We start from the raw sequence: 57,671 nt of genomic DNA on the forward strand, positions 1-57,671 counted from the left end.
GGATTTTTATGCCCTTTTGGGCTTTTGAATGGAGGAAAATCACATGAAAATTATTAATATTGGAGTTTTAGCTCATGTTGATGCGGGAAAAACTACCTTAACAGAAAGCTTATTATATAACAGTGGAGCGATTACAGAATTAGGAAGCGTGGACAGAGGTACAACGAAAACGGATAATACGCTTTTAGAACGTCAGAGAGGAATTACAATTCAGACGGCGATAACCTCTTTTCAGTGGAAAAATACTAAGGTGAACATCATAGACACGCCAGGACATATGGATTTTTTAGCAGAAGTATATCGTTCATTATCAGTATTAGATGGGGCAATTCTACTGATTTCTGCAAAAGATGGCGTACAAGCACAAACTCGTATATTGTTTCATGCACTTAGGAAAATAGGTATTCCCACAATCTTTTTTATCAATAAGATTGACCAAAATGGAATTGATTTATCAACGGTTTATCAGGATATTAAAGAGAAACTTTCTGCGGAAATTGTAATCAAACAGAAGGTAGAACTGCATCCTAATATGCGTGTAATGAACTTTACCGAATCTGAACAATGGGATATGGTAATAGAAGGAAATGATTACCTTTTGGAGAAATATACGTCTGGGAAATTATTGGAAGCATTAGAACTCGAACAAGAGGAAAGCATAAGATTTCATAATTGTTCCCTGTTCCCTGTTTATCACGGAAGTGCAAAAAACAATATAGGGATTGATAACCTTATAGAAGTGATTACGAATAAATTTTATTCATCAACACATCGAGGTCAGTCTGAACTTTGCGGAAAAGTTTTCAAAATTGAGTATTCGGAAAAAAGACAGCGTCTTGCATATATACGTCTTTATAGTGGCGTACTGCATTTGCGAGATTCGGTTAGAATATCGGAAAAGGAAAAATAAAAATTACAGAAATGTATACTTCAATAAATGGTGAATTATGTAAAATTGATAAGGCTTATTCCGGGGAAATTGTTATTTTGCAGAATGAGTTTTTGAAGTTAAATAGTGTTCTTGGAGATACAAAGCTATTGCCACAGAGAGAGAGAATTGAAAATCCCCTCCCTCTGCTGCAAACGACTGTTGAACCGAGCAAACCTCAACAAAGGGAAATGTTACTTGATGCACTTTTAGAAATCTCCGACAGTGACCCGCTTCTGCGATATTATGTGGATTCTGCGACACATGAAATCATACTTTCTTTCTTAGGGAAAGTACAAATGGAAGTGACTTGTGCTCTGCTGCAAGAAAAGTATCATGTGGAGATAGAAATAAAAGAGCCTACAGTCATTTATATGGAAAGACCGTTAAAAAAAGCAGAGTATACCATTCACATCGAAGTTCCACCGAATCCTTTCTGGGCTTCCATTGGTCTATCTGTAGCACCGCTTCCATTAGGGAGCGGAGTACAGTATGAGAGCTCGGTTTCTCTTGGATACTTAAATCAATCGTTTCAAAATGCAGTTATGGAGGGGATACGCTATGGCTGTGAACAAGGATTGTATGGTTGGAATGTGACGGACTGTAAAATCTGTTTTAAGTATGGCTTATACTATAGCCCTGTTAGTACCCCAGCAGATTTTCGGATGCTTGCTCCTATTGTATTGGAACAAGTCTTAAAAAAAGCTGGAACAGAATTGTTAGAGCCATATCTTAGTTTTAAAATTTATGCGCCACAGGAATATCTTTCACGAGCATACAACGATGCTCCTAAATATTGTGCGAACATCGTAGACACTCAATTGAAAAATAATGAGGTCATTCTTAGTGGAGAAATCCCTGCTCGGTGTATTCAAGAATATCGTAGTGATTTAACTTTCTTTACAAATGGACGTAGTGTTTGTTTAACAGAGTTAAAAGGGTACCATGTTACTACCGGTGAACCTGTTTGCCAGCCCCGTCGTCCAAATAGTCGGATAGATAAAGTACGATATATGTTCAATAAAATAACTTAGTGTATTTTATGTTGTTATATAAATATGGTTTCTTGTTAAATAAGATGAAATATTCTTTAATAAAGATTTGAATTAAAGTGTAAAGGAGGAGATAGTTATTATAAACTACAAGTGGATATTGTGTCCTGTATGTGGAAATAAAACACGATTAAAGATAAGGGAAGATACTGAATTAAAAAAATTCCCCCTCTATTGTCCGAAATGCAGACAAGAAAATTTAATTGAAATAAAGCAGTTCAAAGTAACTGTGATTACAGAGCCAGACGCAAAGACGCAGAGCCGATAAAATGAGATTAATACAATCTCATTTTATCGGCTCTTTCCGTTATGTATGGATTCTTTTAATTAGTCTTCGATGTTTCTTGCTTCGTTGATACCGCTGGCTAAAGATTCCATTAAGGATAGTTCTTTGTCTGTAAAGCTATCCATGTATTTCTCTATCTGTAATCGTCGGGTGCTTTTTACCAAGTTATTAGCAGGTAAGAAAAATTCATCAACGGAAACATGAAGTAACGATACAAGGTCATAAAGAACTTGTATGCTGGGGTGTTGCCCCTTATTTTCAATATTAGTTAAGTAACGTGGGTCAATTTCAATCAATGCTCCCACTTGTTCACGAGTTAAACCTCGTTTCAATCGAGCTTCTTTAATGGCTAAACCAAAGGCTCTAAAATCATATTTATCTTCTTTTTTACGCATAGTAGACCACCTCTATACATTTTACTGTTCCTATTGAATTAGAAACAGGTATAGAAAAACATGTTATATAGTTTATAGGTTCATATTTAATAAAAAGCACTACTAAACGCCAATAAAAAAACCGTTATATGGTAGTGCTATTTATGCTGTTAAAATATTGTATCTTACTTCCAAATGGCGGTTTGTTGGAGGTCAAAGTCGCCATGAAGTATATCACATACAATCAAGTTCCCCACATTGAGTATTTATCAAAAAAAGTCGTCTATCTGCAATAGATAAGTACGTCCACCAATGTGGTTTTATAAATCATATAGATAGAAAAATAAAAGCATGTAAACAGAGAAATCAATCTGTTTGTGTGCTTTTTTGGTTATTCAGAACTTTTTTACAAAGTTTATTCATCAGTAATGCAACAAATCCCCCTTTCACATTGGGACTAAGAGTGAAAGGAGATAAAAGAGCAAGGCTCACTTCCTTTCCTAGACAGAAAGGGGGTGAGAAACATGAAACCATCTTTTTTTCAGACCACAATAGAAAATCAGTTTGACTATATCTGTAAACGTGCTATGGAAGACGAGCGAAAGAATTATCTGCTTTATCTTTCAAGGATCGCAAAGCGTGAAGTGTCCTTTTCTGATGTTGGCGATTATCTTGTTAGCCAGTTTGCGACAACAGATAACTATTCAACTGACTTTCAGATTTTTACACTCAATGGAATATCAGTTGGTGTTGAAAATGATTTATTGAGTGAAGCATTACGTGAGTTGCCAGACAAGAAACGTGAAATTCTACTGCTGTTTTACTTTATGGACATGAGCGATTCAGAAATTGCAGACCTGTTGAAATTGAACCGTTCTACTGTCTATCGGCATAGAACCAGTGGACTAGCCTTAATCAAAAAGTTTATGGAGGAATTTGAAGAATGAAAACACAATATCCTATGATTCCCTTTCCTCTCATTGTAAAGGCAACAGATGGCGATACAGAAGCGATTAACCAGATTCTACATCATTACAGAGGGTACATAACGAAACGTTCCCTACGACTTATGAAAGATGAATATGGCAATCAAAGTATGGTCGTTGATGAAGTCTTACGTGGAAGAATGGAAACCAGACTGATTACAAAGATTCTGTCATTTGAAATTAAGTAATAACCTCTCTCTTTTCGTGGAAGCGTGCCATACTATTCCACGCTTCCCGAACAGGGAGGTTTGTTATTCCATCAAAGCATATTGAGCTTTCAATGTGTTTTGATAGGCTAACGAGCCATTGTTCTTTGAAAACTGAATAAAAGTAATTGAATACGTTTCGATAAGAAAAGAGCCAACGGAGCTAACCGCCATGACCTATCTTCTAAAGATAGCGAGCGTTTCAGTTAGTGTTCCGAAAAACAATCTTTAGCAGGATTGCCAGCGACGACTTTCTTATCGTGATAATGATACTCCCATACAGTCAATAGTCCGAGCGTTAAAAGCGTCGCAGGCAATGAGTATGGCTACATGAGAACCATGCAGGGGTGGAACTCCCGTGAGCTTTGCTAGAGCTGTTCGATTGCTTGTAAAACAACTTTTATGAAATCCAATAAGTGATTTGGAAAGGAGGATTTTATGAAGCAGACTGACATTCCGATTTGGGAGCGTTATACCCTAACTATTGAAGAAGCGTCAAAATATTTTCGTATTGGCGAAAACAAGCTGCGTCGTTTGGCAGAAGAAAATAAAAATGCAAACTGGCTGATTATGAATGGCAATCGTATTCAGGTTAAACGAAAACAATTTGAAAAAATTATAGATACATTGAACGCAATCTAGCGTAGCCAAAGGGTCTTGTATATGATAAAATAGTATTAAGTCGTATCAGGGCTCTTTCCATAATGGAAAGGAGCAAATGCCATGTCAGAAAAAAGACGTGACAATAAAGGTCGAATTTTAAAGACTGGAGAGAGCCAACGAAAAGACGGAAGATACTTATACAAATATACAGATTCATTTGGAGAACCGCAATTTGTTTACTCGTGGAAACTTGTGGCTACAGACAGAGTACCAGCAGGAAAGCGTGATTGTATCTCACTTAGGGAGAAAATCGCAGAGTTACAGAAAGACATTCATGATGGTATTGATGTTGTAGGAAAGAAAATGACACTCTGCCAGCTTTACGCAAAACAGAACGCTCAAAGACCAAAGGTTAGAAAAAATACTGAAACTGGACGCAAATATCTTATGGATATTTTGAAGAAAGACAAGTTAGGTGCAAGAAGTATTGATAGTATTAAACCATCAGACGCTAAAGAATGGGCGATTAGAATGAGTGAAAATGGTTATGCCTATCAAACCATCAATAACTATAAACGTTCTTTAAAGGCTTCATTCTACATTGCGATACAAGATGATTGTGTTCGGAAGAATCCATTTGACTTTCAACTGAATGCAGTTCTTGATGATGATACTGTCCCTAAGACCGTACTAACAGGAGAACAGGAAGAAAAACTGTTAGCCTTTGCGAAAGCTGATAAAACCTACAGCAAAAATTATGATGAAATTCTGATACTCTTAAAAACAGGTCTTCGTATTTCAGAGTTTGGTGGTTTGACACTTCCAGATTTAGATTTTGAGAATCGTCTTGTCAATATAGACCATCAGCTATTGAGAGATACTGAAATTGGGTACTACATTGAAACACCAAAGACCAAAAGTGGTGAACGTCAAGTTCCTATGGTTGAAGAAGCCTATCAAGCATTTAAGCGAGTGTTAGCGAATCGAAAGAATGATAAGCGTGTTGAGATTGATGGATATAGTGATTTCCTCTTTCTTAATAGAAAGAACTATCCAAAAGTGGCGAGTGACTATAATGGTATGATGAAAGGTCTTGTTAAGAAATACAACAAGTATAATGATGATAAGTTACCACACATCACTCCACATAGTTTGCGACATACATTCTGTACCAACTATGCAAATGCAGGAATGAACCCAAAAGCATTACAATACATTATGGGGCATGCAAATATAGCCATGACGCTGAACTATTACGCACACGCAACATTTGATTCCGCAATGTCAGAGATGAAACGCTTGAATAAAGAGAAGCAACAGGAGCGTCTTGTTGCTTAGTAGTACAAATGAATTTACTACTTATTTACCACTTCTGACAGCTAAGACATGAGGAAATATGCAAAGAAACGTGAAGTATCTTCCTACAGTAAAAATACTCGAAAGCACATAGAATAAGGCTTTACGAGCATTTAAGAAAATATAAAAAGATAATTAGAAATTTATACTTTGTTTATATTAAAAATTACGAGAATTGGAAACAAGACAATCAGGAAATCAAATAAATACGACAATTTATCTTTGATAAAGGATGCTAGTACATAAAATACGGTTTATTTATGACTGCCTGCATCTTTTACTTCAAGTTGATTCAAGTCATCATTTAAGCACATCAACAAAAAGGCAAGTATAAATATAACTGCTAAATAAATGAAACCCAGCCAATGATTCACCTGCATAATAACTGTCCCCATGAACATGCCAATGCTTGGTGACAATAAAATAATGGTATCTATACCGCCTAATACCCTGCTCCTTATTTCTTTATCAATACTTGATATTGTATAACTGAATAAGGGCTGGGTGATCGCATCAAAAAATCCATAGCTTAAAAATAAGAACACAAGTAAAAAGGTGTTCACTGGCAAGATCATGAAAATCATACACATTGCACAGCCAATCATACTGATTTTAAATAAGCGGCTGACCTTATTGCCGCACTTAGCTACAAGCAGTAAGCCAAGCAAACTGCCTAAGGTTATGGCTGATTTTATAATTCCAAAAGTCATTGAATTATTATTCTCTGCGGAAAATACTAAAGGTAGAATATTAGGTATAAAGCCATAGGCAAGATTTAAGATAAACATAATCAGTGTGAAATATCTGAAATACTTCTTCTTATAGATATAATTCATTGCAGTTTTCACATCCGCAATGACAGATTGGAATATGTGTTTACGATGCATTGTGATATTACGTTTCTGATAAACATAATGTATTTGCATAACGAATAATGATGAGCAAATAAAAGTTAAAACATCAAGTAAGAAAATAGCAGAATAAGGGATTAAAGCAATCAGCAAGCCGATGATGGCTGAGCCGATAACATCGATGATTTTATTAGCAATACCAATCATTGATTGAAATCGTATAAATGTTAATTTATCAGAAAATTCGGCACCCATAGCTAAACTGCTTCTATAAAAGATTTCATTGTTGACATTATTAGCCAAAATTAACAGCAGGCAAACATTAACATTACTTATATAGTAATTAAAGCCAAAGGCAAATGATAATATAATGATGATGGAGGATAGGTTAGCGAATAAAATCAATTTTTTCTTATCAAAACGGTCGGCAATAATACCTGAGAACATTGCTAAAACAGCTCTGAATAATATCGATCCGCTTAAAAGGTAAACGGCATCCATGATGTTATTATACCTAATCGTTATTTCCCAAATAATAAATAAATCAAAGAAAACATCTCCAAATTTATTGATGATTGATGATAATAAAAGCAGTATTAGATTTCTGTTCCTGTTTAAATAATTCATAATTTAAATCCCCTTAATCATCAACTAATTGCCCAAACCGCAAGAAAAAAGCGGTTGCCCGCTTTCCTTTGTTTTTTTATAGTTTAACGATATTATGTGCTTGAAGACCACGATCAGTTTCAACGATTTCGAATTCAACTGGTGTGTCATTTTCGATAGTTTTGAAACCTTCCATCATTAATTGAGAATAGTGGAAGAATACATCCTTACCATCTTCTAATGTAATGAATCCGTAACCCTTCTCTTGGTTAAACATTTTTACTTTTCCTTGCATTTCTTTTATTCCTATACCTTTCTATGATGTTGCTATCCAACTACATATTAATATTATAGCTTAAATCCGTCAAATTGCAACCTTTATTTTCTGCGTACATCGCGTGCCTGAAGCCCTTTATCTGCGCTTGCAGCTTCGAATTCCACAGCGTTGCCTTCCTCTAAAGTTTTGAAGCCTTCCTGACGAATTTGTGAATAGTGAACAAAGTATTCTTTCTCATCCTCACCGACAATAAATCCGAATCCTTTTTCTTGATTAAACCACTTTACTTTACCTTGCATACTGTACTCCTTTCCCATGCACCCTTAGTATAGAAGACGCTCTGACTTGATACAACTAATTTTCATCGCAGGTTTCGACAAAATGACGATGAACGCAAATCACTTCGGCCGTGATTTGATCGTTATATTCACGCAATAAATCATATGCCGCCAGCAATGTTGAACCGCTTGTACAGACATCATCAAATAGGACAAGTTTTTTGGTAGGAATTTCAGCTGCTGATTTAAGCTTCATAACATCTTTGATCTGACCTCTTGATTTTCCGCGATGTAGACTTTGTTTGTAATCTTCACTTTTTACCAGACAATCACAGCACTCAATATCCATTCCCTTCAGCATCTCGTGCAGATGGCTGAACCCACGCTCACTTATTTTCTGCTGCGCGCTGGGCATAGGAATCAGCACCTTATGTCGGCATCTGTCGAACAATTCTTCACGCACTGCTGCCAAAAAAACTTCTGCAAGAGCAATATCACGCCCCTCTTTATATTGAAAAAGCAGATTCTCAACGTAATCATTGTAATAATAAAATGCGTGAATATTCAGTGCATGAAGCTGATAATTTTCATTGCATTCCTCAAAATTTGCCCGGCATTTACCACAGATACCATCCCCTCCCTTCAGCCAGCGCATAAAAGGCTGATGCTCATCCACAGATTTAAAACAGATTGGACACCAATGTTTCATTCATTTTCTCCAAAGCACGCACACAGCGTTTGATTGCCGTTGTTTTCCGTATACAGTAAAAAACACCCATTCCTGAAGGGCAGTCACGACTCCTGCCAACCCTGCCGATAATTTGTATTAATGATGCTTCATCAAAGACAGGATGATCACTTTGTAAAACAACAACATCTACGCCGGGAATCGTGATGCCGCGTTCAAGAATGGTTGTGGTGAAGATGAAATCAAGCTCACGCTTTCTCAGCCTGCTGATAATCTGATCCTTTTCAATTGTCTTGCTGGTCAGTGACGCACAGTGAAAAAGCGGTGAAAAGAGCAGTCCATAACGTTGTGCCAAGTCAATAGTCGGCACAAATATCAACATCGGCTTTTTCTGCTGACGCATAATCATTAATAGACTGACCAACTGCAAAGGCACAGGCAGCTGTTTAATAAGGGGCAGAACTAAGGGATGACCATGCGGCCGCTGGAACAATTCGACCATCTTCAGCCTGCCCTCGCTTACCTCTTTCTGCATGGCAGAATCAGGCGTAGCTGTCAGATAAAGAATCCTCCCTTTACAGCTATTTCTGGCAACTGCCGCCAGCAATTCATTTCCCTTATAGGGAAAAGCATCGACTTCATCCATAACAAGTAAATCAAAGGCTTGATGATAGCGATAAAGCTGGTGCATCGTACAGACAATCAGATCACCCTCAGTAATCTCAGTAAAACCTTGACAAACCGGAACAACCTTTAACGTCTTAAATGCCCTCTGCATCCGCTGGGCAATTTCTAAAACAACCTGTCTGCGTGAAATCGCTATGCCTACCTTTTTCCCCGCATTCAGTGCCTGTTTCAAAGGCTCCATCGTTAATTCAGTCTTGCCCGCACCGCATGCCGCATAAACCAGAACATCATAACCCGCTGCAAGATGGGCCACTATTTCCTTACTGGCCTTTAATTGCTGATCAGTCAGCTGAAACTCAAGATCATAATTACAGCGATGACGTTTTGGCACGTATGTATAAGCCTTGGGAACTATTCCTACATCAAGCCGTCCGAATGCAATGCAGCGGCGGCAATAATAAGTTCCCTTATCATTGTAGAAATATTTGGGATCAGTATTCTGACAGCGTTCACATCTCATGCTTCACCTCACCTATATATATACAAGAAAATAAGATAAGTCTAAAAATTATATGGGTTGATGGTCATTGAGTACTGAAATCATTGCTGCAAGTAAAAATTTAGTCAAGAAGGCATTATACTGTTCATTCTAGTGTGATTCATTTAATATCTTTTCAAATAATCTTATAAAGCATATGATAATTGTATCAAGAGGTAATCCCTATGAAAAAATTAATCGTCTTAAATCTTGTTTTATTTATACTAATTGGCTGCACCTCTGTTGCGAATGAAGACATTTCCAATGATTCCCATGTAGAACCACAGGTAGAAACACCCACTAAGAATTCACAACAAAATCAAGAACAGCCTGTTTTCGATAAAACGCTGCATAAAGAATTAATTGAAAAATTCACTTTAGATAACGGTGCTTTCATTGAGCATTATAGAACAGTATTTCCACATGATGAAAAACAAACACTTAAACTTGATTATCTAAATGATATTTATCTTCCTTATAATCGAGTGGGTGCTGAAGAGATTCTTTTTTCCGGTTTTGATGATGCAGGAATTGATGAATTAGCTCTAGATATTCAAACAAGCTATGAGTTTGCTGTTCAATCGATACGATATGCTAATTACGGAATTCCTGAAGATAATGAATATCTGCAAGAATTTGATATTGTATTCTATGATATTTATCAAAATGATGATGTACTTTCAATTGTCGAAACCAAAAATCATATTCTTTGGGGAGCCGGCAGCATGCCATATGAATATCGTGTCTTTAATATTGACATAAAAACAGGCAAGTTATTATCAAATTCTGAACTAGTTCCTGATTATGAAACACTTACGGATAAAGCAATCGAAAAGCTGACAAGCTTAGGATATGAACTTTCAGATTCATCTTTAGATGACAGCATTCAGCGTTTTAAACTTAGATCAGCAGATGAATTCAATAAAATGGACTTACCTATTACCGATAGCTCTCTCATCTATAAGCAGGATAATCAATATTATTTAATCATTCAAATCTATATTGTTGGCGTAAATGGCGGCCGCAGAATTAAAATTAATCTCGATGTGTGATGCAATTAAAAAAACGCATTCAAATCAGAAATGCGTTTTCTTTATATATTCAACTTATTTTTGTTTTTGCACAAAATTCCAAGCATCACGGCACATTTCCTCGATGCCCTTTTGTGCGCTCCAGCCAAGTTCTTCCTTAGCCTTTGTTGGATCAGCATAACAAGCCGCAATATCACCAGGACGGCGGTCTGTAATCTTATATGGAACCTCAATATTATTCACACGGGCAAAGGTTTTCACCAAATCAAGCACTGAGAAACCATTACCAGTACCAAGGTTATAAATCTTCACACCGCTTCCCTGAGCGATTTTCTCAACAGCTTTGATATGACCTAATGCCAAGTCAACAACATGGATATAATCACGAACCCCTGTGCCATCAGGTGTATTATAATCATCACCAAAGACATTCAGATGCGGGAGCTCTTTGTTAGCAACCTTAACAATATATGGCATTAAATTATTAGGAATATCATTAGGACTTTCCCCTAACAATCCTGATTCATGCGCGCCAATCGGATTGAAATATCTCAGCAAACCAACGCTCCATTCCTTATCCGCATACTGCAGATCCGTCAGAATTCTCTCAATGAACAATTTTGTCGTACCATAAGGATTCGTTGTAGAAAGCGTAAAATCCTCCTTGATCGGCAATGATGCAGGATCGCCATAAACCGTAGCACTTGATGAGAATACAATGCGTTTGCAATTAAACTCATTCATCACTTTGCATAATACGATTGTAGAATCAAGATTATTCTGATAATACATCAAAGGCTTCGCAACACTTTCACCAACTGCTTTATAACCCGCAAAATGAATTACCGCGTCAATCTTATGATCCGTAAAGATACGTCTTACCGCTTCTTCATCACAAACATCATTTTCATAGAAAGCAAATTTCTTATTTGTAAGCTGTTCAATCTTATCTACTACCTCTAATTTTGAATTATACAAATTATCAATAATGACAACTTCATAACCAGCATTCAATAATTCCACACATGTATGAGAACCAATATAGCCTGTTCCACCGGTAACTAATATTTTCATATTCTTTCCTCGCTTTCAACTGTATTCATTATAACAACATTCCATCTTTTATGATATAAAATTTATGTTAAGAAACAGTAAATGAAGAGTAAAAGCCAATATTTCTAAAACTGTAAACACTATCATTAAAAGTCCATCAATCAGCATTATGAAAAACAAACACATCACTGCTGCTCTATTATTTTGAAACCCGCCCGCGATATTCACCGCGAATGATTTCATCCATTTCTTCCGGTGTCTCTTTACAACCGCCGGCAAGCCACTTTTTCACGATCGCATTAAAGCCGCTTCTGAAAAATTCGACATGATATTCAATATGCCGATTGTCAAAATGCTGTTTTGCCTGATGAATGTCATAATATTCAAGCTTAAACTGATTATCATAACCTAGCTTAAAATAGGTGCGGTAGAATAATTGATTATCCTTGATATGATAAAACAGCTTTAAATAATCATTGCTGTTAAAGCCTTGTGTTGTTTCCGCTTCATAAAGCAAATTCACTTCACGCTCCAAATCTTCTCTAACCTTGTCTGCAAGCTCATAAATATCTACAAAATTAGCGTAAAACGTACTGCGATTTAATTCACAGCGCTTGCAAATATCTGAAACACTTATCTCATGAAGTTCTTTGGTTTGCAGCAATTCAATAAAGACTTTCTGAATACGTTCCATTGACTCACGGCGCCTTCGATTATTTTTTGTGTTCATTGGTTCCCTCTCCCATTATTCCAACACTTCGCATCAAACTGATGATTGTTTCTGTCGGTTATTACAATTATACTGAATTTGTATTAAAACAACAACTGTTGCTTTAATACAGATGGAGGTATTCAAATGAAAAAAAGCAGTTTTGTCGCATTAGGTTTAGGAACCATCAGCACGGTTCTATTTGCTCTTGGTATGTGTATGGCAATGATAAAAGAATGGGGAGCCTTTCAGCCGGGTGTTGTCTTTGGCTGTGTCGGACTTCTGCTCGGACTAATCACATGGATTCTATGGCGGAAAATGGAACACAAAGAACCTGTCCAAATCACAGCAAAAACATTCCTCATGGTGATGGTGGGTGTAATTGGTGCTTTAGCTTTAGGTATTGGCATGTGTTTCAGCATGGTCTGGGGTAAAATGATTCAGGGAATTATTATCGGACTGATTGGTATTGTTTTGCTGCTTGGTTTGATTCCTTTGACAACCGGCATTAAAGAATAAAGCGTTACTTGAAAATATGGGTGAATTTAAACCATTATCTTAAATGTCAAAATTTATAACCATGGGCATCAAGCAAAAAATATACAGCAGAATTGAAGTCACAAATCTCGGCAGGCATACCATAAACGATCAGCGTACCCGAATTATCTTATCAGCAGCTTTTAGCTTCATGGTAAATTTAGTATATGCACTGGTACATGGCGCACTGGGCATAGCCAATCAGTCATTGTGGTTTATTACCATGTGTGCCTACTATACTATTTTGAGCGTCATGCGTTTTTCAGCTATTTTGTGTGAAAGAAAGAATCATTCTAAAATTTCCATTGACGCAGAATATTTTGTGATGACATTAACCGGCATCCTGCTTTCAGCACTGAGCTTTGTTTTAATTGGCGTCATTTATCTTAGTCTGACTGAACACATCGCCGCAAAATACGAATCTGTGATCATGATAACCATAGCCGCTTATACGTTTTATAAAATCACTATGGCCATCCTACGCGCAGTTACACAGCGCAATAACCCCTCGCCATTACTTGCGGTAATTCGCTGTATTGGTTATAGCGATGTCGCTGCTTCGGTATTAACTTTACAGCGTTCGATGCTTGTTTCATTTGGTACCATGAGTGATGCAAACACAGCCCTGATGAACATTTTAACTGGTGCCGCTGTCTGTTTATTTATATTAGCATTAGGAATATCGATGATAAAGAAAGGAATAAAAAAGAAAGGTGCAGCATTATGGCAAAATCAAAAATCATAAAAGCGAATGAAAAGATCGCAGAAAAGGTCGTTGGAACATTTGAAAAAATAGAGGATTCAGTAGTCGGCGGTTATACTAAAATAGAAGACGCCTTTGTTGATCGCTATTTAACCAAAGACGATGAAACAATTGAAGAAGCTAAAGCCCGCTTACGAAAAGAAAAAGCATAAGTTTAATTAACAGTTTTGGATGTTCAAAACTGTTTTTTTATAATAAAAAACCGGTGTTACCGGTTCATAAAATCATCAAATTTAGCACATATATCATGGTAATTCTCTACCGTATCCATCTCATCTACCAGTGATTCATCAACCTGATGCACACCGACATTAAGTACATCTAAAAGATCTACAGGCACATTATCCCAATATTTTTTAGGATCAAGATAATTGGCGCTGTCCTTTAATCGCTGTTCAATTTCCGCCTTAATGATTTCACAGTCATGAGCGTTCCAATAAGAAATGCCAAGCATACTCGGCCGATAAGCGTCCGTAATATCCATAGCGACTACCCGTCCATTCTCAACTTTGGGGCACCAGTCAAAATCAGGCCCGGCTTTCCGCTGTACTGTATAATAAGCGCTTTGACTCATTGGACACAGAACTTGATCAAGCAGGACAACATCAGCATCAATCACCACCGTATCACTGAAATACGGCAGTGCTTTAGCCATTGAATAGAGATTGTTATAATCAGCATAATGTTCATTATAGACAAGCTTTACTTGATATTTTTCTTTCAGATAATCAAATAATTCAGCCATATGACCTACAACAATAGTAATATCGGTAATATCAGCCTCATGCAGATAGCCGATGGTTCGCTCAATGTTAGGAATGCCGCCGATTGGCAGCAATGCCTTATGATTATGCTTTGTTATTTCCTTAAACCGCGATCCAAGTCCGGCTGCTAATAATAATGCATTCATCGTATATCTCCCTCAATCTGCGGATGATCCTTGCGCAGATCCTTTACAAAGCTGACAACGACCATGATCATGATAATTCCCAACGGGAAAGCCGCGATAATCGCTATTGTCTGAAGCATGCTTAAGGTTGAGTCTGAGAATAGTAAGGCCACCGGCAGCAATAAGAAGACCACCGACCAGAATGCCCTTAGCTTTCGCCGCGGTTCATCCTGATGTTCAGGCATTTTCTCTGAATAGCTGGCTACAACCATCGTAATCGCGTCAAAGGTGCTGGCATAGAAGGCAATCATTGCGACAATCAATATACCCAATACAAGATTGGTCATGGGCAGCTGATCAAAAATCATTAAGATTACCGCAGATGGTGCTACGCCAGAAGCAATCATGCTGGCTACATCTAAGATACCATGTGTCTGCAGATATAAACCATAACCGCCGAATACAATAAAGGATGTGAACGTTCCGCCTAAGCCGCACGCCAAACCGCCTAAGATGGTTTGCTTAATCGTTCTGCCTTCCGATATTTTCGCAATGAAGAATGGTGTAGCAACAAACCATGCAATCCAATACGCCCAATAGAAAATCGTCCAATCCTGAGGGAAGCCGCTGATGCCTAATGGGTCCATCCAGGTAGCCATATTGAAGAAATTATTGATCACCTTGCCAATCGCGGTAATACCTGTTTCAATGATATAAACCTTTGGCCCGGCAATTAAAAATGTAGCTAATAAGAGTACAAATACGACAACACAGAAATTAGCCAGATAACTGATGGCCTTCATTCCCTTTAATACCGCAACCATGAAAACGAAGCAGATAATTGCCAGGATCGCGATTGAAAGGAAATGGCTCGTCTCAATATTTAAAATCTTTGCCAGCGCACCTGACAGAAGCGGTGTCGCTAATGAAAAGGTAGTTGCCGTACCAGCTAATAAACCGCAGACAGCGAAGACATCAATCAAACGGCCCGCTTTTCCATCGCTGTGTTTGCCAAGCAGCGGTCTTACAGCTTCCGATAACGTCTGACGCTTACGTCCCTTTACAAAAAACATATAAGCATAGGCACAGGCTGGCAGGATATAGAACGCCCATGGAATGGGTCCCCAGTGAAACAGCGGATAAGCACTTGACCAATCCTGCAGCTGAGCCGCCGTCATATTTTCCATGCCAAAAGGCGCCGCTGTGTAGTAATAGCTCCATTCACATAATGACCAATATAAGATATCCGCAGCCATCGTAGAGGTAAAAATCATTGAACCCCAGCTGAATGTTGAATACCGCGGTTTATCCAGATTGCCTAATTTTATATTGCCAAAGCGGCTGAAAGCCATGATGATAGCCGCAATCAGAATCCCCAGACCCAGCAGGATATAAAAGAAACCAAATTCATTGACAAATAAATTACGCAAGGTATTAATCACTTCACCGCTGGCTTGCGGAAACAGCATGAGCAGTGATGAAATAATGCCGATAATGACTAAGGGTAAGATTGTAATCACCCAGTCGATACTCTTATCTAGTTTAAAATTTTTCATAACAGATCCCTTTCATATTGCTTACAGAATACTTCAATAGCCTGTAAGCCGCGGTTCAGACGGTCGATGCCATAAGTACCGAAATCTTCGCCATTAGCTTCCTTGGCCATGGTCCATGCCGACCAAAGAATATCCTGAGTAATTTTGAATAACTGAATCTTTTCTTTTTCAACAGCACTCAAGCCTTTGCCCTCAGTATAGTAATATTCAAACAATTCCTCTTCACTCGGCGTAAATTCACATTCAACAAAATGACCGGCAAGATCCCACATCGGATCATTAAAACCCGCGTATTCCCAATCAATCAGATACATTCTTCCATGTTCATCCTTAATCAGATTCTCCGCAACCAGATCGCAATGACACGGCTTCAGATTCCAGCCTAATCGATCCATCACGACAGCCAGCTTGTCCATAAAGGCTCTGGCCTGATCGTAGTTCTCATAAGGTGTTACATGTGAAGCAGCCATTAAATCTTCATATTTCTTTAATTCATCAAAGACATTAAAGCGGCCCTTCAATTCACATTCACTTGTATGCAGCTTACGCAGCAGCGCCGCTGTCAGCTTCATATTCTTTTCCAGACGCACCGTCGGTCCAGTCATCGTTTTCGCATTTGGAATATAAATACTTACTTTAACGCCGCTTGCTTCATTAAAATAAACCGTATCAACATTTAAACCAAGCAGATAACCAAATTTACCATTTACCTTTTCATTGCTGCGGGAGATCATCGTCTCGGTACAGCGTCCCGGCATTCTCAGAATATAACGGTTATTGGTTGTTTTTACCTTATAATTAGTATTTGTCATCCCACCAGCAGCCTCAATACTGATAAAATCCTTTTCATCAATCCCCATGACTTCGATAAATAATTTCTTTAATTGAAGCAGATTGCGTTCATTCTCTTTCTTCTTTAATTTAGGGAAATAGATATTGACCATATCGTTATACTGTTTCTGATTATCTATATCCATACAGATACAATCATCGATGCCGCAGGTCGTAATCTTATACAAACGGCCAAGGTTTTCAATAACATATTCATAATTCAGATATGGATTTTTATTTTCATCAAATATATTCAACATTTTTTTATAAATTGAATAACTGATTTTATTCACACCGCATAATTCAGCATCAATATGATTTAATTCATGGATATCTTTTGAAATACGATATAAATCATTATGCTCATCCAGCTCCACAAAGGCTTCATCACCGCTGCCCCTCGGCGCGTTGACAAACAGACAATTCGGCGCTTCATTTTCAAGCAAGGCGGTTACTACCGCTTTTTCAAATACATAGTCACTTTCAATCAGTAAGAAATCAGAATCAATAAGTGGTGCCGCGCAAGCCAGTGAGGCCATGGTTCCCGTCCATTTATAACGGCTGTTTTCCACAAATTGAACTTCCCGCTGATTCTTAAAGGCTTCCTCATACATTGCCTTTTGATAACCGGTAACGATGATAATTTTAGTGATTGAATGATCCAGCAGGATATCAACGATACGCTGAATCAGGGATACACCTTCAATGGTTAAGAAACCAACAGGGATATTAAAATCCTTATTTTGACCGGCAGCCAGAATGACAGCCGTATGCAGATCCTGTGATTTCACAGTCAGCTGCAGCTTATCCATCTGTCTTTCACGCAGAATATTTTCCAGACATTCATTGCCGCTTTCAGTAAGCTCATATTCAAACCGGCCCTTTTTCGCATGAATGGTGATCAGGCCCTGTTCCTCCATATTTTTCAGCAGGGTGTTGACCATGCCTAAAGAGAAACCTGTTTCTTTCGCAATGTCACGCTGTGTCGATGTATCACTTTTCTTTAAACATTTTAGAAGCTGATAAATTTTATCCATGAAATCACTCCTGTTCATTTTTTGTACAAGTCTATTTTACACTGGCTGAGCGAGATGTCAAGTACATGTTCATTTTTTGAACTCAAAGTATTATAAAAACAGCGCCCTTTGTCAGGAACGCTGCAAGTTGGATTAATAGAATTTGCCTTCAGATAAATAATCTTCAGGATTTTTACTGGACGCTTCAATGCAGTCAGGTTTATTGACCTTATAGCTCGGTTTTACCGGCAGCGGGCCATTTAATAACGGATCGTTCGTCTTTACCTGAAATTCATGAAGCTGGTTTCTGAATTCATCAATGATTTCATGCAGTTCTTCATGATCGATGAGATTATTCATTTCATCCGGATCATAAATCAGATCATAAAATGCTTCCTCTGCCTTAGGATAGCTGGCATAGCCATTTTCCATATAGAAATCCTTGACCTTATTGCTGTCTGTATTGCTTGGATTAACAAACAAATGAGTGCGGTCATAGTAGCGGATATATTTATAACGCTCACTTCTGACTGCCCGGCATGGCTCATAAGAGGTATGGAAATTAATTTCAGAGTATACATATTCATCACCGGCGGGTAAGCCATAGAAACAGTTGCTGAATGATTTGCCTTCCAAATAATCAGGCTGATCCAGCTTCAATAGATCACAAAGTGTTGGGAACACATCAATCTGTGAAACCAGCGCGTCGCAGACATTCCCTTTCTCAAGGGAATCAGGAACTCTCATAATTAAAGAAACACCAGTTCCTTTATCGCTTAAATAGCATTTATTAAATGGATAAGCGACACCGTGATCGGTTGTAAATAGAATAATGGTATTCTCATAGCAGCCAGCTTCCTTCAACGCGTCGATTACGATCTTAAAGCATTCGTCGGCATGCTGAGCTGAGGTGAGATATTGCGCTGTATCATGGCGGTTCTCGGCATTATTAAATATCGGCTGCCAAGGCTTCACATAATTCTCATTCACCCTTTCACTGATTTCCAATGGGAATGGGCGATGTGTGGAATGCATACCATAGCTCATGAAGAATGGTTGGTCATGATCAGCATGCTTCAGCCAGTCAGCCGCTGCCTGAGCGTTTTCCTGATCCCAAAGGTGGTAATCCTCTTTCTGATAGACAAAGGGATCATGCGTCAATACCTCATGATAGCCGATAGTTTTTGACGCTTCCACATTGGTGTAGAAATCCACCTCATGCTGGATTCCGCTAAGCACCGTATGATACCCATTGCGTTTCAAGAAGTTGCATAAATGCTGATCCGTATCATTCAAGCCAAAACCGCGCTGAGCTAATCCCAGCATGCCGTTTTGGTGCGGATAGATGCCAGTCAGCATACTTGCCCGGCTTGGTGAGCAGGTTGGATTGACACAGTAACCATTCGTAAACGTTGTCGCATCCTTTGCGAAAGCAAGCAGATGATCACTCGGCACTGAATAACCATAAGGGCTGAAATAACGTCCGCTGTCATGCGTATGAATATAAAGGAGATTCATAATTATGACTCCTTATTGAAAATTGGACTGCTCCAAGCCATGCAGCCATTTTTCTGATGCACTCTGACACGAACATGATGAGCCGCTGAAAGATCGAGAACTGTTGTACCCTGATACATAAAATCAGCCTTTACAGCCGCTTTATTCGCCTTAAATTTATAAGTGTTATGCCACCATGTATCATTGCGGTAAAAGCTCTCCTCCTGATAAGTGTCATAGATCAAGCGCTTCGCTTCTTCATCAAGACTGAACAGCATCGAATCATTTAAAAGCGACTGCACCGGCAATTCATAATCAATACCATCTACATTCAGCTTTAATACCTCATCCGCGGCTGTTTCTATTTCAAAGATAAAGCCTTCGGTCGTAATTGCCGCTGAACCCATCCATTTACCGGTCTGTGTTGTCTTATACGTCGTTAATTCAAATTCAAAATCATTCTCATCCTGATGCAGAATAGCCTGTCCCATCGTATTCCAGACATTTTCCACACTTAAGATGCTGCCTTCGGTATGCAGACAGCCATGCCACTTTCTTGAAGCGATATCCGGGAATACACGGCGATCCGGTCCCCAGCCAAATTCAAGCTTGAACTTAAAGTGAACCTTGCCTTCAGGCTTAGATGAACGATGATTGCAGTTAATGATATCTGCCACATCATTATCCACAATGACTTCAATACGGTCTAACGCATTGCTGCCTTCAATATTCAGATTCAGCTCTGAAGCTTCTTTAAAGGAAGTACAGTCTCCCATCATGGCTCCGTCAAGATCCATTCTTAATTTAATACGTTCATTGCTGACACCATAGACATGACGTTTCTGCATCGCCTCCCATATGGCATCCTTCGTCCTATTTTCAGCTAAGACTGCCATACTGCCAAATTCACTGACTGCCGGTACTGAGTGATTGTCACCGGAAGCGATCAAGCCAAAATGATAACCGCGTTTATACCCTGATTCAACACTGTTGGCACCAACTCTTGGGCCCATATGCACATGACGGTTCATCGGTATGCTACCATAATCATTTTCACTGGAGCCATGTGAAGAATAAACCTCCGCAAATGGTGAAAAGGCTTCAATATGCGTATCCCAATTCTTACCGCGGCTGCCGCTTTGATAAGCTAAATGATGCGGAATAGCAATCGCATCTTTATCCTTATATAATTCATACAGTTCCTGATAACGAAGCGGGAAGGCAATCTCATTCTCATTATTTTTAAAGAATACATTATGATCGCCGTCAAGACCGCTGCCCTGCCATTCATAACCCATAAACATCGGCCAGCCCTCAGCATTAGCCTTATTCACAAAGCTTCTCAGTTCCTCCCAGTCAGCCTTTACCTTATCCAAATCATGAATATCCTCTACCCCCATTCCTGAAGGCAGCTTTCGCATATAATACGGATAATAAGCAATCGGCCAGAAATCAAGCATGCTTTTGGCATGCGCATACCATTTAGGAAGCTCACTCATTCCTTCATGGTGAATATTGCTGTGCATATCCGTCCACAAAATCTTATATTTGTTTTCCATAGTCCCTCCTAGTAAAATAAACTGCGCTTTTCCGGATAGCCGTTCACATGATCATAAAACCTTCTCATAATCAGATGCGGGCGGGTAATGGCACTGCCAATAACCACTGAATGAGCGCCGTAATGGAATGCCCTGATTGCATCATCCGGTGTCCAGACCTTGCCTTCCATCATAACTTTACCCTTATCCTTACAGCAAGCACACATTTTCGCAAACATTTCCCAATCGGCCAAATCCGATGATTTCGCGTCTTTCTTAAAACGATAGAACGTTGGCGCGACAATATCCGCCCCTAAAGCAAGGGATGCAAGCGCGTCTTCTTCATCACGGACATCCGCAAAAATAACCGTATCAGGGAAAGTCTTTTTAATTTCCGGAATTAAATCATAACCGCGGCGGCCCTGAATCATGCGGTCAGTTCCATCAACCGCTACTATATCCGCACCAGCTTCGATTACCTCTGCCACCTCTTTCATTGTCGGTGTCATAAAGATTTCCGTTTCATCGCTGAATACCTTCACTAAACCAATGATTGGCAGTTCAGTAATACCCCTGATTTTTTTAATATTATCAATGCCATTCAAACGCAGGCCGCAGGCACCGCCCCAGATTGCGGAACGCGCCATTAATTCAACCATGTCCTCATGCCAGCATGGCGCATGCTTTTCAATCTGACAGGATACGATCAAACCGCCCTTCAGACTTTCCAAAAGCTCATGTTTATCCATAACACACCTCCTTGATTCTCTTAATAAGAAAGGTCAGAGTGATTCTGACCTATCATTTATGCTAAAATTGTTGTAAAGTATCCAATTACCGAGATTATCAGCATAAGGATCATCAGTTTATTAACACTGACATGTTTTTTAGCCAGTAAATAATAAGTAACAAAAGCCATGATCAGAACGAGAATCTTCGGCTGTATATTATTGATAATATCATTCACATTGATTACCAAATCACCCTGCGTATACATTAAACCTGTTTTAATGTTGCAGGTAGAAGCGGTAACTGCACCGATAACGGTCAAACCAACGATATTAGCAGCACTGATTACTTTATCTTTAAGCCCGCTGGTCAGAATTGTTTGAACACCATCAAGACCTAAACGATAGGCATTATAGAAAAGGAACCAGCTGACAGTTGGTACAATCAGCCAGAATAAGGCAATGTAAAGCAATGGGCCGACAATTGAACCAGTCTCAGAAGAAATACCGATACCAATAGCCAATAAAATAGGAATCAGTGTTGATTGGAACAATGAATCAAATAAACCGGCAGCCGGTCCCATCAATGCTGTTTTAATACTGCTTGATAATTCATCAGGCACTTCATCATTCATTGCTTTTTCTTCTTCAATGGCTAATGAAATACCAATAATACAGCCGCCCCAGATTGGCTCTGTGTTGAAGAATTCCATGTTTCTTTCCATGAGATCCTTCTGTTTTTCACGTTTGCCAGGATAAAGCTTATCCTTAACTGTCCATAAAGCTCTTACTAATGCAGGTGCCTGCATACGTTCCATGTTTTGTGTTGAAAGATTCAGCCACATCCAGTTAAACCAGACTTTTTTGACGTCCTTCTTATCTAGTAAGGTCGTTTTTGTTTCTGCCATTATTCTGCACCTCCTACGGAACCATATTTAAAGTCGATACATGCAAATACTAACGCAACTACGAAGATCGCAATGATGCTGACTTGGAAGCTTGTAAATAAGATGAAGCCAAATACAAAGTAGAGCAGTTCATAATATTGCTTCACACATGTCTTTAAAATGATTGCGAAACCAATTAATGGCAGCATACCGCCAAAGATACCGATGATTGCGGAAAGCTGCGGTGGAATTGCATTCATAACCCCCTGCATGATTTCAGGTCCCAACAGACAAGCTAAGAAAATTGGGAAGAAACGGCAGATAAACAAGAAGATATTGCCATACAGCGGAACTCTTGCCGCATTATCCAGATTATCAGCTGCGATTTGTTTTTCCATAACACGAATCCAGTATACATTGATAATCTTAACAAAGTTCCACATGAATACACCTAAAGCACCCAGTAAAGCTGCCAGTGTTAAAGCTTCTTCTACCGTTGCTCCGGATACCATGGCCAGCGGTATACCAATGTAAGCCGCGAAGTTGATATCGTTAGCCGCTACACCGCCAACCGTGATACTTCCTAAATAAAGCGCGTTGACTGCACAGCCCAGAATAATTCCCTGTGATACATTTCCCAGAATAATACCGATAAGCATACCAGCAACAAGCGGACGTCCGCATGTCCACCAGCCTCCCATGTCGCCCCACAGAGGAATTGCCCATTTAGCGGAACAATAACCGAGTAAGCCGATAAGTAATGCTTGAACGAATGTCATATTTTACCTCCTAGATGGTTTTATCTTAGTTTAAAGTTTACTTGCGATCGATGACCATTCAGTAACCGCGCCGCTGGCACCGATTGAGTTAAAGTAAATTCGTACCCCGTCAGCCGCTAATGCTTTGCAGGCTTCAACATCTTCTTGATGCAGGGTAGCGAAATCTACACATTTAACACCATCTCTTGCCATCTGCGGTCCGATGTTCAATTCATTTGGCAAGTCAGAAACATTCTTGCGCAGCTGAACCAGTGTCCGCGGATTTTTCATCAGCAGCAGTGTATTGGTTGAATCAGTAATCGCCCCTTTAATTTCTTCAGTTGCCTGATCTACCGTATAAACATCTGCTTTCAGTGCTTTTGGTACTGCCGTCGTGAAGATTGTTTTCAATACCGGATTCATTGCTGTGGCATTATCAACAACAAGTATCCGCTTGATTGAGTAATCACTGACGATAAACTGCATGCACTGACCATGAATCAGCCGTTCATCACATCGAATCAATGAAATCATAAGTTTTCTCCTTTCCTTGGTTAACTACCAAATACTTCCCTTGAGGTTTTTAATGAAACAGCATCGCAATGCGATTGAAGAACTTCTCTGGCCAGACTTTCCGGTGTGTACCCTTCGCCTGCTCTTTTGATAACCAGCTCCAGCATCAATGGCATTGAAGCTCCTGATAAGATAACATTATCGGTATAGGCGATTGCCATCAGTGCCGCATTGAAGGGTGTGGCATTCTCAAGATCAGTAACAAAGATACAGCCGTCGCTGAATCCTTCAGCAGCCTTTTTAAGCTGTTCCCCATATTCTTCAAGTCCGATATCTCCCATAAAATTCAAAGCTGTCAGCTGCTCCTGCGGGCCGGCAATCATTTCTACGGCATTGCATAAGCCCTGAGCAAAATCAGAATGTGTACATATTGCGATTCCTATCATTTTAGTATCCTCCTCGAGCAAATGATAACACATTGTAATTGTTTACACAATACATTTTAATCATTTATATTATAAACATATCATTTTTCTTTTTATATGTATTATTTTCATATCATTAATAATACATTTATTTGCAATTTACCTTTAATTAAGCTACCATGAGTACGAGGTGAAATCATGCATACAAATAAAATACCTTTATATGAAAAAATTTACCATGACCTGCGGGAGAAGATTCAGACCAATTATTATAAAGCCGGGGAAATCATTCCTACGGAACAAGAACTCATGAACCTTTATCATGTATCAAGAGTCACGGTCAGAAAAGCAACAGATCGGCTTGTCGAGGCGGATCTGCTGACTAGAAAGCCTGGTTATGGAACAGTTGTCAAGGAGCGCTTTTTTACTAACAAGACAGTCGAATACCGTGGATTCAATGAAGAAATGAAATCGCACGGCCGTGCTGCCAGCACAAAGGTCACAGCCTTTTCCATTATCAGCTGTGATAATTGCCTTGCCAGCATTTTAGGCATCGAACCGAATGACCAAGTTTATCATTTTATCCGACACCGTTATGGGGACGGCATCCTGCTGCAGATTGAAGAATCATATATGCCAGTAAAAATTTTCCCTGACCTTTCAATACAATGGCTTGAGAACAGCAAGTTTGATTATATCCGCAAATGCGGGTATACCATCGATTTCGCTATGCATCTGACTACTCCCATCCTGCCAGATACGGAAACCGCGGCGAAATTCGACCTTGACCCGCTGACTCCCATCATAAAAATTAATAATACTACATTTACGATTGAGGGCATGGTTGTCGATTATACGGAACAATATCTCAATTCACCCAAGTACCAGCTGCAGTATATGAAGAAGAAATAAAACAAAAAGAGCATTCAGATTAAAATTGGAAATCTGTTTGCTCTTTATTATTATAATTTGCCGATACCTTTACCAATGCAATGAATATCCATGTCATCATTATTCTCTTACTAATTTCTTATGTTATTTTCTTAGCAGCGCATAACATAGGAATCCTGCGGCAAATATCGTATACTTATAGTAACGAGGTGGGAAGATATGAAAAAAATACTAATAAGTTTCTTATTGATAGCTATGACAGCAGGTTGTGTTCAAACACCATCAGAGACAGATAAGCCAGAAGAACCGCCGGTTGTTGAACAGCCTGAAAAACCTGTGGATCAGGAAAAGCCGGAAGAAACTAAGTATGTAGAGAAAATTGATGAAACTAAGGATTGGGTGTATATCAAGGAACAGGAAGTTGTTACAAAAAATGATTTGGAATTAAATCCCGTATTAAATCAGATGAATTATTATGATTTTCTTGATTGGCTAACCCTTCCATTTGATGATGCACCTAAAAAAGAGAAACTAATTGTAAATATAAACGCCGAAAGTGTTTCTGCAATAAATGAAGATTTTGAAGCAGGATATAAAGATCCTGTAAATTTTATTTATGAGTTTAAATGGTTCATAAATGATGCCATGATTACGATTGTAAATAAGTACGGTTCACTAGCACCCCACATGCTGCCTATTTTCTTGGAGGCATATCATATTGATTTGAAATCAGGTGAATTAATGTCCAATAATGATCTGTTGTCGGTATATGGATTAACGAGTAGTGATGTTCAAAATATTGTGAATGAATATATATCAGAAACCAAGCTTCCTGATGATGATTCTTTCATTGTAAAACAACAATTACTACTAGGAAAAGAATATACAACAAAATACAGTAATAAATCATTACTGATTGTAGATAATAATGATTTATATTATATCATCGGATATTATTCTAAAGCTATGTCAGGTAATATCGTATTTCAGAAAATCAAATTAAATTAAATCATAGAATTGATTTTAATGAGTGGAAAGACGAGGTGGAAAGACATGAAAAAAATACTAATAAGTTTTTTATTGATGGCAATGATAGCGGGATGTGTGCAAACACCGCCGGAGGCAGAGAAGCCAGAAGAAGCGCCGGTTGTTGAACAGCCTGAAAAACCTGTGGAACAGGAGAAGCCGGAAGAAACTAAGTATGTTAAGAAAATCGATGAGACAAAAGATTGGGTGTACATTAATGACATTCATACTTCAGATATGGATTTTGCATATCTTGATATGAAACAGACAATACTTGATTCAGAATTTACATCAGGTAATGAACTGGAAAACTGGTTCAATACAATCGTAACATATACACCCGAAATTCAAGATTTTACGATTAATATGGACAGCATTGATGCAGAAAATATCAACCGTTGGATTCAGGAACAAGTGCGATCAAAACTTGCTGATCCTAAATCTAGGGGTGAACATGTATTTAAAGCAAAAGCATTTGAAAACGAGGAAATCTTATCCGTTTTAATTCGTTCATGCTTATTTCTCCCTGGTTCAGGTTGGACCAGCGATACCTATATCTATAATTTTGACTTATTCTCTGGTAAAACACTGACAAATGAAGAACTTTTAGAGAAAGTGCTTCTGGACAATTTACAAGTAAAAGAATTATTAAAACGTACTTTTGATGAAAATTATGAAATAGCTTGTGATTATCCTGTTAATCTAACATCCTGTTACTACTGGCAAGATTTTGATGTAAATGATATTAATTATAATTATATCTTTATGGTTGATAATCAGTTGAATATTCTATGGTCATGTAGTGATGAACAAGGCTACGAATATTATAAACAATTTTCAATAAAATAGATGCGTTTCAAAGGGAAAATGTTTAAAACGCCAACTTCTAAAAATAGCTCACCCACTTAGTTTTGTGGGAATCTTATATAAGTATAAAAATCGTATACTTTTATACATGAGGTAGGAAAGGATGAAAAATACAAAACCAGTTAATTTGTATAAAGTCATTTTTATGAAGAAAGCCAACAAGATTATCCTTATGCTGCAACCGAAACAGGCCTTATAATTAAGTCTTAATAAATGGTGGAAATATGAAAAAAATAATAACAATCTTATTAATGATGGCAATGATCGCAGGGTGTGTGCAAGCCCCATCAAAAGCAAAACATGAATATGTTAAGAAAATTGATGAAACAAAAGATTGGGTTTATTATGAAGATGAAGATGATGAGAAATACTATGATTATTCAGAAGCAACATTAGAAGAATGGTTGAACGTGTATTGTGAAAGAGACAAACAAGGTTATCCTATCTTTTTAAATATTGATAGTGAGGATGCTGATGAATACAACAATCCTTCACCACCATTAGACAAAGATGGCAACCCTGTTACGAGATCCGGAGTGTATAACTGGCGAGAAAGCACTATCTGGCGGATATTATCTTTGGGGAACAAGAACATTTAGTTTATTCGATGGCAGAGAGATTACTAATTCTGAATTATTAGAAAACTTCGGACTTACAATGGAAAGCGCATCAAAAATAGCTGAAGCAGAAGTAATAAAAAGAGGTTGTATATCAGATAGTACAGTAGAATATGAATGTCTTTATGACACAGAGAAAATCGCAATACCACTTAATGATAATTATTCAGTTTCTCTTGATGATGGCAGTCTTTTGTTTGTGGATGAAAATAATCATTTGAATGTGATTCTCAATCTTAAAGTATCAGGTCAAGGACAAAACCCCGATCTCAAAATCATTATTAATTTAAGTGAATGACTAAGTTAAATAATGCTATATTTTTCTAATCCCCATTCAAAAAGCAGTGAAACAAATACCCACGTATCTATTTCACTGCTCCTTATTTATTAAAGACTTATTAACCCTGCCAAAGCGGTGAACGATAAATACCATAAGAATTGATCCAGCAGCCATCTACTGACTGATTATAGACCATCTTACCTTCACCATCGACATAATACCAGCGACCTTCAGTGGTTGCAATCCATAGATTTGTTCCCATGCGCCCTTTGCCATCCATATAGAACCAGTTGACACCGGAAGCAATCCATTTAGAAACCGCCATTGTGCCATCTTCATTGTAATAATACCAATAACCATCAACAGCCTGATACCAGCCAACTACCGGTGATTCAGGAATAATCAGGTCATCATAAGCTTCTTGAATTTTTGTCAGGAATTCATCCCAGCGATCCTCGCCGATAATAACATTCGGACAATTTTTTCCTGACCAGTCACGGTGCATTTTTACAGCGTCAATATCAAGATGCAGATCCGCAAGCAGATGAGCTACTAACTGTACTGTATTGTCAAAAGCCTTGTTGAAATCACCATCACTGTTTTCACAGATTTCAATAGCAATTGAATCACCATTACCCGTAGACATACCGTCACCTGCATGATATGCAATCTCATTCAATGGCATACTTTGAATAATCTGATGATCATCGACAGTAAAATGCCATGAAGATACGGTCTTGTTGTTCGGATTACTCTGCAGATCAGCATGACGCTGAGCATCTGAACCTTCATTTTTATTCGCTGTGTTATGTATCGTAATATACTTAGGAATCATTGTATAGCCTGGCCGGCGATTATCTGAATAATTGATAATCTGCGTTTTATAAGCTACACCTTCGATTTCAGGATCTGCATATTCGCCAATCGTGTTATCAAAAACAGCCTGACCTAATTCAGCTTCAAACCATCCCTGATATGTTCCATCATCAACATACAGCCAGTCAAAGGCTTTTTTAGTAATCTTATACTGACCCTGCGGTAAAGTAGTGCCATTTTTATACTCATCCTCATCAAAAGGATCAGAATACAGTTCTTTATCCATATACAAGGTCAGGGAATCATTGTTCATATCGACAATTTCCTTTACTTCTACATATGGATACTTATAAAGCCACTGTTCCTCACCATCAGCTTCTACTTTATAAAAGTTGTTATGTCTTTCATAAGACATATAAACACCAGTCTCAAGCTCAGATGTTTTATCACTGTCCAGATCCGCGTCCTTATTCAATTCAGCCGGTTCACTGACATTAATGATCCAAACACCCTCCCGCTGATACTCCTCGGCTTTTATTGGCTGCACTGTGAAAGAAAATACACATGTCAGACACAATAAAAGAATACAAAATCTTTTCTTCATTTTTCTGCCTCCCTAGTTATAAAGTTTAACACGAAATATGTAGAAAAAAATGTTATTTTTTGTGATTAGGGAATACTGGTAATTTTTAACATTTCATAGCACAAACAATTCTGAATTACAATTATTTTATTAAAAAACTTATCTGATATAATATTTCTGGAAAGATCAAAGCAAATGCTAAGATCATTACATTCATAATGTTTGATTCAATGTTATTGTATATGCAGGAGGAACAGGAATATGCAAAATAAAGAAGAATTGATCAACTTACTTAACTGCTTACGTCAGGGTATCGATGAAGGCGAACTTCATCAATTAAAGGAAAGGGAGTCACGCTTGATTTCTCAGGCATGTCATTGTGGATTCATTGAAAGTGATCTTCAGCTTACACCGATTGGTTTAAATTATCTGCAGAATAATTCAGCTTGCTTCAATTAATTACCAAGAAAAGACTATGATTCTTAAGAGTGATGTGTAATTTCACTTTTAATGTCATAGTCTTTTTTCAGATATTAGCTATTTATCCAGCTTCTCCATATATCTGCATGAAGGAAAATTTGAACAGCCATAAAATTGTTCTCCTGCATGGACACCTTTTTTAGAAGTCCTAATTATCAAACTGCTGCCGCAGCGCGGACATATATGTTCTGTTTTATATGATTTCTCCTTAGATGTTTCATAATAGGTCTTACGAATCGTTTCGACGTGTGCTTTTTTTACCTCATCACTAACCTGCGTTTGGGCAATTAGCAAGTTATAAATCCAATCAATTTGCTGATGAGTCAAACATACTCCTGATATACTTGCATTATGTGATACGGATCGCAGTAAATTATACCGATTAACCACATAATGCTCTTGACTGGTTAAGGTTACATTTTTTAATTCACACCGATCACTAAATACAATGTATGAGTAAAAAGGATATTCATCACCTTCGTTAAGATAGGCTTTAAGCCATTTTATATGCCCCTTATTCTGCATGATTGGATTGAAAAAATATGATTTCTTTGAGCGGTTGCGCCCTGATGGCAGTGTCTGCGTCCATTGCTTCTGATTTTCCGTTCCAAAGATCCAGCCGCTGTAATTCTTCGATTCAAAGACATAGATTCCTGATTCATGAAGCATGATTACGTCAATTTCCGTATCTGTTCCTGCTTCCTTGGGTACATAGCAATTAAACAGAAATCTTTTATATCCTTTCAATGGGGAAAGATACTTAAACGTATAATACTCACCTAGACGTCCGGTATCATTAAATAGTTTATAATAAGGAAAATGTGTAGCCTGATAATACTCCGTTTTTTGATAATTGTGCTTTAGTATTAAATATATTAACAGCATTCCAAACAAAATCACAAACAATATAGTAAACGAAAATACGTTTAATTTATTTATCCCCAACATATCTAATTTCCCCCTTAGTTGTTTTTATTGGATTCTTTAAATTATTCCTGCCAGCATCCACTGAAAATATGTTTACCCTTCATTTTCTGACAGCATTTCTGCATATTGAACCAGTTCTTCATCGCTCAGCGATAATTGATGCTGCCATCCCATTAAAACATGACGGGCATTGAGATGTCTGCCTGACTCTGAATAATATCGGTCATTGAGACAGTCACCAACCGGCAAACCACTTATAAAATCAAGCGAACATACTGCTTGTTGAGGATCGTTGGCATCAACTCCCTCCCCATATTCTGAACCAAGCCGCAGCTGCGCGTAGCTCTCATCCTGCTGTATCTTAAATATTAAATCCTTTGCCTGATAGCTGATAATAAGCTTGCCATAAATAGGATCAGTAACTGATGCCGTATAAGTAAACCCATCTTTTGTATAGCCAAGCTGTATAAGATAGCTGTCAAGATCTGTAACGTTACCCAGCATCGGTTTATCCGCAGTGTTTTCAGGATAAAGTTCAGACAGCTGCTCAGTGAAACGCTTTTCCTTTTCATTGATTAAGAAAGCTCTGACATCACTCATCGTCAGCTCCATGGCATTAAATAACTCATCAATCTGGGTTCTTAAATCAAGATACTTTGCTTTAGCTTCATCAAGCGTACAGCCCTCACTATCTTGAGCATTCAAAAAATAAGTACAGCTGACATCCTCACCCATATCAAACTGCGATGTATCTGAAAGCAGGTTATAACTACTGATATGCTCATCATCGATAAACTGAATCGTTGTTTCATTGATGATACCTTTAGGCGTTGATTCACGGGTAAATTCATGGGTTTCTTCATCATAAATAAAGCCATTAATTTCAAGCTGGGCGCCGACACCGCTATCAAAAACAGTGCTTTGCCGATAGGCAGGATTCTTTACCTGAACTGTTTTCAGCATATATTCTGAAAGCTGCTTTGATAAGACAGCATCCTGAAAATCAAAGCTTACCCATTCATCATTTAGGCCGATAAAGCGTCCCTCTTCATTCATGGACAGGCATAGCAGAATTGTTGAGTTAGAAAGCGTCGTTAATTGTATATAATCAGTAATTTCCTTTGGCTTTTCCGCTTTTTTCCCAAATGCAAGCATTCTTAGATAAAGCTGGAAATCATCCAACGCCTCATCCTTTAACTGGTCGGCTTTACACATTGCTTCCTCGCACGGTTGAAAAAGTACAGCCTTTTTTAATGGTTCAGCAAAAGCATCAGATAAAAAAGCTGATATCTCTGTATATTCAATATGCTTAGCATCTGCTGCCGCCAATTTCATGAAGGAAGCCTGATCCCATTTTGCACAAGCTTGTGCGCAGATCTGTTCTTCACTAAACGTAAAACGCTCACTGCTGTTATCCGCGTATACTATTACCACAAAGTTTTCTTTTTCCGTTCTCTTTTCATCAGCAGCTGATAAATCTTTAAGATATTCAAGCAAGTTATGAATCTGCTTGGGATTGCGAATAATCTGTGCTGAATCTGCATCGCTGACAATGATTTTTTCAATGTCTGACGATGATGCTTTATCAAACAGCGTTGTTTTCTGCAGCGGTTCTTCTTTTATTGGCTGCTGGCAGCCGGCAAGCAAGAAACATAACAGTACAAGCAAATATTTCTTCATCAGAATTTACCTTGTTTAAAGTCTTGGATCTTCTGGTAAAGATCGTTCAGATAAAGCCATCTTTCTTCGGTTTCTGCCTGTAAAGCCTCAACGCTGTCTCTTTTTTGACTTAATGTCTGAAGCATTGCGAAATCATTTGCATGCTCAGCAATTTCTTCATCAATCTGTTTCAGTTCCTCACCAATTTCCTCAAGCCGCTGGTCAATGCCTTCAAATTCTTTTTTCTCTTTGCTGGTCATCTGTGGAATAGCACTTCTAACCCGCACACCCTTTTCCTTTTCTTTCTTTTCTAAAGGCTGCCGCTTCTCTTCATAATCAGTGTAACCGCCAGGATATGAGCGTATACTGCCATTTTCAAAGGCAAAAATCTTATCGACAACCTTATCAAGGAAATAGCGGTCATGACTGATCGTAATCAATGCACCGTTAAAGGTTTCCAGAAATTCTTCAAGGATGGTCAGCGTTTCAATATCAAGATCATTGGTCGGTTCATCAAAAAACAGTACATTTGGTTTAGCCATCAAAATACTCAATAAATATAACCGTCGTTTTTCACCGCCGGATAAGCGGCTGACTTGACTCCACTGTGCTTTCGCGTCAAACAAAAATTTCTCACACATCTGAGAAGCTGTACAGATACCCTCAGTTGTTTCAATTGAATCTGAGATATCAGTAATAATATCAATAACACGTTTCTGTGGATCTAATTCCTCACTCATTTGAGAAAAATAACCAATGCGCACCGTTTCACCAATCGTAATTGTTCCACAATCAGGCTGAAGTCTGCCAGCTAACAGATTCAGCAGTGTAGATTTACCGCTGCCATTAGGTCCCACAATACCAATACGGTCATTGCGCAGCAGATTGTAACTAAAATCCTGAAACAGCACCTTGCCGTCAAAGGCTTTTGAAAGACCCTCAATCTCAATCGTTTTCTTACCCAGTCTTGATTCAACGGTATTTAATGATACATTGCTTTTCTGCTGAGGGCCGCTTTGCTCATTCAGCTTATTAAAACGTTCAATACGTTCACGGCTCTTTGTCGATCTGGCAAGTGCGCCCCTCGATATCCATTCCGATTCTTTACGCAGGATGGTCTGTCTCTTGCGTTCACTGGCCAATGCCATTTCTTCCTGCTGAGCTTTTAGTTTTAAATAATTAGCATAGCCGCCGGTAAAGGTTGAACATTGACCATGGTCTAATTCAATAATGCGGTTGCATACACGATCAAGAAAATACCGGTCATGGGTTACCATAAGAATATTGCCGTTATATTGTGCCAGCCGCTTTTCTAACCATGTTACCATTTCTGCGTCCAAGTGGTTCGTCGGCTCGTCAAGAAGCAGACAGTCACTCTCACGCATCAGCACACAGGCCAGTGCCACCCGTTTCAGCTGACCGCCGCTCAAGGTTGCGATGCTCTGATTCAGATCAACAATTCCCAGCTTAGTAAGAATTGCTTTTACTTCATACTCCTGATGATCATCCTTTTTGGCATCTAAGCCTTCATGAACAACCTCAAAAATAGATTTATACCGGTCAAGCTCAGGATTTTGGGGCAGATATAATATTTTCTTGCCGCTGCTTTTGAGAATCGTACCGCTCTCACTTGGCTCCTTATCTGCCAATATTTTTAATAAGGTAGACTTTCCAGTACCATTCACACCGATGATACCAATCTTATCTTTATCATTGACATTTAGTGAAACATCTTTCAGAATCACTTTCTCATTAAATGTTTTATTTAGCTTATCTATTGAAATCAGCAATTAAATCACCTCTTCCAAGCTAGTATACCATAAACCGGTCATGCTTTGAAAGAAAGGGAAGACGCGGTGAATTAAATTGTAAATATTTCATTAAAAGTAACAATTTCATCTTATTTTTTGATATGATTATGGAGAAATGAAGGAGAGCTGAATCTATGTTTACTAAAATACTTACAAAATTGGGCTATACAAAAGAAGAAACCAGCTGGGTTCTCTATGATATCGGTAATTCCGCACAGGTATTAACGACGATGACGGTATTATTTCCATTGCTGATTGCTTCTATCACACCGGGTGACAGCACGGTTTATGTCGGCTGGGCAAATGCTGCCTATGCTTTAATTCTTGCTTTTTTATCACCTATTCTGGGGACGATTGCTGATTATAAAGGGAAAAAGAAACGCTTCTTTAAATTTTTCCTCTATCTTGGTATCATTACTGGTTTTCTGTTAGCCATGCCGTTCTTTGACTGGCGCGCCTGTGTTATTCTATATGTTCTGGCAATGATCGGTTATACTGGTGCTAATATTTTCTATGATGCTTTTCTGGTTGACGTTACGACAGATGAGCGCACTCACACTGTTTCGGCTGCCGGTTATGCATGGGGATATATCGGTTCAGTTCTGCCTTTTATCGTTTTCATTATCCCTTTCGCATTAGTTACTTTATTCGGCGGTGAGCTTGGTTATATCATGATCGGCGGATTTAAACTGACAAATCGTCTGGCAATTACAATATCCATGGTTTGTGCAGTTGCTTGGTGGTTTGCGTATTCAAGACCCATCATCCGCAATGTGCATCAAATTCATTATCACGAAGAAGTACCGCATGTTGTAAGAGAGAGCTTTAAGCGTTTATTTGCTACTTTTAAAAATCTAAGTAAAAATCGTAACGTATTCCTGTTCTGCCTCGCCTATTTTTTCTATATTGATGCGGTTAACACTGTTATCTCAATGGCTATTTCATTAGCTACGGATATGGGCATTGATCAGATTGTCTCATTGGGAGTTGTCATATTCATCAATATTATCGCCTGTCCAGGTTCAATTATCTTCGGCCGGCTGGCGACTCGATTCGGCGGTAAAAAAATGATTCTGACAGCTATCATGGGTTATCTGGTAATTGTACTGGTTGGCAGCCAGCTCTCTAAAAATGCGAACCTGATCTGGGTCGTAGGCTTCTTAGTCGGCATGTTTCAAGGCGGTATACAAGCCGTATCCCGCTCATATTATGCTTTGCTTATTCCTGAGAAGGATGATGCCAATGAATACTTTGGCTTCTTTGAAATCTTCTCTAAATTCGCTGCAATCATCGGGCCGGTTATTATCAGCGTATTAACAATGGTTACCGGTAAACCAGAAATTGCTATTCTCGGTCTGATTCCATTGATGGTTTTAGGTACAATCTTCTTATTAATGGTAAAGGATCACGAAGTTAAAGCATAAAATTTCAATAAGCTGCGGCAAGTAAGAGAAAATAAAATATCTCTGAAAGTCGCAGCTTTATTATTATATTTGGCAATTTTTTTCTATGTGCATTTAGGTCTCTTTGTAATTCTTTACTTCCTGCTAAATTTATACCATGGTTATTTCAGCAAGTCAGCAAGATAAAGCTCATCTCTCTGATGTTTTCCTTTAAGCTGTTTGTAACGCTTAATTGAATCTACCAGCAGATCAATTCTTTCACCATAATAATCACGATAGAACGCCGTGTTATTGTTGTATCGTATTCGGTTGTAGATTACATTTTCCTTACTGAAAGTTTTAGGAGAAATTCTAGATTTCACTTTTTCAAAATCTGACTCTTTGTTTTCAGATAGTATCAGCAACATTTCCAATTCCGGTTTTGTACAATATTTTTTTATGTCTTTTATTTTTCCTTTGTACTCTCTTGGAATTTTCAGTTCATCATTAAGCTTATCACCGATTCGAAGTACATGTACATCTCCATGGTACAAATTCAGCGCAGCTTTTACCGCAGCATTATTTCCAATCTGCCTTGCATGGTAAGGAATCAAATTCAATAAATCATCTTCTGTAATTATTAATTGTTCGTGCTCCAACAACAATCGGATAATTTCAAGTTCATTTGGACCTTCACACATAATCAGATACTTCATATCATGAGCTCCTTCTTCAATGCCATAAGATCTTCATAATTAACAGAAGTATCAAAAGCATTATTGTAAAATTGACGGCTCTTTAAAAGTTCCGGTCTGATATTGTAGATTTCATACATATTATCCAAGCGAATCTTATCATCTGATTTTGCAATCCAAATATTGTCCTGACGATTGAATAAATCTAAAACTTCACAATAATGCGTAGTAAATAAAAGAGTTGCTGATTTTTTATTAACTGTCTTATCTTTAAACAAACTAATCATATTTTCAACAAGCGTCTTATGGAAATGATTTTCCACTTCATCTATCAACAGATCAAATCCATTTTCCAAAGCCGCAACTACCATTATATATAGAAGTACGCCTTTTGTCGTACCGCTGGATAAAGTGTAAATCAGTTCTGAATCAGAAAGTTCTTTTACATGATTCTGATACACAAGTTTGTAATGATTATCATCGACCATTTCCAAACTCTGAATCTTATCATCAAAAATTTTAATCACTTTTGTCAGAACATTCTTTGAAATTTTATAGTTTTTCATAGTTCGGAACATTAGACGATATGTGTCTGCACCTTCACCATCACAGTTAAAATATATAGCTCGGGTAGCTTTCTTTTTTAAAATAAAGAACACAATAGAAGTATCTTCTGGAAGCTCTCCTAAATCGAAAATTTCTTCAAAACCTTCGATAGAATAAATTTCTTTATTCTTTGATTTATAATATTTTTTTCGATAGATATGCTGCTCGGTGAAATTGGCTTTATTTCCTAATATCGCATCAGATTTTAAAACTGTATTGTATTTATAGATGGTATCTTCATGATAGAAAATGATTTCTAATTTCACATTGTCATAATTATAATGTTTATCTTCCAAACGGAACTCGCCAAGAATAGAGTAACCGCATTCCATCAGCTCAATCGCAGAAGTTTTACCAGAAGCATTCTTACCGATGAATGCAGCTGTATTAAACACATATAAATCTTCCGCAATCTCCTGCAGCTCATATTCCTTATCCTCACTTGTTTTTTTAGATTTTGCCACAAGATCAATGGTAAAATCATCGCAGCAGTTTTTATAGTTTGATGCACGAACTCTTAATAGTTTCATATAATTTACCTTCCTTTACCATCATCTATTCGTATTATAACCAAATAAGTTATTTAAAACAAGTTTTTTGTTTTAATTTGTTTTATTTATATATTTATGTGTTTTTTATTTATTTTTAATGTATTATTTTGTATTAAATATTTCACTTGTTAATCTAATGTGATTAGCAAAAAACTTTTGGCAGAATACTGCATTCTTATTCAATTTTTTTAATGCTCTCTTCTGAATTGCAAATATTAAAAAAACCTGAAATCAAAGGATCTCAGGTTATTCAAATAGCTTTTTAAGCAGCGGTACTTTTTTCAGACACCATGCCGCCAACGCACAGAATGCAAATAAAAATATTTCATATAATACGACGCTGACAAGACGGTTATTAAAATACAGAATTTCATAACGTACAACACTCAGATGGGTATTATAAATCATATGGACAACATAGATGCCAAAGGTCGTAGCCGCAACATTGGACAGCATTTTGCCTGACCATCCTTTAAATTCACATTTACCCGCCAGCGTATAGACTGTGAAAAACACCAGCACCGCCAGTATCATCGTTGGCAGGTAATAAAGATTATCCAGCATCAAATACATCTGTCCCCATGTATTTAACTCATACAAGCCGCTGTATACACTTAGAATCAATATACAAGGAATTGCCAGCAGTGTCAGCAGCCAGCCGCACCGCTGTACTTTAAGACTGAAATCAGTCTGAGTAATTGCATAACCGGCAAACATATAACCGATAAAATTACTCATAATCTGCACATCAAACCAGAAAGTAACCGTCGGTATAATTTCATAACGCACCAATACCGGCAGCAAGCCGCTGAAAAAAGCCCAGCCGATGAAGAAATAAAGCCAGTCCGCCTGCTTCATGGCGATGATGATCTTTCTTAAAAACGGCAGAATGAGATAAGCACCTAACAGCATATAAAAATACCAGTAAGAAGTGATAATCGGTGCTTCAATAATACGATTGATAAAATCATGAAGATTGAATGCATTGCCTTCTTCAACTAAATATATATAAAGTGAAAATAAGAGTAAAACTGCCGCAACCTTACCCACTTTATGAATCAGCAGCTCCTTGTAGCTGTACTCTCTGCGCAGCAGCAGCGCTCCTGAAATCATCAAAAAGATTGGTACCGCAATTTTACTGAAATAAAAATATGCCAGTGATAATGCCCAGGTCAGACTGGGATTCATTCCTAAAAATACTTCTGAATTCGTATGATTGACAATTACCAGGAAACACGCCAGAATCCTTAAAATATCAAATGCATAATTATGTCCTCTTTGCTTCATAGTGCCTCCTCTTCCTTTCACTATAATAACCGATTTATTTCACTTTATCAATCATGCCATGAAAGATCATGAAAATCCTTACTCAAAGTACAAAAACAACAGAAACATGATATAATAAAATACATATAAACATAACGGCAAATAGAAATGGTTACCCTGGAGGTGCATATGGAAACTTCAATTAATCAAATCAAGGACCAGATTCTTATCGCCAGACAAAACGACCTTGAAGAATCAAAACGTCTTTGTCTCAGTCTTTTGAACAATAATAATGCTGATTATCATACATACGCATTCGCATATACATTCCTTGCTGATTATTATATGGCTAAAGATGACATGGATAACTGTACCTATATGCTGTATATGGCTAAAACCCTTTCAGAAAAGAATAACTTTGAAGATCTTTTAATCCGTATCTATCTTTATTATGGCATGATCTATCTGAATTACAGTGATTATCAGACTTCCGTGGATCATTATTTCAAGGCGCTTGCACTCGCTAAAAAGAATAATGAAACACTGTTTATTTCTGCTATTTATAATAATATAGCTAATATATTTGAATCTGCTGATGATCTTGAAGAAGCCTTTGCTTATTATAAACAAAGCTATGAAACATTAAAGATTCCTGATCTGCCCTCCCGCTATTCTTCTGAAGCAATCACTCTGACAAATTTATGCAACATCAGTTTCCAACAAGGAAAACACGATGAGCTGGCACTTTATTACGCAATGTTTAAAGAGATACCGGAAGAAGCTTATACTGAAACGATGCTTTTCCTTTTTTATTTTAATAAGTTTTTATATAAGAACAGTGTCCACAAATACGATGAAGCGCTTGTCGCTTTAGATCAATTGATGGTACTGCAGGAAAAGATGGAAGATCGGCTGACGGTTTATCAGATGCTTGTTTATATTGGTGATATCTTGATCAGTATGAAAGAAAAAACAAGGGCTTCAAAAGTGCTGACAATGATCCAAGACAGTGATTCTGCCAAGGAAGCGATCAACGCTTTAAAAATTGTTGATATGAAGGTGCGTTTCTGTGAACAGTTTGATTTAGAAGACGAATTAAAGCAAGCCTATAAAGAATACTATGAGGCAAATCGCATCAGTTCAAAAATCATTAAAAAGAATAGCTCAAATGGCTTAAAAGCTAAGATTACCCTGCATCAAAGCAATGATGAACGCATGGCAATCCAGCATCAGAATAAACGCCTTGAATTAATGATGAATATTGATGAACCAACCAATCTTTTAAACCGCCGTTTTTTTGATCATTATCTGGTTAAGCTATGCAGTGAAGATGTCTGTCATCCTTTAGGTTTAGCAATGATTGATATTGACTGTTTCAAAGAATACAATGACTATTACGGACATATTGAGGGTGATAAGATCCTCTATGAAGTAGGTGATTCATTGAATAAATATAAAATGGATACGTTTCACATCTGCCGGTATGGCGGTGATGAGTTTGCCTGTATCTTTGAATATTGCAGTGGTGATGATATTGAGCATTACCTGAAGCGGGTTTATGACGATCTGGCGGCTAAACAGCTGGCTCATATCAAGAGTACAGTGGCATCAAGGGTCACTATCTCAACGGGCTTCATCATGTGCAAAGAGTGTTCTGACATGGAATTTTTGATTCGCTGCGCGGATGATGAGCTATATAACGCAAAACGCAAAGGACGTAACTGCTGGAGCAAAAGTCCGCAGAGTATATAAAAGGAAAAAGCTGATACCGGCGGTGGGGGAATCGTCCGGTTCAGCTTTTTCCAACTACAATTAGAATTCGCTTTATCAATTCTAAAGCTAATTTTATTGTATAACGGAGACCCGTGTTTGTAAACCCTTTCATTAAAAAAATAATGAAAGAATTACTGTTATTATGCCAGCCAATCTAACAGAGAAAAATTTACTGTAATGGTGATACAATTGCAGCTCCATTTAAAAAGTTCCTTTTATTGCAGTGTCCAGCTTTTTGCGGATACTACATTTAACAAGGAACTTTTATTTTATTTTTTATCTTTGTTTTTAATCAATGCAAGCAGATATTTAGGCAATGCGTAAATACCGACAAACGGTGACAGAATTACTTTCACAAGATAATACAGCAATTCACCGATTCCTTTGATTTTCATGAAGCTGCTGCGCCTCATTTCGCCTAAATAGATATAACCGCTGGGCATCAGTAAACATACTAATACAAGCAGGAAGGTGGCATAGCCAAAATTCATCATATAACCAAAGACTAGACCAACGGCTCCCAACAGCAGGGTTGGTTTGCCGATTAGTTTTTCTTCATGGGCTGCTTGACGGATGGATTTATGAAAACAATCCATACAGATATTCAGATTTGTGAAATCCGCACATTCTTTACAGAGCGGTTTTCCGCATTTGGAACATGTTGTTGTTGCTTCTCTATCAGGATGATATGCACAATTCATAGGTTAACCTCACTTTACCTTTAAAATAATACTATGTGCCGGCTTTCCTGTCAACTGTCATATACGGCATGCATAATGCGCAATAAACGGCTGTTCATCATAATTAAAAAATCTAATGAACTGTTTTCACGCTGATTGTAATACTTTCTGATCTCTTCATCACGTTCAATCAGCAAACGGGCTGACTGTTCAAAATCAAATGCATCCCCTGCCCGATATTCGCTGAATTCATGAATTGGCTCACAGCCGCAGACCGGTGCCAAAAAGGTGTTATGAAATTCTACAAACGACGTTTCAGACTCCGTGTCACTTTGCTTTTTCAGCTCGTAAAACTGCGTATTTAAAAGCATTCTGACATAAGTCTCATGAAAATTCTCATCATTGATCAGCCGCATCGCAAACTCATAGGCGTTTAGGCTATTTAGAAATTCTTCAAGACTCATCGCAAAGTATGGATCAGTCAGTGCTTCACGATTCATATCTAAAATTTCATCAATAAAATTATTTCTCATACGGCAGCGAACGATTTGCTGGTGCGTAAGTCCCATCATTTTCTGATTCATGTCAGCTAGATAATGATCGATGGAAGCCAGCTGGGCTTCCAATTTTTTCTTCTTATCAGATTCCATTCTATCCCCTCATTTCTTAATGAATATCAATATCCATAACGATTCAAAAGGTTTGCTGATAAACAAACCTTTGTCTTACTTATTAATTTTTAAGCCATTTACCGTTGTTGTCAAAATACATCATTTCACCATCGATCCAACGACCGCCGGTAACCATTTTACCGCTGCCGTCAAAATAATACCAATTGCTGCCTGATGCCATCCAACCGGTTTTCATAATACCATCTTTATCCGCATAATACCAGTTATTGTATGAAGGTACCCATTTGCTTGTGACAAGCTGGCCCGCTGTGTTGTAGCATTTCCACACACCGCTTTCAAGCTTCCAGCGCAAATCACTGCTGTCAGCCGCTGTAATTGTACCGCCGGCTTTTTCATAAGCTTCATTATACAGCTTTACAAGATCATCATAAACCGTATAACCGCGGAAACTATTGATAGCGACATAACTCGCTGAACGGCCGGCTTTCGCGTCTTCCTTGCCGTCAGTAACAACATCCTTCTTCGCCTGTGTCAGTTCTTTGTTGTAGCTGTTATAAGCATCTGTATAAAACTCACGGTAATCAGCTTTCTCAGAAGATTTTGTCAGTGAATCCAGCGTCGTATTGCGGCCAAGACGGTTCCAGCAATCCTTCTTTGCATTCTCATCAGCTAATTCCTGAAGATTATCAACGGCATTATCTTCAAGATCCGCATAAGTTTCTTTATAAACCTTACGCCATTCTGATTTAAAATCAATATCAGAAGGACATTTTGTGCGGTTCTTGCGCTTTGCCTCAAAATCGTTATTTGCCGCTTCAATGGCCGACTTTGTAGCTTCATCCATCATTTCATCATAAGCCTTATACCAGCCTGCCTGATAACCGCGCTTATATTCATCAGTACCGCTTTTCTGTGTAAACTTTGTATTGGCATGTTCCTTTTCATAGGCATAGCCATCATCATAGCCTTGTTTGTAAGTACTCTTATCTGAGGCTGCAACAATTGGCATTACCGATTGAGCGTTATAAGCAACAGGTGCCAGACAGCATGCTGCCAGCAGACAAGCACATAATTTTTTCATAGTGTCATTTCCCTTCTTTTTCTATGGTAAGTATAACAGTTATCTGTCTTAAAAATATGTGATTTCTTTAATTCTTATTCATTTTACCAACATTATCAGCAAAAAGCCACAATTCTAACGATATTGTTATGTTTATGATACTTAAAAATGTTACTCTATTTAATCAATAAATTGAAATAAACTATTTATTAACACAATATATCTATTATGGATTTATTACTGAATAAGATTATGATAACTGCCATAATCAATTGTGAATACTTGAGACATTATCATAAACGAATCATATTCACTCTATCAACTTGTTGGATTCATTTGACAAATACAACGATTTGATATATATACTAATAATGAACTAAGATTAGTTGGTTGGCAAGCAACGGAAAAATTTGATACGAAGTGAGAATAACTGGCTCACACTAGTTGGCAAGCAACGGAAAAACTTGATATAATAGAACGCTCCAAACAGCGTTCTATTTTTTTAAGGGGGAAAATAATGGTAATAAAATTTTATGACGAAAAAAATATAATTAGAATCATACAATCTGGATTAGTTAATTAAAAACATATTTATTGAATAAAAGCTTTTTATATGTTTACTATGATACCTTAAAAAAGATTACGATTTTATTGAATTAATATTTAAAAAAGAACATTTCAAGCATTTGTGTGGAATAAGCAATAATCCTAAAGATGTTTTTATTTATGAAAATGCCGGCATTCATAAGGAAGTCTTGTCTCCTATAAAATTTTATGATATTTGTAAAGCTAAACGGTTAGGTTATAAACACATAATAATAAAAAAGGATTCTTCAACTATACAAAAAATGAATATCCTTAACAATCTTCATTTATTAACACAAAATGAAACTATTTATTGTAATATATTGGGTGTACATAATATTTTACGATGCGATGGTATGATTGGGCTTTCAAAAGGCAATATCTCTTTAGCATTGCGTAATTTAAATGGTTATTCCATACCACTAAGTTCATTAGATTTCGATATAACCGATAGTGGTGAGAATCTATTTGAAGTTTATCTAGTAGCTAGTAAAAAGATAAATGAAAAAAAATATTCTTGTATCAATCTACAAAAAATAGATATAGAAAAACTTCCTTATGGAATTAAAGAATTATTAAATATAAAAGATAACGTACATAGTTAAGTTATGCAAAACTAGACAATTGATAGTTTTTTATGTAAACTTTTAACCAATGTATCTCATAAAAGTTACTTCATAAATCAAAAAAACCATTGTTATGTTTCTCAACCAGAAAAAGAAGAAAGCCGGGTTTTATCCCGGCATTCACATGATTAACAACGGCATTCATTTTCAAAGCAATCATTATAAATATGCAAAAACAGGAATATACCGCCAGACATTAATGTTAAAAAGAAGAAGCTTAATGCTAGAAATAACTGTTGAAAACTCATTGAGCAATAACCGACCAAGGTTACAAAAAAGGCTGAGATCAGCAGTCCTGAAGCACCCAAAACCGCCCATGTTCCGGCTGAGCAAAAAGCTATCTTCAACAAACGGCTTTTTGGTGACCACAGCAGTCCAATCACAAAAAAGGTTAATACGACAAGGGCTGTAAATGCAAGCCCGGTTGAGAGAATCATCGGATCATCTAAACAAATTTCACCATTGGCAAGCAGCAGATAAACACCAAAGCCAATCAACAGGCTGACTACCAACAGCGCACTCTTCCATCGATTAATCACTTTCATATCGTTCACCCCCCTTCATAGACTAAGCTATGCGTCAATTTGCAGTTGGACTGGTTTTTTATCTTGCCAACATAAAAAAATACCATTTGCAATCAACAGATGGTTTATTATTCATGTTTATTGTTTTATATGACGCAAATTAATATTTTTTCTTTATTCATGATATAAAATAGGTTCAAAACTTGACTATTACCATCAGTTTTGAACCTATTTATCATTTAAATTACCGAATAACCTTCAGCTTATTTCTGAGTAAGCAATACTACCCAATACATTTTCTTCTTGTATTCGACAGCGCCTACTGCTATCTTCTTATAACGTGTGTTGTCCACAGCGCTGTCATCAGTGATTTCATCAATAACATAATCGATATCATCTTCATCCTTAACAATGATTTCATACGCATATGTACCATAATCATAATCTAAATCATCAAGGAAGTCTTCAATATCATCCTTATCCTTACCTTGTGCTACCTGTACCACACGCTGGAAGGCATATTTGTCAAGATTGCCGGAAGTGACTTTCGTTAAAGCGGTACCGCTGCGGTAATCATTAACACCATTCATAATTTCCAGCTTATCCGTGCGGTATGCTGTAGAACTGTAAGTCAGTGAAGTATCTGGCTCCACAAGCAATACAACTACATATGTATGCTTGCCGTCTTCGACAATACCGATACCGACATTTTTGTAATCCTCATCAACAATTGCGCGTTTGTCAGCACGGACATCCATCCATTCATCAACGATAGTTTCATAATCATCTTCGTCTTTATAAATCAATTCATAAGATGAATTATAATCAACTTTGAAATCATCAAGTACCGTTTCATAATCTTTGCCGTTTGGACGCGTATCACTGAATTTGCTGGCAATTTCCACTGCCCGTTTATAAGCGGCTTTATCCAATTCATCATTGTAAGCCAATGTCAGTGAATCAACCTTGTCACTCTTGCGGTAATCATTCAGATAACCTAGAATCTCACGTTTATCAGTACGGTATTCACGATAATCATAACCAGATACACCAGTACCTGAACCGCCGTCTGTCAGCAGGATCACATAAACATATTCATCATTGCTGTCCTTAGCGATACCCACAGCGATTTCATTGAAATCTTCATTCAGGATATCCCGTTCAGCCCAGCGGTCATTAAACAATTCTCTTAACGCATCTTTTGGTGACGCCGCCTTTACGAAATGTTCCTCAACCATATCATAATCCAGTTTTAAATCATCCATCAAATCATCCAATGATTTACCGTTTGGACGATCATAGCTGAAATCATCAACTAATTCATTCGCACGAATATAGGCTGCCTTATCAAGGCCGTCAGAACGTACCCATGATAATTCATCCAGCTTCTCATAATCACGTTCATCATTCAGATAATCAACAAGCTTACTCTTATCCGTGCGGTATTCCGTCGCACTATAAGCATCGGCATAATCAATATCACTGCCGCCCTCGCTTAACAGCACACCGTTTTGCGCAAACGTATAAGTCTTACCGTCAATCTTCTGAGTGCCAATCAGCATACGGTTATCGCTGCCGCCCAGATAGTATTTCTTTTCTCCCAGTGTCAGCCAGCCTGATTGTTTCACATCATTCTTATAATAATAGAATTGTGTGCCTTCTTTAACCCAGCCGTTCTTCTTGGTTTCATCTACCTCATCGCTCTTATCGCCTTTGCTGACAAAAGCACCGTTCTGCTGGAAAACATAATTATAACCGTCAATAACATGATTGCCGCGAACCATGATGCCATGTTCATCAAAATAGTATTTTGTACCGTCACTTTCAACCCAAGTCTTAGCCTGCATAATACCATTAGCCGGATTCAGATAATACCAATCAGTTGAATTGGCAGCGATCCAGCCAGTTTTCATTTTACCTGTCTCATAATCTAACAGATACCATGCCTGACTTGAATCCTGTGTCCAGCCCTTAACCATTTCACCAGTATTGCTGAAATAATACCAGGCATCCTCAATATATCGCCAGCCAGTTGCAAATGCACCGTTGTCGATCCAATGATTATTGCCATCCCATTGGGCATGAGCAGGAACCGCAGATATGGAGAAGGCCATCGCGGCCGCTATACTTGCACTGATCCACTTCTTTCCATTCATTCTCATTTTCCTCCTGTTTCCTTTAAACTATTATATCATGCTTTTCTTACAAGAAATCTAAAGATTTTGTCACATATTAATGATTATGAAACCGTTTTACTTTTTCAGCATCAACAGCATCATAAGAATCGCCGTTGATATACGCATAATTGACGGGTGAACCATAGTTGGTAGTCGGATCAATTTTCCAGCATTTAGCAGAAGTATGCAGCTGTTTTATTCCCGTATTGCGAATGATTTCCAACGCGTTCTCAGCATTCACACCGCTGCCGGCTAAGAATTCAATAGAGCTGCCATAGGTATCCTGAAGATATTTTAAAGCTTTAATACCCTCAACGGCAGTTTTAGCTTGACCGCTTGTTAATATACGGTCGCAGCCGCATTCAATCAGCTGTTCACAGGCTTTCATCATATCGCTTGTACAATCAAAGGCTCGATGAAATACCGCTTCACCATTAAATTCATGAATCAGTTTTACCATCTTACACGTTTGTTCAACATTGATCGTCTTATCTTGATTCAAGAAGCCAAAAGCGATGCCATCGGCACCATGCCGCAGCAATTCTCTTGCTTCAAGAAAAATAACCGCCAATTCACTTTCATTGTAACAGAACCCCGCACCGCGCGGACGCACCATGCAGATAATTGGCAGCGCCGTTTGCTGCTTCGCAAGAATCAGCGTGGCACATGTTGGTGTCAGACCGCCTAAGTATAAGGCTGAGTTTAATTCAACCCGATCCGCGCCGCCGGCATCAGCCGCGATTACATCCTCAAGACTGCCGCAGCAGATTTCTAAAATATTATTCTTCATATAAGTTATGACCCTCACCGTCAATGGCTAAGGTTACCGGAAAATCAACAACCTCCAGACGATAAACCGCTTCCGGGCCAAGCTCTTCAAAAGCGACTAGTTCAGCCTTTTTAATACATTGTGATAAAAGTGCCCCGGCACCGCCGATGGCAACCATATAGGCGGCGTGATTGCGTTTAATCGCATCCACAACCGCTTGGGTGCGGTAGCCTTTGCCAATGCTTACGCTTAAACCCAGATCATAGAGCCGGGGTGCATAGGCATCCATCCGCATCGAGGTTGTAGGTCCAGCGCTGCCAAACACATGGTTAGGTGCTGCCGGTGTCGGACCAACATAATAAATCACCGCATCCTTAATATCAAAAGGCAGCTCCTCCCCGCAATCAAGCATCTCATTCATTCGCTTATGCGCGGCATCACGGGCAGTATAAATAGTACCGGTTATTTCGATTGCATCACCGGCTTTTAAGCCAGCCAGCTTTTCTTTAGTAATGGGTGTTGTCAGCTTCATCTTAAAACTCCCTTCTCGCATGTCTAGTGATATGACATGATATATTGACCGCGCATGGCAGGCAGGCAATATGTGTCGCATGGGTTTCAATGTTTACCTTAAGCGCCGTAGTATCGCCCTTTAATCCCTGCGGACCGATATTTAACTGATTGATTTCACTCAGCAGCTGGTCTTCAAGCGCTGCGTAGCGTGGGTCTGGATGCGCGCTGTCACAGCTTCTTACCGTAGCCTTTTTGGCCAGATAAGCCGCGTAATCAAAGCTGCCGCCCAAACCGACACCGATCACCATCGGCGGACAGGCATTAGGGCCGGCTTTTTTTACAGCATTGAGTACCGTTTGTTTTACACCTTCAATACCCTGCGCGGGTTTCAGCATCTCAATGACACTCATATTCTCACTGCCGGCACCCTTACATGTAATTTCAAGAATCACCTGTTCACCGTCAATGATGGAAGTATAAATCATACAAGGTGTATTATCCTTCGTATTAACACGTTCAAACAACGGCTCTGAAACCATTGATTTTCTTAAATAACCCTTATCATAGCCCTGACGCACACCTTCCTGAATCGCCTCATTGACCGAACCATGAGTAAAATGCACATCTTGACCGACATACAGATATACGGCAACCATCCCGGTATCCTGACAGATTGGGATATGCTTTTCATCCGCAATAGCCGCGTTCAGCTTTAAATATTCCAGCGTTGCTTTACCGATGCGGCTGGTTTCTTTTTCACAGGCTGAATCAAGACAGTGCTTCACATCTGCAGGATAGCGGTAGTTCACATCCTGAACCATGGTGGATACAGCCTCTGTGAGCTGTCTTACATCAAATTCACGCATCTACTTATCCTCCTTTTTACGCTTATGACGGCGCATTCCCGGGATACCCGGCCGTGTCATTTCACGCGCATTCAGCACCTCATCAAGCTTTTCCTTAGAGATCAGACCCGCTTCAAGAATCAGTTCCTTCAGCTTTTTATTCTCCGCCAGTGCCTGTTTCGCATACTTCGAGGCATTGGCATATCCGATATGCGGTGCCAGCGCTGTCGCGGTACCCAAAGATATATCCACAAGATCGGCACACCGTTCTTTATTCGCAACAATACCCATGATGCAGTTGCAGCGCAGTGTCGCACACGCGTGACTTAATGCCTCAATTGACTGAAACAAATTGAAGAACAGCACCGGTTCAAACACATTCAATTCCATCTGACCGGCTTCCGCCGCTTTTAAAATCGTTACATCATTGCCGAATACTTGGAAGCAAACCTGATTTACCACCTCAGGAATAACCGGATTAATTTTACCCGGCATGATTGAGCTGCCCGGCTGACGGGCAGGCAATATAATCTCATAAAAACCAGTTTTAGGGCCTGATGCCATTAAACGCAGATCATTGCACATTTTAGATAAATTGACACCCAATGTCTTTAAAGAACTATGCGCCCAGACAAATGGATCAACATTGCGTGTACCGTCAATCAAATCTCTGGCACTGGTCAGATCAATATCTGTAATCTCACTTAAAATTGGAATTAAAGTACGGCGGTAATTCTCATCAGCATTCAAGCCAGTACCCACCGCGGTAGCACCCATATTCACTGATTTTAAGTTTTGAAAGGCAATTTTAATCCGCCGGATATCTCTTACCAAAGAAGTCGCATAGGCATGAAACTCCTGACCTAACGTAATCGGTACAGCATCCTGAAGATGAGTTCGGCCTAATTTGATGACATCATTAAATTCCAGACTCTTATCAAGCAATGCTTCCTGAAGCAGCTGCAGCTCATTCAGCAGCTCATCAACTAAAAACAGACAGGTAATCTTACCTGCGGTCGGAAACACATCATTGGTTGACTGTCCAAAATTAATGTGATCATTAGGGTGTATGTAATCATATTTGCCTAATTCACGGCCAGCCAGCTGAGCCGCCCGATTAGCGATAACCTCATTGGTATTCATATTTACTGAAGTGCCGGCACCGCCCTGGATAACATCAGTAACAAAATATTCATTCAGCTTGCCGGCAATCACATCATCGCAAGCCTGTAAAATATAATCAAGCCGTTCTTTATCAAGATGATTGGTGCGATAATTAGCCAATGCGCAGGCTTTTTTAACCATTCCTAATGAACGGACCATCATCGGATGTGTCCGCAGACCGGTAATTGGGAAATTTTCCTTTGAACGCTGAGTCTGAATGCCATATAATGCATCCTTAGGAACCAGCTTTTCACCTAATGAATCTCTCTCCAACCGGTAATCTTTTTCTTCCATGTTTAAACCTCCTAATGGAAATATTAAAGAAAATGCATTGATTCACTTAATGAAACAATGCATATATCTTAAATCGTTTCTCGCCAGATTTTAGCACCCAGTGCTTCTAATTTACCGTCAAGGTTTTCATAACCGCGGTCAATATGATATACAGCATGTATTTCAGTAACACCATCAGCAATCAAACCGGCAATCACTAAACAAGCACCGCAGCGCAGATCGGTTGCCTCTACCACACTGCCGGATAAACGGCTTGGCCCATTGATAAAAGAGGAAGGAATCCGCACATCAATATCCGCACCCATTTTATTCAATTCCTGACAATGCTTAAAGCGTTCCGTATAAATCGTTTCAGTAATTACCGACTGGCCGTGCGCCTGCGTCAGCAAGGCAGTCAGCGGCTGTTGGATATCAGTCGCGAAGCCCGGATACGGCAAAGTTTTAATATCCGTACACTTTAAAGGCTGATCACCGCGGCGAATCGTCACCTTATCCACATCAACCTTAATATCGATACCAATTTCCTGCAGCTTAGAAAGCAGACTTTCAAGATGAGCCGGAATAATATTTTCAACCGTCATCTCATCAGCCGCAGCCGCAGCCAGTACAATATATGTGGCAGCCTCAATACGGTCTGGAATAATCTCATGGAAACATCCATCAAGATGATCCACACCATCAATCGTAATCACATTCGTACCAACACCGCGAATCTTTGCGCCCATTTTATTAAGCAGGGTTGCGACATCGATAATTTCCGGTTCCTTGGCGGCATTCTCAATAATCGTACGGCCCTGCGCATAAACGGCAGCCATCATGATATTGATTGTAGCCCCCACTGAGGAAATATCGAGGAATATCTTATTGCCGATCAGCTTATCAGCCGTAATCTCATAAGCGCCATGCTCATACTTCACCGCAGCGCCCAGCGCTTCAAAACCTTTAAGATGTAAATCAATTGGCCGCGGCCCCAGATAACAGCCGCCCGGCATTTTCATTACAACCTTGCCATACTTACCCAGCAAAGCGCCCATGAAATAATAAGATGCCCTAAGCTTCTGCACCGCATCCTGAAGCATTGGCTTATTTTCCATATGCGTAGGATCAATAACGATATGATCCTTACTTTCCTTAATACAAACATCAACACCCAAATCACGAAGTAAAACGGAGAGTGACTCAACATCCGAAATATTCGGAACACCGCAGATCGTTACCGGCCCATTTGCCAGAATCGCTGCCGGGATCAATGCTACCGTAGCATTCTTAGAGCCGCTGATTTTAACGCTGCCTCTTAATCGATGCCCACCTTCGATTTTAATTACTTCTTCACTCATAAAAAACCCTCCATCTGCTTCTATCTTATTCATCAGCCTGTCATCGTGACACACACTGTTTTTTTCACTCCTATTGTATCATAAAAGCGATTGCTTCAACATCTAAAAAATTTAACTTATCCTTAAGCGATCCGTTCAATATTATACACGATCAAACAAGTACCGTCTTTTTGAATCAGCTGTAATATTTTCCAATTAAACGATCCGCCTTTAATTATGAATGCTGATGCGATTCTTACCGCTGCGCTTGCTTTCATAAAGCGCCTGATCGGCACTCTCATATAAATCAGCAAAATTATGATGCTGCTGATCAATAAATGCAATACCGATACTGACTGATATCCTCAGCTCGACACGTTCAGGCAGCTTAATATTTTGAATATCTGCCAATATCCGCTCTGCGATATCCATAACATCCTGCCGTTTGTCACCCTTTAAATAAGCGACAAATTCATCACCGCCAAAGCGGGCGATTGATATTTCACACAAACCGTTATGATCGCGGATATCACGCAGATGATAAGCAACCTGCATCAGCAGCTCATCGCCTGCATTATGTCCCAATGTATCATTCACCAGTTTAAATTCATCGAGATCCATCATAAAGAAAGCCGCCGTCTGATTCAGCGATAAGCTGTTTAAATCATCATTTACCAGCTGTTCAAAAGCCGTTCGGTTATACAGGCCGGTCAGCGGATCTCTTTCAGACTTAAATTTAAGCTCCATGCGTCTTCGCTTTTCCTCGTTGATATTCATCGTATAACATAATAGCATCGGTGTTTGATTATCTAATGTGTAAAAACTAAATACACTCTCTACCCAGATAAAATCTTTTACCTCATGACGCCGGTTGATGCGATATTCAATGCGCTGTTCCCTGCCTTCCGCAAATTCACGCTTCAAATTAGTGAAATTCATTGCCTCGGCAACCAGTTCAGCATCATCCTCATGAACAATTTTCAGCATTGCCAAACAAATCTCATCATAATTTGCTTCAACCGCATCCTGAATCATGCCATCACGCGTGTAGCTGCAGATAATCTTGCTGTCAAGATTCAGTGTCCAAACACTGATAGCTTCATGGAACAGCGCTTCTTTCATGCTGATTTCCTGTTCCAGCTGACGGCGTTTGCGCACATCATCGCTGATATCTTCCACTATGCCCAGAATATTTTTACCGTCGGCTTCTGAGGGCAGCTTGGCCAGCGTAAAACGGAACCAGTGCGGCTCATCAAACTTTATCCCTGAACTAATTTCAAAAACGGCTTTTTCAGCGCCATCTGCCATCTGGCTCAGTGCGTCCAACAGTTTCTCTTTTTCCGTCTCATTCAGACAACGTTTTTCAAACACCAGCTTGCTGAACGGACACAGACTGTCATAATCACAAAGCGCTTTGATATTTCTTTCCTTCAAGAAATAGGCGGCATCCTTTTGTATATCATATTCAAACATCGTCGCAAAGGAGTGCTGGAGCGCCAGCTCAAACATTCGATTGCTGCGTTCCACTGATCGTTTAGCTTCTATTGTTCCTTGATAAGAACGGTTTGCCAAATAATAATAAGCGGCAAAGAAACAGATAAAGGTCAAAACCAGCTTAATGGTCAGATAATAAGCAGACTTTGAAAGCTTCTCATTTTGAACCAGTAAATTATCACTGGATACCAAAGTAAACAAATACCAATTATTAATAGGCAAAGGACGGATATACACATAACGATGCTGACTGCCAATACTCAGATAAAAGCTGCCCGTCTCGTTATTCATCATCATAGCCTGTAATTCATCAACCGTTATACCGGGATCATCCATCGATTTGAGGTAGTCATAATAATTACGGCCGTCATACAGTGAATCCTGATGTTCACTCTGCTGAATCATTGTGCCATCAGCCGCGATGACATAATAATACGCGTTGCTTTGAAAAGTCGTATTCAAACTTGTGTCAGCAATCTTTTCAATCGACATTGTCGCGATGAATTCACCTGCCAGCTCACCATTATTAAAAGCCGGAACATAGTAGCTGATGACTTTTTGATTCATCGATCCCAGCTGATAAACATCACTGATGCCTTCCTGCCCAAAAAGCGATGAATCATAAAAACGCAGATCTGCCAGTGAGCTTTCTATGCCGCTGACAGCCAGCTGCTGATTTTCCTTATCAATAAGTAAAAACTGATTGAAATGATCATTATCCATCAGCTTTTCCATCACTTCATAGCGAGCATTAGCGTCTGTTTCCTGAATCAGATAGTCCGCAGTAAAGCGAAGATTAACCAGTCTGTCATTGACTTGACGGATTATGGAGTCACTTCCCTGATTGGCGCTTTCCATAAGATAGCTTTGTGTGATAGCTTCAACCTGATAATCAGTACGGCGATTAAAGTCATAGAGGAAAATCACAGTGAGGATTGATAATAAACAGATCCCAATCGCTATAATCTTACGGCTATGCAGCAGCAACTTATCATTCTCCATAACGCTCCCCCCAATTTTGGAACATTAAATCATTTTGATTCATCAAAATGAACCTCTTTCTATCATAATATCACATTGTTTGGATTTTTGCTGAATTAATGTAAATTTCAATACCATTCCTTATATATAAAAGTAAATTTATAAATAACTGAAACCAATGAAAGACTTACTCTTATTTTGTAATTATTTATTCTCAATATCTTTTTATAAAAGATCAATTATGGTAAAATAGTTAAGGTTATGGCAAGAAAAGAGGGATAGTATGAAAAAAATTGGTTTTGATAATGATCTGTATCTGAAATTACAATCCAAGCATATTCAGGAACGTATTTCACAGTTTGATAATAAGCTGTATTTAGAGTTTGGCGGCAAGCTTTTTGATGATCATCATGCTTCCCGTGTATTGCCTGGTTTTCAGCCAGACAGCAAGTTAAAAATGCTGCTGACGCTGAAGGATCAGGTAGAGGTGCTGATCGTAATCAGTGCCGGTGATATTGAAAAGAATAAAGTCAGAAGTGATCTTGGCATTACATATGATGTAGAGGTATTAAGACTGATTGACGCATTCCGCGGCGTAGGTCTTTATGTCGGCAGCGTCATTATTACACAATATACCAATCAGCCATCAGCTGATGCATTTAAGAAACATCTGGAACAATTAGGCATTAATGTCGCGCTGCATTATCCGATTGCCGGTTATCCAAACAGTGTTTCAGTCATTGTTTCTGATGAAGGATATGGCAAGAATGATTATGTAGAAACAACGAAGCCTTTAGTCGTTGTGACAGCGCCGGGGCCTGGCAGCGGTAAGATGGCGACTTGTCTTTCACAGCTTTATCATGAGCATAAGCATAATGTGAAAGCCGGATATGCGAAATTTGAGACATTTCCGATATGGAATCTGCCTTTAAAGCATCCGGTAAACCTGGCATATGAAGCGGCTACCGCTGATTTGAATGATATTAATATGATTGACCCGTTCCATTTGGAGGCTTATGGTGAAACAACGGTTAACTACAACCGTGATGTAGAGATTTTCCCAGTATTAAATGCTATTTTTGAAAGAATTGTCGGGGTATCGCCTTATAAGTCACCTACGGATATGGGGGTTAATATGGTTGGCAAGTGCATTGTCGATAATGATGTCTGCATCAAAGCCAGTCAGGATGAAATTATCCGCCGTTATTATCAGGCGCTGGTGGATCAGAAAAAGGGCTACGCCGATGAAGCGACAATTAATAAAATTGAAATTGTTATGGGACAGGCGAATGTGGAAACTTCTTCACGGCGCTGTGTCAAACCGGCACTGGATAAGGCTGAGCTGACTGATGCTCCGGCTATGGCAATTGAATTAAATGACGGACGGATCGTGACAGGCAAAACGACTTCATTGTTAGGCTCTGCCAGTGCCGCTATTCTTAACGCGTTGAAACATTTAGGCAATATTGATGATCAGATTCCTTTAATCTCACCGAGTATCATTGAACCAATTCAGAAGCTGAAAGTAGAAAATCTAGGCAATAATAACCCGCGTCTGCATGTAGATGAAATATTGATTGCCCTGGCAATTTCAGCTACTACCAATCCATTGTCACATTTGGCAATGACTCAGCTTGAAAAACTAAAGGGCTGTGAAGCTCACTCCAGTGTAATCTTATCTGATGTAGATATGAATGTTTTCAGAAAACTGGGTATTAATTTAACGTGTGAGCCAAAGTATCATACAAAAAAGCTTTATCATAAATAAAAGATTTAAAGAGATTTTACAGATAGGCTGCATATAGCACACCCAATCAAAAAGGGCGTGCTTTTTTTGTGTTTATGTAAACCAAATTATTTAATCACATTAAACAAAACTATGCCAATAATTTTCTCATTAAGCATTTCGTAAGGGTTATAGTATACAAACTTAAAACCGTACCTTTCATTGACTTTTCTTATTTGCTCAGGTAATTAATGGTATTTTCAGCTAATTTTCACTTAGCCAACAAATATCATTCACCTGCTTACCGTATTGTATATGATATGAAAAGGAGAGTGTTTCTGAGATGAATCTAAAAGTCCAACTACCTAAAAAGCTTCCTAATATCCATTTCACAAAAAAGAGGGCAGCCATTTTGTGCTGTGCGGTACTGATTGGCGCATCAGGGGTCGTTTATGCCTTAAAGGTAAGCGGCAGCAGCAATGAAGTAATTTATACACCCTATACTTTGGATACTGGCAGCATTACTACCAGTATCAGCGGCAGCGGTACTTTAACGGCCGCTAAAACCTACACCCTAACTGCCAATGTTAAGGGCGAGGTGCTCAGCGATGATTTTGAGATCGGTGACAGTGTCAGCGAGGGACAAGTCCTTTATGAATTAGATAACAGCGATGCTGTTGAGGAATTAAACAACACGAGTCTTTCCCTGAAGCAGCAGCAGTTAACCACTCAGCAGGCACAGACAGCGCTCACCAATTTAACTATTACCGCTCCGCTTTCCGGGTTGGTCAGCGAGGTTTATGTCAAGGTCGGAGAAAGTGTTAACATCGGCACAAAAATTGCCGAGATTGTCAACAATGAGGATTGCACACTGCGGCTTCAGTTTAACGCTTCAGATATTGATTCAATAAAGATCAACGATACAGCATCGGTATACTTGCTGAGCAGCGGTGAAACGGTCAGCGGGACAGTCAGCAAGATCAACAGCGGTGCTTATTATAACAGCGCGAATGCTTATGTAAGTGATGTGGAAATCAGCTTCACAAATCCAGGCGGTATTACTGAGCTTGACAGTGCGGCGGCAATCGTCAACGGCATCGCGGGCAATAATGAGGGAAGCATCAGCTTTAATTCTTCGGCTACCCTGACAGCAAAAACATCAGGCGAAATCACTGCTTTAAATATTGATACAAATGATTATGTCAATCAAGGGGATCTTTTGGTACAGCTTGAAAATGACAGCACTGTACTGCAGGGAGAATCAGCGGCGCTTTCACTCTCCAATGCCGAACAAAGCTATAAGAATAAAGAAGAAAAGCTTGCTGAATATACCATTACCGCACCCTGCAATGGTACCGTTTTAAGCAAGAATATACAGGCTGGCGATACGATTAATGAAGCAGGAACAACAATGGCTATCGTCGCTGATCTTTCCAGTATGAAATTCACTATGAGTATTGATGAATTAGATATTAAAAATGTCTCTGTGGGACAAAAGGTCACCGTAACAGCCGATGCCGTAAATAAGGTTTATACCGGTGAAATTACAGCCATCGTATTAAACGGTACAACGGCCAATGGTGTAACGGTGTATCCTGTAACGGTTACCTTAGAAGAGTGTGATGAATTATTGCCGGGAATGAATGTAACGGCACAGATTATCACTCA

55 protein-coding genes and 2 pseudogenes (1 of these 57 running past the window's edge) are annotated in these 57,671 nt (G+C 38.7%); 21 read left to right on the forward strand and 36 right to left on the reverse strand.

Going from position 1 to position 57,671, the window contains the following annotated elements; all coding sequences use genetic code 11:
* Positions 1-43 precede the first annotated feature (43 nt).
* Both tet(M) and DAHG_RS20945 read left to right on the forward strand, forming a co-directional pair.
* Positions 44-1,962: pseudogene (tet(M), locus tag DAHG_RS21885) on the forward strand (tetracycline resistance ribosomal protection protein Tet(M)).
* A 118-nt stretch (positions 1,963-2,080) separates the two neighbouring features.
* The gene (locus DAHG_RS20945; protein ID WP_000336323.1) at positions 2,081-2,248 is read left to right on the forward strand and encodes a cysteine-rich KTR domain-containing protein; all 168 of its coding nucleotides are present in this window, start codon (positions 2,081-2,083) and stop codon (positions 2,246-2,248) included.
* Between the two features lie 59 nt (positions 2,249-2,307).
* On the opposite strand, the gene DAHG_RS12295 is transcribed toward DAHG_RS20945, so the two are convergent.
* On the reverse strand, positions 2,308-2,661 hold the full coding sequence (locus DAHG_RS12295; RefSeq protein WP_001227347.1) for a helix-turn-helix transcriptional regulator: 354 nt from the start codon (positions 2,659-2,661) through the stop codon (positions 2,308-2,310).
* A 503-nt stretch (positions 2,662-3,164) separates the two neighbouring features.
* On the opposite strand from DAHG_RS12295, the gene DAHG_RS12300 reads away from it, so the two are divergent.
* The 4 genes from DAHG_RS12300 to DAHG_RS12315 all read left to right on the forward strand — a co-directional run bounded on the left by DAHG_RS12300 (position 3,165) and on the right by DAHG_RS12315 (position 5,773).
* The gene (locus tag DAHG_RS12300; RefSeq protein ID WP_000804599.1) at positions 3,165-3,587 is read left to right on the forward strand and encodes a sigma-70 family RNA polymerase sigma factor; all 423 of its coding nucleotides are present in this window, start codon (positions 3,165-3,167) and stop codon (positions 3,585-3,587) included.
* Positions 3,584-3,814: a helix-turn-helix domain-containing protein gene (locus DAHG_RS12305; protein ID WP_000857133.1), complete on the forward strand. Its 231-nt coding sequence runs from the start codon at positions 3,584-3,586 to the stop codon at positions 3,812-3,814. The genes DAHG_RS12300 and DAHG_RS12305 overlap by 4 nt, the downstream gene beginning before the upstream one ends.
* Positions 3,815-4,270: 456 nt before the next feature.
* Positions 4,271-4,474 carry an excisionase gene (locus DAHG_RS12310; RefSeq protein WP_000814512.1) on the forward strand — a complete coding sequence of 68 codons (204 nt, stop codon included), beginning with the start codon at positions 4,271-4,273 and terminating at the stop codon, positions 4,472-4,474.
* Between the two features lie 81 nt (positions 4,475-4,555).
* Positions 4,556-5,773, forward strand: a complete 1,218-nt coding sequence (locus tag DAHG_RS12315; protein WP_002835202.1) for a tyrosine-type recombinase/integrase — start codon at positions 4,556-4,558, stop codon at positions 5,771-5,773.
* 272 nt (positions 5,774-6,045) lie between these two features.
* Here DAHG_RS12315 and DAHG_RS12320 read toward each other — a convergent pair whose 3' ends face one another.
* From DAHG_RS12320 to DAHG_RS12340, 5 genes are all read right to left on the reverse strand, one after another.
* A complete protein-coding gene (locus tag DAHG_RS12320) occupies positions 6,046-7,269 on the reverse strand; it encodes an MFS transporter (RefSeq protein WP_022938650.1) in 1,224 nt (407 codons plus the stop codon).
* A 76-nt stretch (positions 7,270-7,345) separates the two neighbouring features.
* The gene (locus tag DAHG_RS12325; protein ID WP_022938651.1) at positions 7,346-7,543 is read right to left on the reverse strand and encodes a cold-shock protein; all 198 of its coding nucleotides are present in this window, start codon (positions 7,541-7,543) and stop codon (positions 7,346-7,348) included.
* Positions 7,544-7,626: 83 nt separating this feature from the next.
* Complete coding sequence (locus DAHG_RS12330) at positions 7,627-7,824, reverse strand: cold-shock protein (RefSeq protein ID WP_022938652.1); 198 nt, start codon at positions 7,822-7,824, stop codon at positions 7,627-7,629.
* A gap of 55 nt (positions 7,825-7,879) precedes the next feature.
* Positions 7,880-8,512 carry a ComF family protein gene (locus DAHG_RS19570; RefSeq protein WP_022938653.1) on the reverse strand — a complete coding sequence of 211 codons (633 nt, stop codon included), beginning with the start codon at positions 8,510-8,512 and terminating at the stop codon, positions 7,880-7,882.
* Complete coding sequence (locus DAHG_RS12340) at positions 8,484-9,638, reverse strand: helicase-related protein (protein ID WP_022938654.1); 1,155 nt, start codon at positions 9,636-9,638, stop codon at positions 8,484-8,486. The genes DAHG_RS19570 and DAHG_RS12340 overlap by 29 nt, the downstream gene beginning before the upstream one ends.
* 203 nt (positions 9,639-9,841) lie before the next feature.
* On the opposite strand from DAHG_RS12340, the gene DAHG_RS12345 reads away from it, so the two are divergent.
* Positions 9,842-10,708, forward strand: coding sequence for a hypothetical protein (locus DAHG_RS12345; protein WP_022938655.1), 867 nt, complete (start codon positions 9,842-9,844; stop codon positions 10,706-10,708).
* 54 nt (positions 10,709-10,762) lie between these two features.
* On the opposite strand, the gene galE is transcribed toward DAHG_RS12345, so the two are convergent.
* Positions 10,763-11,761, reverse strand: coding sequence for a UDP-glucose 4-epimerase GalE (gene galE, locus DAHG_RS12350; protein ID WP_022938656.1), 999 nt, complete (start codon positions 11,759-11,761; stop codon positions 10,763-10,765).
* A 178-nt stretch (positions 11,762-11,939) separates the two neighbouring features.
* Complete coding sequence (locus tag DAHG_RS12355; RefSeq protein ID WP_022938657.1) at positions 11,940-12,470, reverse strand: TetR/AcrR family transcriptional regulator; 531 nt, start codon at positions 12,468-12,470, stop codon at positions 11,940-11,942.
* Positions 12,471-12,596: 126 nt separating this feature from the next.
* Between DAHG_RS12355 and DAHG_RS12360 the strand changes: the two genes are divergently transcribed.
* The 3 genes from DAHG_RS12360 (at position 12,597) to DAHG_RS12370 (ending at position 13,901) form a co-directional block, all read left to right on the forward strand.
* A complete protein-coding gene (locus DAHG_RS12360; protein WP_022938658.1) occupies positions 12,597-12,968 on the forward strand; it encodes a hypothetical protein in 372 nt (123 codons plus the stop codon).
* 169 nt (positions 12,969-13,137) lie between these two features.
* Positions 13,138-13,731, forward strand: a complete 594-nt coding sequence (locus DAHG_RS12365; protein WP_235696045.1) for a hypothetical protein — start codon at positions 13,138-13,140, stop codon at positions 13,729-13,731.
* Entirely contained in the window at positions 13,710-13,901 is a 192-nt protein-coding gene (locus DAHG_RS12370; RefSeq protein WP_022938660.1) for a hypothetical protein, read from the forward strand. The genes DAHG_RS12365 and DAHG_RS12370 overlap by 22 nt, the downstream gene beginning before the upstream one ends.
* Positions 13,902-13,957: 56 nt before the next feature.
* Here the strand turns inward: DAHG_RS12370 and DAHG_RS12375 are convergent, their stop codons facing one another.
* The 10 genes from DAHG_RS12375 to DAHG_RS12420 all read right to left on the reverse strand — a co-directional run bounded on the left by DAHG_RS12375 (position 13,958) and on the right by DAHG_RS12420 (position 24,408).
* Positions 13,958-14,659: an NTP transferase domain-containing protein gene (locus tag DAHG_RS12375; protein ID WP_022938661.1), complete on the reverse strand. Its 702-nt coding sequence runs from the start codon at positions 14,657-14,659 to the stop codon at positions 13,958-13,960.
* Entirely contained in the window at positions 14,656-16,194 is a 1,539-nt protein-coding gene (locus tag DAHG_RS12380) for a BCCT family transporter (RefSeq protein WP_022938662.1), read from the reverse strand. Before DAHG_RS12380 ends, DAHG_RS12375 begins: the two co-directional genes overlap by 4 nt.
* On the reverse strand, positions 16,191-18,062 hold the full coding sequence (locus tag DAHG_RS12385; RefSeq protein ID WP_022938663.1) for a phosphocholine cytidylyltransferase/choline kinase family protein: 1,872 nt from the start codon (positions 18,060-18,062) through the stop codon (positions 16,191-16,193). Before DAHG_RS12385 ends, DAHG_RS12380 begins: the two co-directional genes overlap by 4 nt.
* 132 nt (positions 18,063-18,194) lie before the next feature.
* The gene (locus DAHG_RS12390; protein WP_022938664.1) at positions 18,195-19,559 is read right to left on the reverse strand and encodes a sulfatase family protein; all 1,365 of its coding nucleotides are present in this window, start codon (positions 19,557-19,559) and stop codon (positions 18,195-18,197) included.
* Positions 19,560-19,561: 2 nt separating this feature from the next.
* Positions 19,562-21,097, reverse strand: coding sequence for a DUF3604 domain-containing protein (locus tag DAHG_RS12395; protein WP_022938665.1), 1,536 nt, complete (start codon positions 21,095-21,097; stop codon positions 19,562-19,564).
* A gap of 8 nt (positions 21,098-21,105) precedes the next feature.
* Entirely contained in the window at positions 21,106-21,825 is a 720-nt protein-coding gene (locus DAHG_RS12400; protein WP_022938666.1) for an N-acetylmannosamine-6-phosphate 2-epimerase, read from the reverse strand.
* A 56-nt stretch (positions 21,826-21,881) separates the two neighbouring features.
* Entirely contained in the window at positions 21,882-22,712 is an 831-nt protein-coding gene (locus tag DAHG_RS12405; RefSeq protein WP_022938667.1) for a PTS system mannose/fructose/sorbose family transporter subunit IID, read from the reverse strand.
* The gene (locus DAHG_RS12410) at positions 22,712-23,470 is read right to left on the reverse strand and encodes a PTS sugar transporter subunit IIC (RefSeq protein ID WP_022938668.1); all 759 of its coding nucleotides are present in this window, start codon (positions 23,468-23,470) and stop codon (positions 22,712-22,714) included. Before DAHG_RS12410 ends, DAHG_RS12405 begins: the two co-directional genes overlap by 1 nt.
* A 30-nt stretch (positions 23,471-23,500) precedes the next feature.
* Positions 23,501-23,983 (reverse strand): PTS system mannose/fructose/N-acetylgalactosamine-transporter subunit IIB, encoded by a 483-nt coding sequence (locus tag DAHG_RS12415; protein WP_022938669.1) that lies wholly within the window; start codon positions 23,981-23,983, stop codon positions 23,501-23,503.
* Between the two features lie 20 nt (positions 23,984-24,003).
* Positions 24,004-24,408, reverse strand: a complete 405-nt coding sequence (locus DAHG_RS12420; RefSeq protein ID WP_022938670.1) for a PTS sugar transporter subunit IIA — start codon at positions 24,406-24,408, stop codon at positions 24,004-24,006.
* Between the two features lie 177 nt (positions 24,409-24,585).
* On the opposite strand from DAHG_RS12420, the gene DAHG_RS12425 reads away from it, so the two are divergent.
* From DAHG_RS12425 to DAHG_RS21170, 5 genes are all read left to right on the forward strand, one after another.
* Complete coding sequence (locus tag DAHG_RS12425; protein WP_022938671.1) at positions 24,586-25,299, forward strand: GntR family transcriptional regulator; 714 nt, start codon at positions 24,586-24,588, stop codon at positions 25,297-25,299.
* Between the two features lie 198 nt (positions 25,300-25,497).
* Positions 25,498-26,286 carry a hypothetical protein gene (locus tag DAHG_RS12430; protein ID WP_022938672.1) on the forward strand — a complete coding sequence of 263 codons (789 nt, stop codon included), beginning with the start codon at positions 25,498-25,500 and terminating at the stop codon, positions 26,284-26,286.
* A gap of 45 nt (positions 26,287-26,331) precedes the next feature.
* Positions 26,332-27,153 carry a hypothetical protein gene (locus tag DAHG_RS12435; protein WP_022938673.1) on the forward strand — a complete coding sequence of 274 codons (822 nt, stop codon included), beginning with the start codon at positions 26,332-26,334 and terminating at the stop codon, positions 27,151-27,153.
* Between the two features lie 242 nt (positions 27,154-27,395).
* Complete coding sequence (locus DAHG_RS12445) at positions 27,396-27,770, forward strand: membrane lipoprotein lipid attachment site-containing protein (RefSeq protein WP_022938675.1); 375 nt, start codon at positions 27,396-27,398, stop codon at positions 27,768-27,770.
* Positions 27,682-28,086: a hypothetical protein gene (locus tag DAHG_RS21170; protein WP_147576400.1), complete on the forward strand. Its 405-nt coding sequence runs from the start codon at positions 27,682-27,684 to the stop codon at positions 28,084-28,086. Before DAHG_RS12445 ends, DAHG_RS21170 begins: the two co-directional genes overlap by 89 nt.
* Positions 28,087-28,186: 100 nt before the next feature.
* Here DAHG_RS21170 and DAHG_RS12455 read toward each other — a convergent pair whose 3' ends face one another.
* The gene (locus DAHG_RS12455) at positions 28,187-29,488 is read right to left on the reverse strand and encodes a peptidoglycan recognition protein family protein (protein WP_022938677.1); all 1,302 of its coding nucleotides are present in this window, start codon (positions 29,486-29,488) and stop codon (positions 28,187-28,189) included.
* Between the two features lie 240 nt (positions 29,489-29,728).
* On the opposite strand from DAHG_RS12455, the gene DAHG_RS12460 reads away from it, so the two are divergent.
* A complete protein-coding gene (locus DAHG_RS12460) occupies positions 29,729-29,926 on the forward strand; it encodes a hypothetical protein (protein WP_022938678.1) in 198 nt (65 codons plus the stop codon).
* A gap of 78 nt (positions 29,927-30,004) precedes the next feature.
* Here the strand turns inward: DAHG_RS12460 and DAHG_RS19575 are convergent, their stop codons facing one another.
* The 3 genes from DAHG_RS19575 to DAHG_RS12475 all read right to left on the reverse strand — a co-directional run bounded on the left by DAHG_RS19575 (position 30,005) and on the right by DAHG_RS12475 (position 34,323).
* Positions 30,005-30,895: a nuclease-related domain-containing protein gene (locus tag DAHG_RS19575; protein WP_022938679.1), complete on the reverse strand. Its 891-nt coding sequence runs from the start codon at positions 30,893-30,895 to the stop codon at positions 30,005-30,007.
* A 72-nt stretch (positions 30,896-30,967) separates the two neighbouring features.
* Positions 30,968-32,554, reverse strand: coding sequence for a hypothetical protein (locus DAHG_RS12470; protein ID WP_022938680.1), 1,587 nt, complete (start codon positions 32,552-32,554; stop codon positions 30,968-30,970).
* Positions 32,554-34,323, reverse strand: a complete 1,770-nt coding sequence (locus DAHG_RS12475; protein WP_022938681.1) for an ABC-F family ATP-binding cassette domain-containing protein — start codon at positions 34,321-34,323, stop codon at positions 32,554-32,556. Before DAHG_RS12475 ends, DAHG_RS12470 begins: the two co-directional genes overlap by 1 nt.
* A gap of 155 nt (positions 34,324-34,478) precedes the next feature.
* On the opposite strand from DAHG_RS12475, the gene DAHG_RS12480 reads away from it, so the two are divergent.
* Positions 34,479-35,768, forward strand: a complete 1,290-nt coding sequence (locus tag DAHG_RS12480; protein ID WP_022938682.1) for an MFS transporter — start codon at positions 34,479-34,481, stop codon at positions 35,766-35,768.
* A 140-nt stretch (positions 35,769-35,908) separates the two neighbouring features.
* On the opposite strand, the gene DAHG_RS12485 is transcribed toward DAHG_RS12480, so the two are convergent.
* From DAHG_RS12485 to DAHG_RS12495, 3 genes are all read right to left on the reverse strand, one after another.
* Positions 35,909-36,442 carry a hypothetical protein gene (locus tag DAHG_RS12485; protein ID WP_022938683.1) on the reverse strand — a complete coding sequence of 178 codons (534 nt, stop codon included), beginning with the start codon at positions 36,440-36,442 and terminating at the stop codon, positions 35,909-35,911.
* Positions 36,439-37,557: an AAA family ATPase gene (locus tag DAHG_RS12490; protein WP_022938684.1), complete on the reverse strand. Its 1,119-nt coding sequence runs from the start codon at positions 37,555-37,557 to the stop codon at positions 36,439-36,441. The genes DAHG_RS12485 and DAHG_RS12490 overlap by 4 nt, the downstream gene beginning before the upstream one ends.
* Before the next feature lie 267 nt (positions 37,558-37,824).
* Positions 37,825-38,865, reverse strand: a complete 1,041-nt coding sequence (locus DAHG_RS12495) for an acyltransferase (protein WP_022938685.1) — start codon at positions 38,863-38,865, stop codon at positions 37,825-37,827.
* Positions 38,866-39,033: 168 nt separating this feature from the next.
* On the opposite strand from DAHG_RS12495, the gene DAHG_RS12500 reads away from it, so the two are divergent.
* A complete protein-coding gene (locus tag DAHG_RS12500; RefSeq protein ID WP_022938686.1) occupies positions 39,034-40,596 on the forward strand; it encodes a diguanylate cyclase domain-containing protein in 1,563 nt (520 codons plus the stop codon).
* A gap of 290 nt (positions 40,597-40,886) precedes the next feature.
* On the opposite strand, the gene DAHG_RS12505 is transcribed toward DAHG_RS12500, so the two are convergent.
* From DAHG_RS12505 to DAHG_RS12515, 3 genes are all read right to left on the reverse strand, one after another.
* Entirely contained in the window at positions 40,887-41,318 is a 432-nt protein-coding gene (locus tag DAHG_RS12505) for a hypothetical protein (protein ID WP_022938687.1), read from the reverse strand.
* Between the two features lie 50 nt (positions 41,319-41,368).
* Positions 41,369-41,947, reverse strand: coding sequence for a hypothetical protein (locus tag DAHG_RS12510; RefSeq protein WP_022938688.1), 579 nt, complete (start codon positions 41,945-41,947; stop codon positions 41,369-41,371).
* Between the two features lie 82 nt (positions 41,948-42,029).
* Positions 42,030-43,010 carry a hypothetical protein gene (locus DAHG_RS12515; RefSeq protein WP_022938689.1) on the reverse strand — a complete coding sequence of 327 codons (981 nt, stop codon included), beginning with the start codon at positions 43,008-43,010 and terminating at the stop codon, positions 42,030-42,032.
* A 623-nt stretch (positions 43,011-43,633) separates the two neighbouring features.
* Here DAHG_RS12515 and DAHG_RS12520 point away from each other — a divergent pair.
* Positions 43,634-44,179, forward strand: a pseudogene (locus DAHG_RS12520) (PBECR4 domain-containing protein); the annotation flags it as partial.
* Between the two features lie 149 nt (positions 44,180-44,328).
* Here the strand turns inward: DAHG_RS12520 and DAHG_RS12525 are convergent.
* From DAHG_RS12525 to DAHG_RS12560, 8 genes are all read right to left on the reverse strand, one after another.
* On the reverse strand, positions 44,329-44,745 hold the full coding sequence (locus DAHG_RS12525; RefSeq protein ID WP_022938691.1) for a hypothetical protein: 417 nt from the start codon (positions 44,743-44,745) through the stop codon (positions 44,329-44,331).
* A 242-nt stretch (positions 44,746-44,987) separates the two neighbouring features.
* Positions 44,988-46,880: a CAP domain-containing protein gene (locus tag DAHG_RS19580; RefSeq protein WP_022938692.1), complete on the reverse strand. Its 1,893-nt coding sequence runs from the start codon at positions 46,878-46,880 to the stop codon at positions 44,988-44,990.
* Between the two features lie 76 nt (positions 46,881-46,956).
* Positions 46,957-47,691 carry a copper homeostasis protein CutC gene (locus tag DAHG_RS12535; protein WP_022938693.1) on the reverse strand — a complete coding sequence of 245 codons (735 nt, stop codon included), beginning with the start codon at positions 47,689-47,691 and terminating at the stop codon, positions 46,957-46,959.
* On the reverse strand, positions 47,681-48,202 hold the full coding sequence (locus DAHG_RS12540) for a Fe-S-containing hydro-lyase (protein ID WP_022938694.1): 522 nt from the start codon (positions 48,200-48,202) through the stop codon (positions 47,681-47,683). The genes DAHG_RS12535 and DAHG_RS12540 overlap by 11 nt, the downstream gene beginning before the upstream one ends.
* Before the next feature lies 1 nt (position 48,203).
* Entirely contained in the window at positions 48,204-49,049 is an 846-nt protein-coding gene (locus DAHG_RS12545; protein ID WP_022938695.1) for a fumarate hydratase, read from the reverse strand.
* Positions 49,050-50,486 carry an aspartate ammonia-lyase gene (locus DAHG_RS12550; RefSeq protein ID WP_022938696.1) on the reverse strand — a complete coding sequence of 479 codons (1,437 nt, stop codon included), beginning with the start codon at positions 50,484-50,486 and terminating at the stop codon, positions 49,050-49,052. It abuts the gene before it with no gap.
* A 68-nt stretch (positions 50,487-50,554) separates the two neighbouring features.
* Positions 50,555-51,823 carry a UDP-N-acetylglucosamine 1-carboxyvinyltransferase gene (locus DAHG_RS12555; protein WP_022938697.1) on the reverse strand — a complete coding sequence of 423 codons (1,269 nt, stop codon included), beginning with the start codon at positions 51,821-51,823 and terminating at the stop codon, positions 50,555-50,557.
* Between the two features lie 210 nt (positions 51,824-52,033).
* On the reverse strand, positions 52,034-54,298 hold the full coding sequence (locus tag DAHG_RS12560; RefSeq protein WP_022938698.1) for a sensor domain-containing diguanylate cyclase: 2,265 nt from the start codon (positions 54,296-54,298) through the stop codon (positions 52,034-52,036).
* Between the two features lie 262 nt (positions 54,299-54,560).
* Here DAHG_RS12560 and DAHG_RS12565 point away from each other — a divergent pair, with 262 nt between their 5' ends.
* Together DAHG_RS12565 and DAHG_RS12570 are read left to right on the forward strand one after the other, a co-directional pair.
* Positions 54,561-56,045, forward strand: a complete 1,485-nt coding sequence (locus DAHG_RS12565) for a DUF1846 domain-containing protein (protein WP_022938699.1) — start codon at positions 54,561-54,563, stop codon at positions 56,043-56,045.
* A 301-nt stretch (positions 56,046-56,346) separates the two neighbouring features.
* On the forward strand, positions 56,347-57,671 hold the 5' portion of the coding sequence (locus DAHG_RS12570) for an efflux RND transporter periplasmic adaptor subunit (protein ID WP_084744569.1). Its footprint extends 400 nt past the window's final position; 1,325 of the gene's 1,725 nt are visible here — the first part of the coding sequence; it begins with the start codon at positions 56,347-56,349; its stop codon lies beyond the right edge, outside the window.

The organism is Dielma fastidiosa (genome assembly GCF_000313565.1).
Taxonomy (GTDB): domain Bacteria; phylum Bacillota_I; class Bacilli_A; order Erysipelotrichales; family Erysipelotrichaceae; genus Dielma; species Dielma fastidiosa.

Bases quoted from the DNA above. Each gene is read 5' to 3' on its own strand.
- galE (WP_022938656.1), bottom strand. From the start codon at position 11,761: ATGAAAATATTAGTTACCGGTGGAACAGGCTATATTGGTTCTCATACA.
- DAHG_RS12370 (WP_022938660.1), top strand. From the start codon at position 13,710: ATGGCAAAATCAAAAATCATAAAAGCGAATGAAAAGATCGCAGAAAAG.
- DAHG_RS12330 (WP_022938652.1), bottom strand. From the start codon at position 7,824: ATGCAAGGTAAAGTAAAGTGGTTTAATCAAGAAAAAGGATTCGGATTT.
- DAHG_RS12400 (WP_022938666.1), bottom strand. From the start codon at position 21,825: ATGGATAAACATGAGCTTTTGGAAAGTCTGAAGGGCGGTTTGATCGTA.
- DAHG_RS12410 (WP_022938668.1), bottom strand. From the start codon at position 23,470: ATGACATTCGTTCAAGCATTACTTATCGGCTTACTCGGTTATTGTTCC.
- DAHG_RS12545 (WP_022938695.1), bottom strand. From the start codon at position 49,049: ATGCGTGAATTTGATGTAAGACAGCTCACAGAGGCTGTATCCACCATG.
- DAHG_RS12505 (WP_022938687.1), bottom strand. From the start codon at position 41,318: ATGAATTGTGCATATCATCCTGATAGAGAAGCAACAACAACATGTTCC.
- DAHG_RS12485 (WP_022938683.1), bottom strand. From the start codon at position 36,442: ATGAAGTATCTGATTATGTGTGAAGGTCCAAATGAACTTGAAATTATC.
- DAHG_RS12405 (WP_022938667.1), bottom strand. From the start codon at position 22,712: ATGGCAGAAACAAAAACGACCTTACTAGATAAGAAGGACGTCAAAAAA.
- DAHG_RS12515 (WP_022938689.1), bottom strand. From the start codon at position 43,010: ATGAAAAAATTATGTGCTTGTCTGCTGGCAGCATGCTGTCTGGCACCT.
- DAHG_RS12525 (WP_022938691.1), bottom strand. From the start codon at position 44,745: ATGAAAGTGATTAATCGATGGAAGAGTGCGCTGTTGGTAGTCAGCCTG.
- DAHG_RS12390 (WP_022938664.1), bottom strand. From the start codon at position 19,559: ATGAATCTCCTTTATATTCATACGCATGACAGCGGACGTTATTTCAGC.
- DAHG_RS12490 (WP_022938684.1), bottom strand. From the start codon at position 37,557: ATGAAACTATTAAGAGTTCGTGCATCAAACTATAAAAACTGCTGCGAT.
- DAHG_RS12295 (WP_001227347.1), bottom strand. From the start codon at position 2,661: ATGCGTAAAAAAGAAGATAAATATGATTTTAGAGCCTTTGGTTTAGCC.
- DAHG_RS12445 (WP_022938675.1), top strand. From the start codon at position 27,396: ATGAAAAAAATAATAACAATCTTATTAATGATGGCAATGATCGCAGGG.
- DAHG_RS12375 (WP_022938661.1), bottom strand. From the start codon at position 14,659: ATGAATGCATTATTATTAGCAGCCGGACTTGGATCGCGGTTTAAGGAA.
- DAHG_RS12360 (WP_022938658.1), top strand. From the start codon at position 12,597: ATGAAAAAAAGCAGTTTTGTCGCATTAGGTTTAGGAACCATCAGCACG.
- DAHG_RS12500 (WP_022938686.1), top strand. From the start codon at position 39,034: ATGGAAACTTCAATTAATCAAATCAAGGACCAGATTCTTATCGCCAGA.
- DAHG_RS12435 (WP_022938673.1), top strand. From the start codon at position 26,332: ATGAAAAAAATACTAATAAGTTTTTTATTGATGGCAATGATAGCGGGA.
- DAHG_RS12345 (WP_022938655.1), top strand. From the start codon at position 9,842: ATGAAAAAATTAATCGTCTTAAATCTTGTTTTATTTATACTAATTGGC.
- DAHG_RS21170 (WP_147576400.1), top strand. From the start codon at position 27,682: ATGGCAACCCTGTTACGAGATCCGGAGTGTATAACTGGCGAGAAAGCA.
- DAHG_RS12480 (WP_022938682.1), top strand. From the start codon at position 34,479: ATGTTTACTAAAATACTTACAAAATTGGGCTATACAAAAGAAGAAACC.
- DAHG_RS12325 (WP_022938651.1), bottom strand. From the start codon at position 7,543: ATGCAAGGAAAAGTAAAAATGTTTAACCAAGAGAAGGGTTACGGATTC.
- DAHG_RS12425 (WP_022938671.1), top strand. From the start codon at position 24,586: ATGCATACAAATAAAATACCTTTATATGAAAAAATTTACCATGACCTG.
- DAHG_RS12540 (WP_022938694.1), bottom strand. From the start codon at position 48,202: ATGAAGCTGACAACACCCATTACTAAAGAAAAGCTGGCTGGCTTAAAA.
- DAHG_RS12380 (WP_022938662.1), bottom strand. From the start codon at position 16,194: ATGAAAAATTTTAAACTAGATAAGAGTATCGACTGGGTGATTACAATC.
- DAHG_RS12355 (WP_022938657.1), bottom strand. From the start codon at position 12,470: ATGAACACAAAAAATAATCGAAGGCGCCGTGAGTCAATGGAACGTATT.
- DAHG_RS12460 (WP_022938678.1), top strand. From the start codon at position 29,729: ATGCAAAATAAAGAAGAATTGATCAACTTACTTAACTGCTTACGTCAG.
- DAHG_RS12420 (WP_022938670.1), bottom strand. From the start codon at position 24,408: ATGATAGGAATCGCAATATGTACACATTCTGATTTTGCTCAGGGCTTA.
- DAHG_RS19570 (WP_022938653.1), bottom strand. From the start codon at position 8,512: ATGAAACATTGGTGTCCAATCTGTTTTAAATCTGTGGATGAGCATCAG.
- DAHG_RS12385 (WP_022938663.1), bottom strand. From the start codon at position 18,062: ATGGATAAAATTTATCAGCTTCTAAAATGTTTAAAGAAAAGTGATACA.
- DAHG_RS12320 (WP_022938650.1), bottom strand. From the start codon at position 7,269: ATGAATTATTTAAACAGGAACAGAAATCTAATACTGCTTTTATTATCA.
- DAHG_RS12560 (WP_022938698.1), bottom strand. From the start codon at position 54,298: ATGGAGAATGATAAGTTGCTGCTGCATAGCCGTAAGATTATAGCGATT.
- DAHG_RS12470 (WP_022938680.1), bottom strand. From the start codon at position 32,554: ATGAAGAAATATTTGCTTGTACTGTTATGTTTCTTGCTTGCCGGCTGC.
- DAHG_RS12455 (WP_022938677.1), bottom strand. From the start codon at position 29,488: ATGAAGAAAAGATTTTGTATTCTTTTATTGTGTCTGACATGTGTATTT.
- DAHG_RS12415 (WP_022938669.1), bottom strand. From the start codon at position 23,983: ATGATTTCATTGATTCGATGTGATGAACGGCTGATTCATGGTCAGTGC.
- DAHG_RS12395 (WP_022938665.1), bottom strand. From the start codon at position 21,097: ATGGAAAACAAATATAAGATTTTGTGGACGGATATGCACAGCAATATT.
- DAHG_RS12310 (WP_000814512.1), top strand. From the start codon at position 4,271: ATGAAGCAGACTGACATTCCGATTTGGGAGCGTTATACCCTAACTATT.
- DAHG_RS12550 (WP_022938696.1), bottom strand. From the start codon at position 50,486: ATGGAAGAAAAAGATTACCGGTTGGAGAGAGATTCATTAGGTGAAAAG.
- DAHG_RS12365 (WP_235696045.1), top strand. From the start codon at position 13,138: ATGGTAAATTTAGTATATGCACTGGTACATGGCGCACTGGGCATAGCC.
- DAHG_RS12340 (WP_022938654.1), bottom strand. From the start codon at position 9,638: ATGAGATGTGAACGCTGTCAGAATACTGATCCCAAATATTTCTACAAT.
- DAHG_RS12555 (WP_022938697.1), bottom strand. From the start codon at position 51,823: ATGAGTGAAGAAGTAATTAAAATCGAAGGTGGGCATCGATTAAGAGGC.
- DAHG_RS12305 (WP_000857133.1), top strand. From the start codon at position 3,584: ATGAAAACACAATATCCTATGATTCCCTTTCCTCTCATTGTAAAGGCA.
- DAHG_RS19575 (WP_022938679.1), bottom strand. From the start codon at position 30,895: ATGTTGGGGATAAATAAATTAAACGTATTTTCGTTTACTATATTGTTT.
- DAHG_RS12535 (WP_022938693.1), bottom strand. From the start codon at position 47,691: ATGAAGAATAATATTTTAGAAATCTGCTGCGGCAGTCTTGAGGATGTA.
- DAHG_RS12430 (WP_022938672.1), top strand. From the start codon at position 25,498: ATGAAAAAAATACTAATAAGTTTCTTATTGATAGCTATGACAGCAGGT.
- DAHG_RS12510 (WP_022938688.1), bottom strand. From the start codon at position 41,947: ATGGAATCTGATAAGAAGAAAAAATTGGAAGCCCAGCTGGCTTCCATC.
- DAHG_RS12315 (WP_002835202.1), top strand. From the start codon at position 4,556: ATGTCAGAAAAAAGACGTGACAATAAAGGTCGAATTTTAAAGACTGGA.
- DAHG_RS12495 (WP_022938685.1), bottom strand. From the start codon at position 38,865: ATGAAGCAAAGAGGACATAATTATGCATTTGATATTTTAAGGATTCTG.
- DAHG_RS19580 (WP_022938692.1), bottom strand. From the start codon at position 46,880: ATGAATGGAAAGAAGTGGATCAGTGCAAGTATAGCGGCCGCGATGGCC.
- DAHG_RS12565 (WP_022938699.1), top strand. From the start codon at position 54,561: ATGAAAAAAATTGGTTTTGATAATGATCTGTATCTGAAATTACAATCC.
- DAHG_RS12300 (WP_000804599.1), top strand. From the start codon at position 3,165: ATGAAACCATCTTTTTTTCAGACCACAATAGAAAATCAGTTTGACTAT.